The following is a 57,671-nucleotide window of genomic DNA, read 5'->3' as shown; positions in this document are numbered from 1 at the left end:
TTCAAGCTGGAGGTCATCCATCACAGCCCGGCGCAGGTCCAGTACACCTGCGTCGCGGACGGAGCGGCGGCGGCCACCGGCGCCAGCCTGGGCAAGCTCAACCTGTCGCTGGTGACGGCGCCCGCGCTGGCGGACACCGCGACCACGTTCCGCAACCGCGACACCGGCCAATCCCTCACACTGCGCCCGTCCGCGAGCTTCGTGCAGCGCTTCCGCGACGTGCCACGCGAGAAGCTGGGCGAAGCGGGCCGGGCCGTCCTCACCCTGCCGGACGCGGACGTCTTCGAAACCGTCGCGCCCTGACGCCGCCGCTCAGAGGACGACGAGCCCAATCGCCAGCATGGGCAGGGCACCCTGGATGAGGCTCGCCCGGAGGAAGTGCCGGTTGCTGCTCACCAGCACCACCGCCGCCAGCGCCATGCACGCGCAGCCGAACATCACGGCCGCCACGCCCGACGCCACCGCGCCGGTGTGCACCAGCACCACGCCCACCAGCACGCCCAGGGCCAGGAACAGGTTGTAGAAGCCCTGGTTGAACGCCATCCCCTTCATCACGTCCGCGTCCGCCTGCGACTTCAGCCCGAAGCGCTTCCACACCTTCGGCCGCGTGAAGACGATGCTCTCCATCACGAAGAACAGCACGTGGATGAGCGCGGCGATGACCGCGAAGACCTGCGCCAGTGGCGACATGATGACTCCCCCTCCGGGGTTGGGTTATTCTGAACCAGTCAGTTCCGAATCCATATTGAAACGGTCAGTTCAGAATTGTCAAGGAGGGTGACGTGGCGCGGACGCGGGCGTTCGACGAGACAGAGGCGGTGCGGGCGGCGCTGGGAGTGTTCTGGTCGCGCGGCTACGAGGCGACGTCGCTGTCGGACCTGGAGGCCGCGACAGGGCTGAACCGCTCCAGCCTGTACCAGACGTTCGACAGCAAGCGCGGGCTGTTCGCGCGGGCCATCGCGCTGTACCTCCAGGAGGTCATCGGGCCGCGGCTGGGCGTCTTCGCGAAGGACGCGCCGGGCCTGGAGCAGGTGACGCAATACTTCGAGTCGCTCGCGACGACGATGGCCACCGCGCCGCCGGCCCTGACGCGGCGGGGCTGCCTGCTGGTGAATACGGCGACGGAGCTGGGCCCGCATGACGCGGAGGCGAAGCAGGCGGTGGAGGACTACCGGGCGCTCCTGCGAGGCCACCTGACGCGGGCCCTGGAGGGCGCGGCGCGGGCAGGCGTGCTGCCGCGCAAGACGGTGGCTCGCCGGGTGGAGCTGCTCTTGGGGGCGGTGATTGGCGTGCTCGTCACGGCGCGCGTGGACCCGGGCGCCGCGGCGAAGCTGGCCCAGGCGACGGCGGGCGAGGTGGCGGGCTGGGCGGGGTAGGGGCGCCGGGCTTGTCCGGCGTGGGAAGGCTGCTACAAGGGCGCGTTCTCCCGAGGCGCCCGTGCCTCCGTCCCCCGAGGCTTCGATGGAATTCTCCGCGCTCGCGCTGTCGCCCCCGCTGCTCCAGGTGCTGGAGGAGCTGGAGTTCAAGACCGCCACCCCCATCCAGGCGCAGAGCATCCCGGTGCTGTTGCAGGGCAAGGACCTGGTGGGCCAGGCGCGCACGGGCAGCGGGAAGACGGCGGCGTTCGCGCTGCCCATCCTGCAGAAGGTGAAGCTCACGCAGGACCGCCACCTCCAGGCGCTGGTGCTCTGCCCGACGCGCGAGCTGTGCGCGCAGGTGGCGGGAGAGATCAGGCGGCTGGCGCGCCGGATGCCGGGCGTGCAGGTGCTGGCGCTCGCGGGCGGGCAGCCCATCCGGCCGCAGGTGGAGGCGCTGGAGAAGGGCGTGCACATCGGCGTGGGGACGCCGGGGCGCATCATGGACCTGCTGGACCGCGAGGTGCTGGACACGCGGCACCTGGCCACGGTGGTGCTGGATGAAGCGGACCGGATGCTGGACATGGGCTTCCGCGAGGACATGGAGCGGGTGCTGGGCGCCACGCCCGCGAAGCGGCAGACGGTGCTCTTCTCCGCGACGTTCCCGGACGACATCGAGAAGCTGAGCCGCGCGTTCCAGAAGGACCCTGTGCGCGTGTCATTGGCGCAGGAGGAGTCCGCGCCGGACATCCAGCAGGTGGCGTATGCGTGCACGCCGGAGGAGAAGCAGACGCTGCTGTTGCGCCTGCTGCGCCAGTACCAGCCGGCCTCCGCCATCGTGTTCTGCAACTTCAAGGCGGTGGTGGTGGAGCTGACGCGGGCGCTGGTTCAGGCGGGCGTGAGCGCGGACGGGTTGCAGGGGGACCTGGAGCAGTTCGACCGGGACCGGGTGATGGCGAAGTTCCGCAATCACAGCACGCGGGTGCTGGTGGCCACGGACGTGGCGGGCCGGGGCATCGACGTGGAGGCGCTGGACGCGGTGGTGAACTACGAACTGCCGCAGCAGCCGGAAGCGTACGTGCACCGTATCGGCCGCACGGGTCGCGCGGGACGGCGCGGGCTGGCGCTGTCGCTGGTGACGCGCTCGGACAGCCGGAAGGTGGACGACATTGAAGGGACCACGGGCGTGAAGCTGGAGAAGGGAGACGTGGACGCGCTGGTGCCGGAGAACGTGCCGGGCGTGTCGCTCATCTCTGGCTGGGAGACGCTGTCCATCTCCGCGGGGCGCAAGGACAAGATGCGGCCCGGGGACATCCTGGGCGCGCTCACGGGCGAGGCGGGCGGGCTGAAGGCGGAGGACGTGGGCAAGATTGAGATCCACGACCATCACGCCTTCGTCGCCGTCTCCAAGCGCGTGGTGAAGGTGGCGTTCCAGCGCCTGAGCGAAGGCCGCATCAAGGGCCGCAAGCACCGCATCGAACGCGTGCGGTGATGTTCTGATGATGGAACGGTGATGAACGGGGCATGAGGGGCCGTGAGAGATTGCCCGCATGCCCCGAAGCCTTGTGTGTCTGGCGTTGTTGACCCTGAGCGTGGCGTGCAGGACCGCCGCGCCCGTCGCTCCCGATACCGTCCAGTTGGCCCGGACGCCTGCCGCCGCGGAGTGGGAGAAGCAACTGGACGCCGTCCGGTTCGCTCCCGCGAGCCCGGCCCAGCAGCAGACCTTCGCCCGGATCCAAAAGGAGCTGGAGGCTGCCCTCCAGAAGGATCCGGCGGACGCGCACCTGCATTACCTCCTGGGACGTGTGTATTTCTATGGCGAGCGCGACGCGGAGGCGGGGCAGGAGTTCGATAAGGCCCTGTCGTTGGCGCCGGACGTCGCGGAGTACCACTACCTCAAGGGCTTTTCGCTCGGGTACACACAGGACCTGCAGGGCTCCATCGCGGAGCTGACCCGCGCGACCGAGCTGGCACCCCGGACGGTGAAGTACTGGTCCGCGCTGGGCGAGGCGCTGGTGACAGCCCAGGAGAAGGACAAGGCGCGGAAGGCCTTTGAACATGCGATTGCGTTGGACCCGGCGGATGCGGAGTCCTCGGGCAACCTCGGCCTGATGCTCCTGGAAGAGGGGAGCGAAGCCGAAGCGCTTCAGTGGCTGGCCAAGACGACGCCCCAGCATCCGCGCCAGCCGATGCTCCAGTACAACATCGCTCAGGCGTACCAGAACCACGGGGACCATGAGCGAGCGCTGGCGCACTTCCAGGCCGCCGCCCATGCGATGCCCGAGGACTGGCGCACGCTCGCGAAGCTGGTGCAGGAGCACGAAGCGCTGAAGCAGCTCCAGGAGCGCGACGCCGCGCGCGCCAGGCTGGTGAAGCTGAACGACGAGGGCAAGGTGGACAGCCCCTTCTTCGTCCGCGAGCAGTTCCAGGAGGGCGCGGCGACGGTGATGGTGGCGGAGCACTTCAAGCTCGAGGGGGACTGGGCCGTCCGCTACGTCTTCTACGTGGAGACGCCTGGGACGAACGGCACTCCGGTGAAGTGGCGCCTGAGCCTGGGCTCGTATTCATTCACCAACGAGCTGCGGCCGCCCGGCGTCACGGAGCGGACCTTCCACTTCGATGGCTACGAAGAAGACAACTCACACCTGACCTTCGCCTTCTTCCGCGGCGAGCCCTCGTACGAGGACACGCGCGAGCTGGCGGTGGCCATTCTTCGTGGAGAGGTGAAGCCCGTGTCGGGCACGCGCGTCAATCGCGAGTAGGATGCGGGCCACCATGGCGCCTGCGCTTCAACTCCATCTGCGAGACCTGGGACGTGCACTGGTGGAGGCGTGGCGCCGGGAGTTCGACGGCGTTCCAGGTGTCACGATCTCTCAGGGAGACATCTTCTCGGAGCGCGCGGGCACGGTGTCCGCTTCGGATCCCATTGACGTGCGCGCGGACGCGGTGGTCAGTCCGGCGAACAGCTTCGGGTTCATGGATGGCGGCATCGATGCCGTCTACACGTACCAGCTGGGGCCCCAGGTCCAGGAGCGGCTGCGGGAACTGCTGGCGAAGGAGCACGGCGGCGAGCTGCCCGTGGGGCTGGCGGTGCTGGTCCCCACCGGGCGCCCGGAAATCCCGTGGTGCATCAGCGCGCCCACGATGCGCGTTCCCGCGGACGTCAGCGACACGGTGAATGCCTATCTCGCGTTCCGAGCCGCGTTGCGAGCCGTCCTCGCCCACAACGCCACGGCGAAGACGCCCATCCGGACGATGCTGTGTCCGGGCCTCGCGACCGCCGTGGGACGGATGCCGCCGGAGCGCTGCGCGCGCCAGATGAAGGAGGCTTGGGTGCGTACGGTCATGGGCAGGCCCTCCATTCCCCACTCGCTGCGCCAGGCCGCCGAGGACGACTTCCGGCTCCGTGTAGACCCGGAACGGTGAGGAACTACTATTTTTAGTAAAAATTAGTAGTAGATTGGTGGTTCAAGCCCATGCGACTCCCCTCGACGCCTCCAGACCTCCATGCATTCGTCCAGAGGGTGGCTCGGGAAGGAGCGGAGCGGCTTGTCGCCCTGCTGGAGCGCAAGCCGATAGGGCCGGAGATAGACGGTCGCTATCTCCACTGGGATGAGCTTCGCCGTCATCCCGTGTCCCAGGGCATGACACATGAAGAGTGGTGGTACCGGGTGAGGGCCGCACGCGCCGCGCTAGGCTCCGACCTGCCGCTTCTCGACAAGACAGGGCAGCCGTTCTCCGTTGCCCGTCCTGACAGTCTCCTATCGGGCCTGCACCGGATCGACTGGCAGCTCGGGAAGAGGCTGGAGCTGGCGGACCCTCAACTGGCCAATTCGGACGTCCGGGACCGATACATCATCGAGTCGTTGATGGAAGAGGCCATCACCTCCAGTCAGCTTGAAGGGGCCTCCACGACGCGAAAGGTCGCCAAGGAGATGCTGGAGCAGGGCCGTCCGCCTCGGACCAAGGACGAGCGGATGATCTTCAACAACTTCCAGGCGATGGAATTGATGCGCCGGAAGGCGCATGCGCCGCTGACGACCTCTCTGCTCCTGGAACTGCACGAAACCATCACGCGTGACACGCTTGACGCTGGCGAAGAGGGGTGCTTGCGGCGCGGCGATGAGCCCATCACCGTCCAGGACCGTGCGAGTGGAGAGATCCTCCATGTTCCCCCTGACGCCAGTGAACTGCCCGGCCGGTTGCGGCAGCTCTGTGCGTTCGCGAATGACCCTGGAGGGGATGCCTTCATCCATCCGGTCGTACGCGCCATCGTGATTCACTTCATGCTCGCCTACGACCATCCTTTCGTGGATGGAAACGGACGCACTGCTCGGGCCCTGTTCTATTGGAGCATGATTCGCCAGGGGTATTGGATCGCGGAGTTCCTCTCCATTTCCCGGATCATCCAGCGCGCCCAGATGCAATACAGCCGGGCGTTCCTGTTCACGGAGACGGACGGAGGAGACGTTACCTACTTCCTCCTGCACCAACTGGACGTCATCCAACGCGCGACCGATGACCTCTACGCGTATCTGAATCGGAAGGCGCGGGACGCCAGGCAGGTGGATCTTCTCCTCCAGGAGGATCCGAGCCTCAATCATCGGCAGCGAGAGTTGCTAGCACATGCTCTTCACCATCCGGCCGCGCGCTACGACATCCAGTCGCACCGGCGTCGGCACGGCGTGGTCTATCAAACCGCCCGTCAGGATCTCCTCGACCTCGAAGCCGCGGGGTTCTTGAGCAGGTCGCAGGTCGGACGGGCTTTCACCTTCTCTCCCGTTGCCCAGCTCGAGAGACGCCTCAAGAAACACAAGGCCTGAGGCCGGTCACCCCTGCACGCTCTTGCGCTCCGCCGCCACCGGCGCCTCCGGCTGCTTCGCCAGCGCCTCCATGATCTGCTCCGCCTTCCAGCCCGGATCCAGCACCGGGCAGAAGTAGCCCGGGCCCGCGCGCTCGCGCACCGCCCAGGCGAAGAAGTCCTGGGCCAGGGTGTGGACCTCTTCCGGGAGGAAGAGCGCCGCGACGTCGTACTCCGTGAAGCGCAGCAGGCCTGGGACGCGCCACTCGCGCTCCCAGTCGAAGCGGTAGCTGTAGGGCGCGTTGTGCGCGTCACCCTGGATGTCCACGAAGGGCGTCACCGCCCACACGGGCTCCTTGTGCGGCTCCTTCGCCGCCAGCGCCTGATCCAGCTGGTGCCTCATCGCCAGGTGCGCCGGGGAGCCGTACTGCACGTACCAGACGGGTCCTCCGCCCTGCGACAGGATGAAGCTCTTGCGGAAGGCGATGCCGTACAGGCTCCGGCGCTGCACCAGCCTCGCGAGCTGATCGAGCGGAATCTCGCTGAAGCACACCGAGCGGTGCCGGTCCGCCACCACCGCCTCCCGCCGCGCGATGCCAAACCCCTCCGCGCCCGGGATGAGCGTGCGCGCTCCCAGGATGCTCATCATGTTCTGGTAGGCGTCGTGGTACGGAGGCCCGGGCTTCGTGAAGTGCACCACGAAGTCGGACATGTCCCGCCACTGCGCATTCGCCTGATACCCGAGCATCGCCTCGCAAGACCCCCGCGCGAGTCTCCCGGCCCGGTCGCCCCTTCGCAACACAACGTGCCGGGTTGTCCCCAGGCCTGCCCGCCCTCCAGACGTGCCGAGACGTCAGGGCAGGCGGACGGGCGCTGGCTCCCTCGGCCGCGACAGGCTCATCAGCGCCAGCCCCGCGAGCACCGCCACCAGGGCCACCGCCGCCTCGCGCGCGCTCGCGCCGAAGGCCACCAGCGTCAGGCCCAGCACCAGCGTGGGCACCGCGAGCAGCGCGTGCGCCGGCCGCAGGCCCCGCTCCCGCCGCAGGGCCAGCACCGCCAGCGCCGCCGCGGTGACACCGAATTGCATCAGCACCGCGATGGCGGAGAGGGCGAAGAGCTCCGACAGGTCGCCCAGGTTCACGAACCCCAGCACCAGCGCCCACGTCACCGTGAGCGCCCGCATGGGCACGCCCGTCGCGGACATGCGCTCCAGCCCGAACAGCGAGCGCTCCCCGGAGGCCAGCGCGGACAGGTAGCGCGGCGTCGTCACCATCATCCCCACGCAGATGCCCAGCGCGGACACGCTGGTGCCCGCGCCCACCAGCCGCTCCAGCCCCGCGCCGCCCCACACGCCCGCCGCCTGCGCCAGGGGCGCGCCCGCGTGCGCCAGGTCCGGCAGCGCCGCCACGCACGCCCACACGAGCCCCACGTACAGCAGCATCGCCAGCAGCAAGGAGCCCACCGTCGCCATGGGCACCGTGCGCTCCGACGCGCGCACCTGCCCGGCGATGACCGGGACGATTTCAAAGCCCTGGTAGGCGAACATCACCGTCAGCCCCGCCTTGAGCCAGGACGTCCCCGTGGCGGGCAGCGGTGGCGGCACCTGCCCGGCCGGCAGGAAGAAGAACGCGCCCAGCAGCGCCGCCAGGGGCAGTAGCTTGAGCACCGTGAGCCCCGTCCATGTCCGCGCGGACACGCGGATGCCGGAGGCCACCAGCGCCGCCAGCCCCGTCACCAGCGCGGAGGCCAGCAGCCGCTCGCCCATGGGCCCTCCCAGGCCCACCGACGGTGCCACCGCCCGCGCCAGGCCCGCCATCACCGCGGACGTGCTCAAGAAGGCGCTGACGTAGGCCACCCAGCCGACGAGGAACGACACGCGCTCGCCGAACGCCGCGCGCGCGAACACCACGGGCCCGCCATCCGAGTCGAACCGCCGGCCGAGCACCGCGAACGCGAACGCCACGGGCACCAGCGCGAGCCCCGTCAGCGCGAAGGCCCACACCGCGCCCAGGCCGGGCGCCTGCGCGGCGACCTCCGCGGGCGCGAAGAAGATGCCGACGCCGACAATGCCGTTGACGCCCAGGGCCAGTAGTTGAAGTGGCCCGATGGTGCGCTCGGGCGCGACGCCGGAGGGGAGGGTGGACACGGCCCGGACTTCACTACACCCGCGCCCCGCGCACCACCACCGTGCGCGCCCTCAGGGGTGGGAGAGCAGCACGCTCAGCGCGGCGATGCGCCCGGACGCGGGCTCCTTCTCCAGGGCCCTGGGGATGGCGACGTACACGTCGTTCTCGCGCTCATTGCCGCAGGCGCGCGTCCCCCGGTAGTGCTTGCGGTCGCGCTCGATGATGAGGTTGTAGCCGCACGGCCCCACCGACCCCGTCAGCTCATCCGGGCTGAGCGTCAGGGACGACGGCTGGCCCGCGAAGGTGCCCAGCGCCTCCACCACGTCCGGGCGCTCGCGCACGGTGAGGTCCACCGGCTTCTGGTCCACGGTGCCCTGGATGCGCTGGTCCGACAGCTTCAGGTCCACGGGGCGCTGGAAGGCCTGGCCCTTCAACGCGGTGTCCGACAGCTGGAGCCGCAGGTCCGGGCCCTGGAGACCCTGCGCATCGACGGTCGCACGCACGGTCGTCCGGGGCGTCCGCAGCTCCACGGTCTCGTCGCGCTTCGCGACAGCGGAACCGCCCGCGAGCAGGGCGGCAACAGTGAGGACGCGTGCGATTCTCATGCCCCAAAGCTGGGGCGTCGGGCCGCGCGACACCAGGGCCGCGCCTCCGCTGCTCGGCGGGCCGCACGCGGCCTTCGTGATATCCGTACGCACGTGTCCCGCACGCGCCTGCTGGCCCTCCTCGTCGCACTCGCCGCCGTCCTGGTCGCCGTCTGGCAACGCGCCCACGCCGTGGAACGGCTGGGCCAGGACTTCGACGAGGCGACCTACCTGCCCATCGCCTTCACCTATGCCGGGATGCTGGAGGAGGGGCGCTGGGGCGACATCGGCAAGCTGCGGGAGAACTTCGAACACCCGCCGCTGGTGAAGCTGCTCTTCGCGCAGACCGTGCGGGTGACGGGCGCTCCCGAACCCGACTGGTCAAACGTGCCCATGGGCCAGCCCATCCCGGACGCCGCGCGCCCCGTGTTCCGCGCGACGCGGAGCCTGTCGGCGGTGGCCGGGGTGCTCCAGGTGGGGCTCGTGGCGCTCGTGGATCCGTTGGGCGCGCTCCTGCTCGCGTGGGACCCGTACCACACGAAGTACACGTCCCAGGCGTACCTGGAGGCGGTGCCGGGGCTGTTCGCGGTGCTCGCGCTGCTCGCCTTCGAGCGCGCCCGGCGCCACGGCTTCGCGCCGGGATGGACCGCGGTGTCCGGCGCGCTCCTGGGGCTGGCGGCGGCGGGGAAGTATCCGTACGGCCTGGTGGGCGGGCTCACGTTCCTGCCGTTCCTGGTGGCGGGCGCGCGCACGCGGTGGCGCCCGTGGGCCGCCATCGTCGTGTCCACGGCGGCGGCGTTCCTCCTCGTGAACCCCGCGCTGTGGTCGTCGCCGTTCGCGCTGCTGTGGGAGTCCATCACGTTCCACTGGGACTATTCGCACAACGAGCACGTGCGCCGCGCCGCGCTGCCCTGGTACCAGCCGCTCGCGTTCCTCACGGACACGTGGCTGTCGGCCTCCGACCCGGGCATCTACCTCACGCACTTCAACGCCCGCGCGCTGCTGCCGCTGGCGGTGGTGGGCCTGCCCGCGACGTGGCGCGAGCGGCCCGTGTGGGCGGTGGGCGCCGTCGTGGGGCTGGTGTTCCTCTTGCTGTGGAACACCAAGTGGCCGCAGTACCTGCTGCTCGTCCTGCCCGCGCTGTGCGTCTGCGCGGGCGGGGGCGTGCGGACCGTGGCCCGCGGGGCCGTGCGGCTCTACCGCAAGGTCCAGGGCTCGCGCTCGCGCGTCATCGCAGGTGGGTGAAGACGCACGGGTCGGCGGGCAGGTCCAGGTCGCAGATGGGCATGAGGCACGTCACCTTCGCGCGCCGGGGCAGCGGCACCCAGCCCGAGCGACACAGCAGGGACACCGGCGTGCCGGGCCCGCGCAGCATGCCCGCGCACGCCACGCCCCGGCGCTCCATGTCCTGCATGGCCACCTGGAGCAGCCGCTGCCGGTCTTGCGCGGACACGGAGTCGTGGAAGGCCATCAGGTCCACGACCTCCGCGGTGAGCTCCCCCACGCCCGTCATCAAGAGGCTGTGGGAGCTGACGAGCCCGCGCACCTCGCCGTCCTGCTCCAGCACGAAGGTGTGGGGCACGTCGCGGTACTGGAGCTGGGCCGCCAGCTGCTCGGTCGTGTACGTGTAGCCCAGCGTCACCGGGCGCAGCATGTCGTGGACCAGCGTCGCGCAGCGCCCCAGGTCCGCGAGCTGATACGGGCGGATGCCCTCGCGGTCCGCCTCGCGGAAGCGGTGCCGCAGGAAGGGCTGCGCCAGCGTGAACAGCCTCCGCTCGTTGTCCGTGAAGGACCAGCGGGCCAGCGCCCGCGCGTCAAAGGCATACATCCACAGCCCGAGCCCCCCGAAGAGGCGCGTGTTCCACGACCTGCGCCAGAAGCCCGGCGGGCGGGGCTCCGCGGTCGTGAAGCCCAGGGTGAGCCGCGCCGCCCGGTCCTGGTGCCGCCGGAGCAGCTCCTTTGCCAGCTTCGCGCCAATGCCCTGTCCGCGATGGGAGTTCGTGACGGTGGCCCGCAGTCCGTAGCTGCCGTCCACCTCCAGGCGGCCCAGGCGGAGCCTCGCGGGCTCCGCGAAGAGGGTGCCCACCAGCGTCTTCCCCTCGTAGGCGGCCAGCAGGTAGTCGCGCGGCGCCTGGCCGCCCCGGAACAGGCGCCAATCGTAGAAGCGCTTGTCCCAGACGGGCAGCGGCGCCGTCTTGCCGTAGGTGGACTGCCAGACGCGGTTGAGGAACCAGGAGGCCTCGGAGGCGTCGCCGTCAAAGGTTCGCACCTCAATCATGGCCTGCCTCCGGGGACGGGATGCCGGAGCGCGAAGCCTCGCCATGAGCTTGCTTTCATGGCTTTGAAGGTAGGGAGGGGGGCCGTGCTGGAAAGCGGCTGCCGTGGACGGTTACGTCCTGGCTGTCATTGCCGCGTCAATGCCAGGCCCGCCGCGTGGGGTGTCCCACAGGCACCGCGCCAGGAGGGCGGGGGAGTGTGCGAAGCCCGCCGTCTCGCGCTCGCTCAAGGAGGCGTCGTGAGTGCGAAGTCCGCGTACACCGCGCGGTGGTCGGAGCCGCCGTAGCCATCGCCGTCGCGGGCCACGCGGAAGGAGCCCGGCACGTAGGTGCCGCCCCCTCCGGGCGCCAGGTAGAGGTGGTCGATGGCCTGCCCCCGGCCAGAATAGACATACGACCACGTATCGCTCTCCGGCCGGTCCCTGGCGACGCGCAGCAGGACCTCGTCCAGGGCGTTGATGGCCTCCGACCCGGGGACGTCGTTGAGGTCGCCGCCCATCACCACCAGCGCGGAGGGGAACTCCTTCACGGATTCGAGGAGGATGCTCCGCGAGGCATAGGCTTCCGCGACGCGGCGGCCGGGATCGTCGTTCACCTTGGAGCGGAAGTGCGCCGCGAAGACGATGACGTGCGCGCCGTCCACGTCCAGGTGCACCTCCAGCAGGTCGCGTGAGAAGCGGGTGGCCGAGCCGTCCGGCCTGTAGATGTACTGGCTTTGGTGGCTGCGCACTTCCGTGATGGGGAAGCGGGAGAGGACCGCCACGTCCACCGACGCGGCGGAGTAGGTCTCCCCGAGCCGCGAGTACATGAACTGTGGAACCCGGCTCAGGAGCCCGTCCAGCGACGCCTGGGTCTCAACCTCTTCCAGCATCACGATGTCCGCGTTGAGCGCGGTGATGGCCCGGCCGAGCTGGTCCACCTGCGCCGCGAACTCCGCCTCCGTGGGCAGCTCCTCGTAGTTGGAGCCGCCGCAGGAGCCCGTCGCGCAGACCGTGTCGAAGAGGCGGTGCACGTTGTACGCCGCGATGCGCACGTGAGGGCCATCCGGGACCGGCGGCGTTCCGCTGTCGGGCTGCGGGCAGTTGCCTTGGACGCAGGATCCGGCGTCCGGAACCGCCAGCGATTGAGCAGGCTGTCCATCACAGCCGGCGAGCGCGAGCACCGCGCCCCACAGGGCGAGGCTCGAGCGGAGACGGAAGCGGAAGGGGGGCCGCGGCGAGGGTGACATCGGGCGGCAACCTACCACCGCGCTCTCCCAGGGGCCGGGTGGATCGGCTCGAAGTGTCCGACGACGCAGCGCGGCTCGCCCCGTCGGGCCGTGCGCGGACTCCCGGTGCCGGTGAGGTGGACCCGGGGTGGGGCCGCTCCAGCCGCTGGCGGTGCCGACCGGCCACGTGAGGGCAGGCGCCGTTCGGCGTGGCTCCGCGACCGCTCGTCCCCGAGGCCCCCGGCCATGCCGCCGGGCGTGTGCATCCTGGCGTCATGTCGGGCGCGAACGCGCCCGCGAGGTGCCGACGCCATGAACCCGTCCGTTCCCCTGTCCCCCCTTCCTCCTTCTCCCGCCCCCTCCGTCGCGGCACCAGCCCGGCCGCTGCTGCCCTGGGTGCGCGCCCCGCGCCGGACGCTGGCGGCGTCGCTTGCCCTGGGCGTGTTCGCGGAGGTCCTGCTCGACAGGCAGCGCTGGGGCCTGGGCTTCCCGCTGCTGGTGGCGGCCCTGGTGGGCGCGCTCGCGTGGCTGGGGGGACGTGAAGGCTGGCAGCGGGCGCGGCCCAATGCGTGGCTGCTGGCGCCGCTGGGGCTGGTCAGCGGCTTCGTGGCGGTGCGGGACAGCTCCTGGCTGCTGGCGCTCAACGTGCTGACGGCGGCCGTGCTCCTGATGCTGCTGTCGCACTTCTGGGCCGCGGGCCGCGTGGAGCGGCTGGGGCTCACTGACTATGCCTCCGTCGTCCTCGGCGCCGCCGTCCAGCCCCTGCGCTACGCGCCGGCGCTCGTGCGGGACAGCGTGGACGTGCAGGGCATCAAGGCCCACTCGCGCTTTTTGGGGGCGCTGTCGCGGGGCTTGCTGCTGACGCTGCCGGTGCTGTTCGTGTTCGGGCTGCTGCTCGACTCCGCGGACGGGGTCTTCTCCTCCACCATGCAGCGGCTGCTGTCCTTCGACCTGGGGCTGGACGTGGTGGTGGCGCGCATCGCCGGCGTCGCGTTCAGCGCGTGCGTCGCGGCGGGCGTGCTGGGGCATGCGCTGCGCCGCCGCGCCGTGAAGGAGCTGGGGGACGCGGAGGTGACGGCCGCCACGCCGCGCCTGGGCTTCATTGAAGCGCTCATGCTCATCTTCGCCGTGGACGCGCTGTTCTTCGTCTTCGCGGCCTTCCAGGTGGCGTACCTGTTCGTCGGCGACGCGTCCTCCCCCGCGTCCGGCTACTCCTTCGCGGAGTACGCGCGGCGCGGCTTCTTCGAACTGGTGGTCGTCTCCGCGCTCACGCTGGCGCTGGTGATGGCCCTGAACCGCTGGACGCGGCGCGAGACGCGCGTGGCGCAGACCGTCTTCCGCGCGGGCACGTCGCTGATGGTGGCGCTGACGCTGGTCATCCTCGCGTCGGCGATGCGGCGGCTGTCGCTGTACGAGGACGCGTTCGGCTACACGCTGCTGCGCGTGCACACGCATGTCTTCATGGTGGCGCTGGGCGCGGCGCTGGCCTGGCGCGCGGTGACGCTGTGGTGGAAGCCGGAGCGCTTCGCGGTGGGCGCCTTCGCCACGGCGCTGGGCTCGGTGCTGGTGCTCAACTTCCTCAACCCGGAGGCCTTCATCGTCCGCCACAACCTGGAGCGGTCCGCACGCACCGGCGGTTCGCTGGACACCGAGATGTTCTTCGACCTGTCAGCGGACGCCGTGCCCGGGCTGGTCCAGGCGGCCTCCACTCTCCAGAATGGGGACCAGTGGCGTCTGGAGACCGTGCTGAGGGAGCACAGGGAGCGGCTGTCCCAGGGGGACACGGTCCCGGAGTGGAACCTCTCCCGCTTCCTCGCGCGCCGGGCGCTCCTGCGGACGGGGGCGTGGAGTGCGCCCGTGAATCCGTGAGGCACCCTGGCTAGATTGCGGCGCCATGAGTGAAGTCGCCGGACGCCGTGTCTCCAGCCTGCCCCCCATTCCCGCGGTCCTCATCGCCGTGGTGAGCGTGCAGGGAGGCGCCGCGCTCGCGAAGGGGCTCTTCCCCGTCCTGGGGGCGGTGGGGGCCGCGGGCCTGCGGCTGGTGCTCGCGTCGGTGATGCTGCTGGCCTGGTTCCGGCCCTCGCTGACTCGCTACACGCGGGCGCAGTGGGCGGCCATCGTGCCGTACGGCGTGGCCCTGGGCGTGATGAACCTCACGTACTACCTGGCCATCGCGCGCATCCCGCTGGGGCTCGCGGTGACGCTGGAGTTCGTGGGGCCCTTCGTGCTCGCGGTGGTGGGCTCGCGCAAGGCGCTGGACTTCCTCTGGGTGCTCTTCGCGGCGACGGGCATCGTGCTGATCACCCCGTGGACGGCGAAGGCCGACGGGTTGGATCCGCTGGGCGTGGTGCTGGCATTGACGGCGGGGGCGTGCTGGGCGCTCTACATCCTGATGGGCGGGAGGCTGTCGCGCCGCGTGCCGGAAGGGCAGGGCGTGGCGGCGGGCATGGTGGTGGCCATGCTGACGGTGCTGCCCTTCATGCTGCGCGAGGGCCACCTGGAGCGGATGACGCCCGGCCTCTTCGCCGCGGGTCTGGGCGTGGCGCTGCTGTCCAGCGCGCTGCCGTACACGCTGGAGATGCTGGCGCTGGGCAAGCTCTCCAGCCGCACCTTCGGCATCCTGATGAGCCTGGAGCCCGGCGTGGCCACGGTGGTGGGCTGGCTGTTCCTGCGCGAGCACCTCACGCCCCTGCAATGGCTGGCGGTCGCGCTGGTGAGCGTCGCGTCTGCGGGAGCGACGCTGACGGCCAGGAGCCCCCCTCCGCCCGTGGAGGCGTGACGCCGGCTCAGAAGTCGTGGACGACCAGGTCGAACCGGCAGTGTCGCGCCAGCAGGTCCAGCAGGTCATCCAGCGGCGCGTTCAACCGGCGCCGGTAGAGGTCCAATCCGATGAGGGATTGATCCACCTTCCACGCGTCCATCGCATCAAGCATGGGTCGCAGCCGGCCGGTGAGCCACAGCCGGGTCCAGGCGCCCTGGGTCCGGGCCAGGATGGGGCGCCGGTCCTTCACGACCAGCTCGACCCACAGGTGTCCCGACGTCTCGAGCGTGGAGCGGAAGCCCTTGGGCAGGAAGGTGTATGTCTTCTCCCGCCAGCCTTCGGGATGCCGCTCCATCGTGGGCGTCACGCAGACGAACTCCACCTCTGGCCACGCGATGAAGACAGACTTCGCGAGCAGCGGACGCAAGGTGACGCCCTGCTCGTCGAAGTCCACGCGGAGCGGGACGCTGCGGTGGGTGAGGGCTCCCGGCATCAGGGAAGCGAATCCAGCGCCGCGAGCAGCCGTCCCACGTCCTCCGCCGTGTTGTAGTGCAGCAACGACGCGCGCACCGCGCCGTCGGGCATGAGCCCCAGCGCCTCCGCCGCCATCGTCGCGTAGTAGTGCCCCGCGGCCACGCCCACGCCCTGCTCCGCCAGGTGCTCGGCCACGGCGCGCGGTGCCAGGCCGGTCACGTTGAAACAGAAGGTGGCCACGCGCCCGGTGGACGTCTTCGGTCCGTAGAGCCGCACGCGTGGGTGCCGCGACAGCTGCTCCAGCGCGGCCTCCAGCAGCGGCTGCTCCAGCTGCGTGATGCGCTGGAAGGCCCGCGTCAATCCCTCACGTCCCGGCTGGCCACCGCCCAGCACGTCGCGCAGGTAGCGCAGCGAGCCCAGCCAGCCGGCCCAGCCTTCGTGGTTCGCGGTGCCCGGCTCGAACTTCTGCGGACCGTCATCCGGCATGAACCACAGCTTGTCCGCCGGCAGCCCCGCGAGCAGTTCGCGCCGCACGAACAGACAGCCCAGGTGCGGACCGAAGACCTTGTACGGAGAGAACACCGCGAAGTCCGCGCCCCACGCCCGCACGTCCGGCAGGTGGTGCGGTCCGGAGTGCACCGCGTCCACGAACAGCCACGCGCCCACGCCGTGCGCCACCTCCGCCGCGGCGGCCACGTCCGGCGTCGCGCCCACGGAGTTCGCCGCCGCCGTCACCGCCACCAGCCGCGTGCGCGGGGTGACGAGCTTGCGCAGCTCCGCCGCCTCCAGCCGGCCCTCGGGCCAGCTCGCGCGCCAGGTCGACACCTTCACGCCCTGCGCCTCCAGCGCGCGCCACGGGGCCGCGTTGGATTCGTGCTCCAGCTCGGAGATGACCACCTCGTCGCCCGCCTGGAAGAGGCGCGAGAGCGCCCGGCCCAACTGGAAGGTGAGCGCGGTGGCGCTGGGCCCGAGCATCACCTCGTCGGGCCGGCAGTTGAGGAACTCCGCCGTCTCCTCGCGCGCCCGGGCCTTGAGCGCGGTGGCCACGCGGGAGGCGGCGTAGGGCTGGCCCACGTTGCAGCTGCCACCCGAAAGGAACTGATGGATGGCGTCGATGCAGTGCGTGGGCACCTGCGCGCCCGCGGCGTTGTCCAGGTAGCTGAAGCCGGACCGCAGGGCGGGGAAGTGCTCGGCGAAGGGGGAGGGCATGGGGCGCGAAGCATAGCCCCGGGCCCTCCCGCCGGGACTACGGCGTGCCGAAGTCCTGCGTCCAGTAGGCCTTGTAGGTGCTGGTCGGCGCGTTGAAGTAGCCGATGCCCGTCTGCGTCAGCGCGCCGTTCATGATGTTGTTGCAGTGGCCCGTGCTCGCCATCCAGCCCGTCACCACCGCCGCCGGGGTGCCGTAGCCCGCGGCGATGTTCTCCGCCGCCGTCCGGTAGCTGTAGCCCGCGGACGTCATGCGCTGCCACGGCGTGGAGCCGTTGGAGCCCGTGTGGCTGAAGAAGTTGTTCGTGCCCATGTCCTTGGAGTGCTTGCGCGCCGCACAGCGCAGCCGCGTGTCCAGCGTGAGCGGACCCACCGCCGGCTTCGCCACGCCGCCACAGGTGGCGCCCGCCGCGCGGCGCTGGTTGATGAGCGTGAGCACGTCGTTCTCGAACGTCACCCAGGCCGGGTCCCACGTCGTCACGTCGTCACAGTAGGCCGCGCTCGCGCTCAGCCCGTTGCCGGCGACCTCCGTCTGGACCGGCGGCACCACGACGCCTTCCCCCTGCGACGTGGGCGCCTCCTCGCCTCCACAGCCGCCCAGCAGGGCAGCGGCGCTCAGCAAACTCAGACACAGCGAACGGGGCGTGGGCTTCATGGACAGACCTTTCACCGGCGGGGGCCGGTCAGGGGGAGGGGTTCAGCGAGATGCATCTTTGTCCATGAATCCGGCTTTCGCCATGGACGCCCCGTGCATTGTGATTGACGGGTGAGAGGGCCGGGTTGTGTTGACGGTGTTGGTGACGGAAAGTTCCTTCCCGTGAAGACGCCTTCCGCTGCGCCTGCCGTTCGTTCCGTGGTGCTGGACACCAACGTGGTGCTGGACGTGTTCGTCTTTGATGACGCGTTCACGCGGCCGCTGAAGGAGGCGCTGCGTTCGGGCGCGCTGACGGCGTGGGCGGACCGGCACACGCTGAAGGAGCTGGCGCTGGTGCTCGCCTATCCGTCGTTCAAGCTGGCGGCGGACGCGCAGCGGGCGGTGCGCGATGCGTACGGCGCGCTCGTGCGTGTCATGGACGGGGAGGGGGCGCCGGTGGAGTTGCCGCCGTGCAGGGACCGGGATGATCAGAAGTTCCTCGCGCTGGCCGCGCGCGCGGGGGCCGCGTGGCTGGTGAGCAAGGACAAGCGCGTGCTGTCCATGGGCGGTGGGCGGCGGTTGCCGTTCGACGTGCTCACGCCTCGGCGTGCCTCGCAGGTGCTGGAGGCGGAGGGCTTCACGCGGAGCGTTTGAGACAGGCATGAAGCAGGCAGGCAGGGGTGCGCACGCGCAGTCAAAATCGCGCTCCGCGCTTGGTGGCCCGCGCATCTCGGGTCATCCTTCGGCCCGGTGCGTTCCTCACTCCTGATCCTCCTGCTCTGCGCCGGCTGTGCCGCGCGTGTCGTCACCCCCGTCCCGGCGCCCGCTCCGGCCCCGGCGCCGGCCCAGGCCGCGTCAGCGACGCCGCCCGTGGAGACCCTGGCCGCGACGCCGCCCGCGCAGGCCACGGCTCCGGCCCCGGGTGAGCCCCAGCAGGGCACGCCTCCGGTCAGCGCGTCCGGTGCCCCCGCCGCGATGCCGTCCCCGGCGGAGGTGGCCGCGGTCGTCACCGACGCCGCCGTGCGCGAGAACCCCTGCCCCGTGGAACCGGAGGAGGAGGACGACGAGGCCACCGCCGCCACCGACGACGAAGGCGTGAGCGAGGAAGGCGAGATGCAGGCGCCGCTCGCGCCCGCCGCGCCCGCCGGTCCGCTGTACACCGCCGACCTGTCCGACGAGGCGCTCACCGAGGCGTGGAAGAAGGACCCGTCCACGCTGGGCTCCATGTCCATCGGCTTCGTGGAGAGCGGCCGGCAGCTCAACAGCGTGCGCGTGCCGGATGACAAGGATTGGCTGGTGGTGTCGCCGGAGATCGCCTACGGCACGCAGGAGACGGTGGACTACGTGGTCGCCGCCATCCGCGCGGTGCGCACTCAGTACCCGAACGTGCCCCCGCTGCGCGTCAACCGCCTGTCCACCAAGGACGGCGGCTACCTGCGCCCGCACAAGAGCCACCAGAACGGCCGCGACGTGGACTTCGGCTTCTACTACCCGACCGCGGAGCCGGTGCGTGAGCGCGAGCGGGAGCGCTACATCGACGTGGCCATGAACTGGGCGCTGGTGCGCTCGCTGGTGGTGAACACCGACGTGCAGATGATCCTCGTGGACAAGCGCGTGCAGAAGGTCCTGTACGACTACGCGCTGTCCATTGGCGAGGACAAGGCGTGGCTGGATTCGCTGTTCAACGCGGGCTTCAACTCACTCATCAAGCACGCGCGCCGGCACCGCGACCACTTCCACGTGCGGTTCTTCAACGGCCGCGCGCAGGAGCTGGGCCGCCGGGTGGCGCCGCTCCTGGCGCTGCAGCCGGACCAGAACCTCATGATGTACAAGGTCCGCAACGGGGACACGCTGGGCGGCATCGCGATGCGGCACAACTCCAGCGTGGTGGCCATCAAGAAGGCCAACCGGATGCGCAACACGTTCCTGAGCATCGGCCGGCGGCTGGTGATTCCGCTGAAGGGGCCGTGCACGCACTGCCCCATCCCCCCGCCGGTGCAGCTGCCGCCGCGCCGGATGCCTCCCCAGACGCAGGCCCCCGCTTTGGTGAACACGGCGCCCGCGGCTTCGGGCAAGCTGCCCAACCCGTGTACTCCCGCCGCACCGGCACCGACGCCGGTGGCCGTCCCCACGGGTGTCCCGTCCGGTCTGTCGACCGCACGCTGAAAGGTCTTCGCGTTCCATGGCAACTCCGCACATCTCCGCGTCTCCGGGTGACTTCGCCGAAGTGGTCCTCATGCCGGGCGACCCGCTCCGGGCGCGCTACATCTCCGAGCGCTTCCTGGAGAACGCGCGCCCCGTCACGGCGGTGCGCAACATGCTGGGCTTCACCGGCACCTTCCGGGGCAAGCGGCTGTCGGTGATGGGGCACGGTATGGGCGTGCCGTCCATCTCCATCTACGCGACGGAGCTGGTGAAGACCTACGGCGCGAAGGTGCTCATCCGCGTGGGCAGCTGCGGCGCGCTGCGCACGGACGTGAAGCTGCGCGACGTCATCGTGGCGATGGGCGCGGGCACGGACTCCAACGTGAACCGCATGCGCGCCATGGGGCACGACTTCCCGGCGGTGGCGGACTTCACGCTGGCCCGGCGCGCGGTGGAGGCGGCGGAGAAGCGCAACAAGCCGGTGCGCGTGGGCAACGTCTTCACGTCCGACCTGTTCTACCACCCGCAGGAAGCGCTCAACGCGACGCTGGCGAAGATGGGCATCCTGGCCGTGGAGATGGAGATCGCCGGCCTGTACGGCGTGGCGGCGGAGTTCGGCGCGCGGGCGCTGGCGCTGCTCACGGTGTCGGACCACATCCTCACCGGCGAGCACCTCTCGCCGGAGGACCGCCAGACGACGTTCGACGAGATGATCGAGCTGGCGTTCGACGTGGCCGCCTCCGAGGCGTGAGGAACCCCATGGCCTTGCCTCCCCGCAGGGGCCCGGGTTCCCCGCTGGCGCGCAAGGCCGCGCAGCGCACGCCCGGCCACCACTACAACGCGAGCTTCCTGGCCTCCGCGGACCGCGCGGAGATCCTGGCGTGGCTGGGCACGCTGCACCCGCTGTGGGAGGAGCGCTATTCGAAGCACTTCCCGCCGCCGGAGGGGCAGCAGCAGCGGCGGTTGTTGCGGCCGGTGTACTGGCTGGGCAACTGGCAGTTCGCGTGTCTGGACTACTACCGGCCTCCGAAGGGCGTGAAGGACCGCTGCGTGAAGGCGGAGCCGTTCCCCGCGGTGCTGGAGCGGCAGATTGCGAAGGTGGAGGCGCTGGCGCGGCGGATGTTCCGGGGCCCGGACATGCCGCAGGGCTGGCACCTCAACACGTGCCTGGTGAACTTCTACGGCAGCCGGTTGGAGGACGGCCGCTGGGTGGACACCGCGCGCGTGGGCGAGCACAAGGACTTCGAGCCGGGCCCGGTGGCGTCGCTGTCCCTGGGAGAGCGCGCGCTCATCCAGTTCGTCACGTCCACGCGGCCCGGTGAGCGCGACGCGGTGGTGCTGGAGCAGTGGCTGGATGACGGGTCGCTGCAGCTCTTTGGTGGGGCGCAGTGGAAGGACCAGACGTTCCACCGGGTGCAGCGGGTGGACACGCGCGCGGGCCACGTGATGCCGCCGGAGCTGCCGGACTTCCGCACGCGGCGCATCAACCTGACGTTCCGCTACGTGCCGGACGCGCACGTGACTCCGTTCGCGGCGCTGAGCGCGGAGGCCCGCGAGGACGTGCGCCCGTACATGGCGACGCTCGCGAAGGGCAGCCGCTTCTTCCGCGACGAGTTGGCGCGCGAGCAGCCGCCGGTGAAGGCGGAGTAGGGCGCACGCGTCCGGAGCGACGCGGTTCGAACGGGTCCGACTGTCGGACCGGTTGCCGCTGCTCGGATGAAGCGGACAGTCCCAGGCCTGGCGGCTGCGAGGCCGGTCCGCTGGGGGCCGCCGCGGAGGTCTGAACTGGTCCGACTGTCGGACCCGTTGCCGCTGCTCGGATGAAGCGGACAGCCCCAGACTTGGCGACCGACGAGGCCGGTCCGCTGGGGCCGCCGCGGAGGTCTGAACTGGTCCGACTGTCGGACCCGTTGCCGCTGCTCGGATGAAGAGGGAAGCCCCAGACTTGGCGGCCGACGAGGCCGGTCCACTGGGGGCCGCCGCGGAGGTCTGAACTGGTCCGACAGTCGGACCAGTTCGTGCGGTGGGCTCCGGATGGGCCGCCCCCGTGGGGCTCTCAGTTTCTCAGCCCCGGGGATGGACCTCGGGTCCGCAGGCTCAGGAGGAGCCCGTCTCGGGGTTCGAGGACGAGGGCGCGGGCGGACGGCCCACATAGCTCACCTGGGGTGCGCCACCCCGGGAGGGACGCCCTGCGCCGCGCTCCGGGCCCTGCCGGGGAATCCGGGGCCCGTTGTTGGGCAGGTTGCCTCGCGCCTCGCGGGGATTCGCTCCAGGGCCCCGGCCGTTCTGGCGCGGCTCGTCGCCCTGCGGCGGTCGGCCGTTCATGCGCGGCTCGTCGCTCTGCTGGGGAGGGACGTCCTGGATGGAGCCGTTGTTGCGCGGAGGCCGGCCGTTCATCCGGGGGCCGCCATTGCGCTGCTGACCGTTCGCGCGGGACTCCCCGGACAGTTGCGCCGTGCCGTTCATCCCGGCCCCGTCCTGCGCGTGCCGCGCCGGGGCTTCGGCCGTCCAGTCGCCACCGTCCTGCCGGGGCTGGCCGTTCGTGCGCGACTGCGCCCCCGAGCCGTCCTGGCGGGGTCCGCCGCTCTGCTGCGGCCGGCCATTCGCGCGCCACTCGCCACGCGGCGGTCGGCCGTTCTGCCTGGGCTCCCCGTTCTGCCGAGGGCCCTGAGCGTTCGCCGCCGGTTCACCGTGAGGCTGACCGTTCATGCGCGACTCGCCACCATACGGCTGCCCGTTCTGGCGAGACTGACCGTTCTGCCGAGGGCCCTGAGCGTTCGCCGCCGGCTCACCGTGAGGCTGACCGTTCATGCGCGACTCGCCGCCATACGGCTGACCGTTCTGGCGTGACTGACCGTTCTGCCGCTGCGGGGCCTGACCGTTCTCGCCGTGCGCCTGAGCGTTCATTCGGCCGTTCTGGCGCTGTGGGGCCTGACCGTTCAGACCGGTCTCACCGCCTGGGGGCTGGCCGTTCATGCGCGGCTGGCCGTTCTGGCGCTGCGGGGCCTGCCCGTTCTCGCCGTGAGCCTGGCCGTTCTGCCTCTGCTGGCCGTTCTGCCGCTGCTGCGTCTGGCCGTTTTCACCGCGAGGGGCCTGGCCGTTCATACGCGGCTGACCGCTCTCACCGTGCGGCTGGCCATTCATGCGCGGCTGACCGTTCTCACCGTGCGGCTGGCCATTCATGCGCGGCTGATTGTTCTCGCCGTGCTGCTGGCCATTCATGCGCGGCTGACCGTTCTCACCGTGCGGCTGGCCGTTCATGCGCGGCTCGCCGTTGGGTGAACGCGGCGGACGCCCATCGCGGCGCGGTTCATTGCGCGGGTTGCCGTTGCGCGGGCCGCCCTGCTGCGGCCGGCCGTTCGCTCGCGCATCCGCCTGCGCCGCCGGAGGATTCGCCCCTTGCGCCGGAGCGCCGTTGCGCGGTGCCCCCTGTTGCGGCGCTCCGTTGCGCGGGGCTCCCTGCTGTGGACGACCGGGGTTGCCGTTGGGGCGGTTGTTGGTGCCCGCCCCCTGCGGCGGCCGTGCCCCCGCGTTCTGCTGCGGTCCCGCGTTGCCGGGCCGGGGCGCGCTGCCAGTGCGCGGCGGCGGCTTCCCGCCGAACCCACCCCGCCTGCGCCCATCCCGCGGGCTGGACGTGACGACCGGCCGCCCGCGCTCTCCGCCACCCTGGCGCAGCACCAGCGCCTCCAGCGCGCGCAGCTCCGCCTCCTCCTCGCTGAGCCCTTCCTCCACCGCTGCCACGGGCGCCGGTGCCGGACGGAACTCGTTGCGCCGGGGCTGCTCCTCCAGCGGATAGCGCTCCTGCCGGAAGCCCTGGCGGCCGGGGCTCCCCTGCTTGCGAGGCGCCTCGCGGAACGTGCCCGACGGCATGAAGTCCGGCGTCAGGTCGCGCCGCACGTACGCGTTCCAGATTTCACCCGTGTCGCCCGCACGGCTCGCCAGCCGGGCCGAAAAGCCCGCCAGGAACTCCCGCACGTTGTCCAGGTCGCGGCGGAAGTAGAACTCCGCCTGGCTGTTGCGCGCCGCCGCCACCGTCTGCGGAAAGTCGATGATGGTCGGCCCGGACCCGCTCATCAGGATGTTGTAGGGCGACAGGTCCCCGTGAATGAGGTCCGCGCACAAGGTGCGAATCACCTGGGAGCGCAGGTCCAGGTAGAGGGCCTCGGCCTCCTCGGGCGTCTGGGGCGGGGCCTCCACGAGCCGGGGCGCGGGCTGGCCTTCCGCGTCCAGCACCAGCTCCATCAGGAGGATGCCCTCGTAGAACATCACCGGCGTGGGCACGCGCACCCCTTGCGCGTGCAGCTTGTAGAGCGAGTCCGCTTCCGCGTTCTTCCACGCCTCTTCCGCGGCGGCCTGCCCGAAGCGGCTGCCCTTCTCCATGGCGCGGCGCGTGCGCGAGTTGCGCACCTCGCGGCCTTCCTTGTAGCCGGAGTTGTTGCGGAAGTTGCGCTCGTGGCGCTCCTTGTACAGCTTCGCTGCGACGACCTGGCCGGCGTGCTGGACCAGCCACACCTCCGCCTCCTTCCCCGTCTTCAGCTGGCCGATGACGGCGTCGATGATGCCGTCGGCGAGGAGGGTCTCGAGGGAGTCATTCATTCTTAGGCAAAAGGCCGGAACGGCACGGGGCGAGGAGCTTCAGTCGCTGCGCACATCGGCGGCCCCTGCTCGCCATGATGCACGTTGGAGATGAGAACACCGGGCAGCCCCTGGTTTCCATCGCCGTCACGCTGAACGTCGTCCAGAGGGACCACGGACCGCTTGCTAGCAGCTTGGGAAGCAGGGGGCCAGGGGTGCCCCCGTCCCTGTATCCTGTTCGCCGTCCATCCCTGCCCGGGGACCGGATTGACGTTCACCAGCGTCCAACCGGTTTTCCACCAGGAGCGTTGCGTCCATGAAGGTCCTGCTCGCGTGGGGTGTCCTGTTGGCTTCGCTGTGCGCCCACGCCGAGGACCGGGTCGCGGAGGCCCGGAAGCGACAGACGGCCGGCCTGGTCCAGCTCTACAAGGACGCGGGGCTGTCCTGGCCCCCGGAGGAGCTCTACCTCCGGGCCTTCAAGGCCGAGCGCGAGCTGGAGGTCTGGGCGGGGCGCAAGGGGCAGCCGCTGGTGAAGGTGCGGACCTTCCCCATCTGCGCGGCCTCCGGCGAGCTCGGGCCCAAGCGGGCCTTTGGCGACCTCCAGGTCCCGGAGGGCTTCTACACGGTGGACCTCTTCAACCCGAAGAGCGCGTACCACCTGTCCATGCGGGTGAGCTACCCGAACGCGCTGGACCGCAAGCTGGGCGCCGCCAACCCCGGGGGAGACATCTACATCCACGGCGACTGCGTGAGCATCGGCTGCCTGGCCATCGAGGACGGCCCCATCGAGGCGCTCTACGTGATGGTGTCCGAGGCCCGCGCGCGCATGGGCCGCGACGTGCCGGTGCACGTCTTCCCGCGCAGGCTGGACGCGGCGGGGCTCGCGGCGCTGGAGGCCCTCTCCGGCGTCCCCGATGCACGCAAGGCCTTCTGGCGCGGCCTGGAGCCGGGCTACCGCCTCTTCGAGCAGACCCGGCGTCCTCCTCGGGTGAAGGTGGATGCCGCCGCGTCCGCCTACGTGGTGACGCCGGCTCCCCAGGCCCGGGCGCGCTGAGGAGCTGGTAGAACGCGGACGTCGCGGGTTGGTGCCGCTGGGGCCGGCCAGCGGGGGAGAGCACGCACATGAAATCGACTGTCTCGCCGCAGGAGTCCGGAGTCCCTGGGGGCGCACGCTCGCCCGTGTCCCTCACGACCACGGAGCTGGCCGCGGCCCTTCGTGAGCGGCACGTCAGCGCGGTGGAGGTGCTGGACGCCTTCCTCGCCCGTGCCCGGCAGCTCAACCCCGCGCTCAACGCGGTGGTGACGTGGGACGAGGCCCAGGCCCGGAAGCGGGCCGAAGAGGCGGACGCGGCGCTCTCCCGGGGCGAGCTGTGGGGCCCCCTGCACGGCGTGCCCTTCACGGTGAAGGACGCGTTCAGCACCCAGGGGCTGCGCACGACGTCCGCCCATCCGGCCTTCGCGGAGTACGTGCCCGCTCGGGACGCGACCGCGGTGGCCCGGCTCAAGGCCGCGGGGGCCATCCTCTTCGGCAAGACGAACCTGCCGCCGTTCGCCGGGGACTTCCAGACGCACGGGCCGCTCTGGGGCCGGACGAACAACCCGCATGACCTGGGGCGCACGTCGGGCGGCTCCAGCGGCGGCGCGGCGGCGGCGGTCGCGGCGGGGCTCACCCCGTTCGAGGTGGGCAGCGACATCGGCGGCTCCATCCGGCAGCCGGCGCACTACTGCGGCGTCGTGGGCATCAAGCCCACGGAGCACCGCGTCTCCACCTTCGGCCACATCCCGGACGCGCCGGACGGGCCGCGCCACGTGCGCCACATGGCGTGCGCGGGGCCGCTGGCGCGCTCGGTGGCGGACGTGCGGCTCATCCTGTCGCTCATCGAGGGCGCGGATCCGCTCGCCCCGGAGGTGCCGCCCGTCGCGCCGGTGGGGGCCGCGAAGCCCCGGGCCCTGAAGGGCCTGCGGCTGGCGTGGGCGGACACGCTGGGGCCCTTCCAGGCGGACCGCGAGACGCGGGAGGTGCTCCAGCGCTTCACCGCCGCCGCGCGCGCGGAGGGCGCCGTGGTGGAGCAGGCGGTGCCCGCGGGGCAGGACTTCGCGGACCTGGTGGAGGTGTGGGGGCTGATGGAGGGCGGCGAGGTGGGCGCGCCCCTGCCCCCGCCCGTGCGCGACGGCTACCAGCAGCAGTTCCTCCCCCTGGAGCGAGACCTCCTGGCGAAGGCCATCGTCCAGGGCACCCGCATGGACATGACGGGTTACGGCGCGGCGCTGACCCGGCGGGACGGGCACATCGCGCGGCTGGAGGACTTCCTGTCCGGCTGGGACGCGTGGCTCGTGCCGGTGGCGATGACGGCCGCGCCGGTGCACACGCCGTTCGGCGCGCCGGTGGAGGTGGACGGGGGGCCTCGCGAGTACCTGGAGGCCTTCGGCGGGTTCACCTGCCTGTTCAACGCGACGGGGAGTCCTGTCGTCGTGTTCCCGATGGGGCGCACGTCGAAGGGGTTGCCGGTGGGCGTGCAGCTCGTGGGGCGGCGGTGGGCGGACGGGGCGCTGCTCGACGTGGCGGAGGCGCTCCTGCCCCTGGGCGGCGGCGTGCGGTGGCCCCCGGCGTTCACGCCCTGAGTCAGTAGACGCGCAGCAGGCGCGAGCGGCATTCGAAGTGCGGGTTGCGCACGTCGATGACGTAGACCTCGCCGGTCGTCTCATCGAAGTTGCCCGCGAGCAGGCCGGCGGCGGCCAGGGCGGCGAGGTAGACGTTGTCGCTGCCCTTCTTCATGTCGTTGAGCTTGCGCACGTAGACGACGCGGCCCTCCACGGCCCACACGCTGCGGATGCCATCGGTGTGCACGCCCATGGCGTCCGAGGGAGGGGCGGGGAACTTCCCCAGCGCGGGCGGGATGGCCTGGAGCACGTAGTCGTCGTAGGCGCGGTTGCCGCTGCGACTGATGAGCTTCACCTCGCGCAGCGTGCCGTCCGCGCCCTGGAGCAGCTCCAGCGTGACGACGAGCTTCAGGGTACTGACGCCGTGGGCGAAGTCCTGGAGCTCCTCGCCCGCCTGGGTGAGGCCGCGCAGCCGGTTGTAGCCGGGCTCGTTGCTGGCTCGCCGTGCGATGAGCTCGCCCGGCTTGGGGGCCTTGCGGGGCCCCGGAACGTCCCCGGGGGATCCGGTGGCACCGAACTGCCGGGCCTTGTCCGCGTAGGAGTACAGCAACTGCTTGGGGAAGCTGGGCATGTCGAAGAGGGGCGGGGCGTCCATCTGCTTCTCCAACTGCGCGCGCAGCTGGCTGAAGTAGGGATGGATGCGGCCGGTGTCCACGCGGTCGCGCGCGCGGCGTTCGTCGACGATGCCCTGCACGCGCTCCGACACGCGTGCGTGTTCTTCAGCGGCGAGTGATTCGGCGGACAGGCTCGGGTCGCCGGGGCGCAGCGTGCGGCCTCCGCCGCGCGAGTTCTCCGGCGTCGTGATGATCACCCCGGAGTTCGAGCCGGGTGAGGGAAGCAGGTTCGGCGGGAGGGTGCTCGGAGGCTGGGCGAGAGGTGCATCCGCCGTGGGCCGGTCCCCATCCGGAACAGGCCCATGGGTTGAGATGCCGGTGCGCGGGAGGTCTTCCTCGGGAGGGCGCGGGGCCTCGGTGGGAGGCGGCGTGTCCTCCGAGGGCTCGCGCGTCGCGGTCGCTGGCGGTGTCCCGGCCGGTGCGTCCTTCGCCGGCGCGCGCGGCTCCGACGAGGGCGGTGTTTTCGCCGGGGGCTCCCGCGTCGCCACGGCCGGAGGCGTTGGGGCCGGTGCGTCCTTCGCCGGCGGGCGCGGCTTCGAGGGCGGCGGCGGAGTGCTGTCGCTCTTCGGCGGCGATGCGGGCGGCGGTGTCCCGGACGTGACAGGTGGCGAGGTGACGATCTCCACCTCGACCGTCTTCGCGCGCATCCGGGCCGTGCGTCCGGTGGATGACGGCGCGGGCTCCACGGTCCACAACAGCCCGAACAGCAGGACGTGCAGCACCAAGGAGATCAGCCCGGCCCATCCGAGTCGTCGCAGGCGCCGCATGCTCGGACGCTTCCAGAAAGCCCCCTCTGGCTCAACCCACATCAGGGCCCAAGTTCGCGAACCGACGTACCCCCCGCCGGGCAGGCAACCCTTCAACGGCTGGAACGTCCCCAGGGTGACTCGACGCAGGCCGTGAGTCCTGCTGTGCTGCCGCCCTTCCGCGTGCCTCCCATGCCCCTCGCCTGTCTGGACGAACCCACGTTCATGGATCTCCTGCTCGGGACGCTGCCGCCCGACAGGGCCGCGCTCGTCGACGAGCACCTGGACACGTGTCCCTCTTGCCGGCGCATGGTGTCCGAGGCGCTGAAGGTGCAACCGCCGGCCACCTCCCCCGAGCCTGCTCCGGAGGAGGAGGTCCTCGACAGCCAGCTGGCGACGCTGGCCGTGGACCCGTGGCGCGGGAAGAAGCCGCGCCTGCGCCTGCCCACGCCGCCGCTCGCGCGCGGCACGGCGGTGGGCCGCTACCTCATCCTGGAGATGCTGGGCGTGGGCGGGATGAGCGTCGTGTACGCCGCCTATGATCCGGAGCTGGACCGCCGCGTCGCGCTCAAGCTCCTCCAGGTGGAGGCGCTGGGGCTGGGCGCGGAGGCCGGCCGCACGCAGGTGCTGCGCGAGGCGCAGGCCATGGCCCGCGTCTCCCACCCGCACGTCGTCTCCGTCTTCGACGTGGGCACCTTCGGCCGGCAGGTCTTCCTGGCCATGGAGCTGGTGGACGCGCACACGCTGCGCAAGTGGGAGCACGACGGTCCGCACCCGTGGCGCCAGGTGGTGGAGGTCTTCATCGCCGTGGCCCGGGGGCTCGCCGCGGCGCACGCGGTGGGCGTCGTGCACGGCGACGTGAAGCCGGAGAACATCCTCGTCGGCCAGGACGGCCGCGTGCGCGTCACCGACTTCGGCCTGTCGCGCTTCATGGCCAGCCCCCTGGCCCCGCCGGTGACGCCCGGAGGACTCCCGCGTCCGCGCGCCATGGAGGGCGGCACGCCCGCGTACATGGCCCCGGAGCAGTTCCCGCCCGAGGAGCGCACCGACGCGCGCAGCGACCAGTTCGGCTTCTGCGTCGCGCTCTACGAGGGCCTCTACGGCGAGCGTCCCTTCGCGGGCTCGACGGTGGAGGAGCTGTCCCAGGCGGTGCACGCGGGCCGCGTGAAGAGCGTGCCCCGGCACTCCGGCGTGCCGCAGTGGCTGCGCAAGGTGGTGTTGAAGGGCCTGTCGGTGAAGCCCGAGGACCGCCACGCGTCCATGGAGGCGCTCATCGCCGCGCTGGAGTCCGACCCCGCGGCGCGCAGGACGCGGCGGCTGCGCGTGGCCGGCGCGTCGCTGCTGCTCCTGTCCGCGGTGGGCCTCACGCACGTCCTCCACGGCCGGGACCCCACGGGCTGCGAGGGCGCCGCGCGCGCCATGGACGGCGTGTGGGACGCGCCCCGGCAGCAGGCGGTGGAGGCGGCCTTCGTGGGCACCCAGCGCCGCTTCGCGCACGACGCTTTCCGCCACGTGCGCCGGGGCCTGGACGCGTACACCGCCGCGTGGGTGACGACGCGCACGGCGGCGTGCGAGGCCACCCGCGTGCGGCACGAGCAGAGCGAGGCGGTGATGGCGCTGCGCATGCGCTGCCTGGACGCGCGGCTCGCGGACGTGGCCGCGCTCACGCAGCTGTTCACCCAGGCGGATCCGGACCTCGTGGAGCGCGCGCCCCGCGCGGTGGAGGGGCTGGCGCCGCTGGCGGGCTGCTCGGACGTGGAGGCGCTGACGTCGCGGGGCCACTCCTCGCCGGATGACGCCGCCGCGAGGGACCGCACCGTCTCGCTGCTCCAGGCGCTCGTGGACGCCAGGGCCCTGCGCGCCGCCGGCCGCTATTCGCAGGGCGTGGCGCGCGTGGAGCCCGTGGCCCAGGCCGCGCGCGCCGCGGGGGACTGGTCCGGCGCCGCGGACGCGCTGCTGCTGCTCGCGGAGCTGAAGGACGGGGCAGGGGACTACCGGGGCGCGGAGGCCACGGTGCTCCAGGCCGCGTGGAGCGCGGAGGCCGGCCGCAACGACGACGCCGCCGCCCGGGCGTGGACGCTGGCGGTGCGCGTGACGGGCGAACGGCTGGACCACTACGCGCAAGGGCAGCAGGCCGCGGAGCGCGCCAGCGCCGCGGTGGAGCGGCTGGGCGGCAGCAGGGAGCTGGCCGGCGCGCTCGCGATGAACCTGGGCCGGCTGCTGTCGCGCCAGGGCCGCTACCCGGAGGCCCACGAGCAGCTCACCCGCGCGCTGTCCTTCCTGGAGAAGCGCTTCGGCCCGGAGGCCCTGGAGGTCGCGGACGTGCGCGTGGAGCTGGGCACCGTGCGCCGCTCGCAGGGACGCGCGGAGGAGGCCCTGGGCCTGTACGAGCGCGCCCTGGGCACCGTGCGCGGCGCGCTGGGGCCCGAGCACCCGGACGTGGCGCGCATCCGGCTGGAGCAGGCCAGCGTGCGCTGGCAGCAGGGCGACTTCGTGCAGTCGGAGCGGCTGGCCCGGGGCGCGCTGGCGCTGCTGGAGCGCTCGCTGGGACCGGACCACCCGCAGGTGGCGGACGCGCTCAACAGCCTGGCGCTGGCGCTTCAGTACCAGGGCAAGCGCGAGGAGGCGCTGCCCCTCTACGAGCGCGCGCTGCGCATCGCGGAGACGACGGAGGGGCGCGACAGCTCCACCGTGGCCATCATCGTCAACAACATCGGCACGCTGCTGGTGCACCTGGGCCGGCTGGAGGAGGCCACCCAGCGCTTCGCCACGGCGCTCGAGCAGGTGGAGAAGAGCCTGGGCCCGGACCACCCCACGCTGGCGCTGGTGCTCCGGGGCATGGGGCAGACGCTCAGCTACCGCAACCAGCCGGACCAGGCGCTGCCGTACTTCCAGCGCGCCGCCGCGCTCCAGACGTCCCTGCCGGACGACGTGAACGGCGGCTGGACGGGAGCCCTGGTGGACCTGGGGCGCACGTACATGGTGCTGGGCCGTCCGCGCGAGGCGCTGGCCCCGCTGGAGAAGGCCGTCGCGGGCTGGGAGCGCGCCCGGCCCCGTCCGGCGGAGCGCCCCGCCGCGCGCTACATGCTGGGCCGCGCGCTGTGGGACGCGAAGCAGGACCCGGCCCGCGCCGTGCGGCTCGTCGCCGAGGCCCGCCTGGAGGCCGCCGCGCTGCCCGACGAGGAGTCCTCCGTGCCGGAGCTCCGCCAGGCCATGGACCGGTGGATCGCCAGGCTGCCCCCTTCCGCGCGCAGGGACCTCAAGGCCGCCATGGCCACGCCGAAGCCCGCGGACCCCTCCCGGGACGCGCTCACCCGGTGAGTCTTCTCCCCGGCGACGCGAAGGCCCGCCAGCCGCCTCCCTCCCCGACGGGAGGCACCACGGCCAGCGGGCGGGCGCGAGGGGCCCACGTTATACGGAGGGTGGAATGACGCTCCTCACGGACTCCCCTGTCGCCGCCCTCCCGCCCGAAGCGGGCGTGGACGCCCTGGCCTCGCTGCTGCGCGGACGCCGCGTCGTGGTGCTCACGGGCGCCGGATGCAGCACCGAGTCCGGCATCCCCGACTACCGGGGCCCGGAGACGCGCCACAAGGTGCGCAACCCCATCCAGCACCGCGAGTTCCTGCACAAGCCGGAGGTGCGCCAGCGCTACTGGGCGCGCAGCCTGCTGGGCTGGCCGCGCTTCACCTCCGCCCGTCCCAACGACGCCCACCTCGCGCTGGCCGCGCTGGAGAAGGCGGGCGTGGTGCCCGGCCTCATCACCCAGAACGTGGACGGCCTGCACCACGCGGCGGGCAGTGAGCGCGTGCTGGAGCTGCACGGCGCGCTGTCGCGGGTGCGCTGTCTGGCGTGCGGCGCGCAGGAGCCCCGCGCGTCGCTCCAGGCGCGGATGCTGGGCCTCAACCCGGACTTCGCGCACGCCGTCGTGGAGCTGCGTCCGGACGGAGACGCGGAGCTGCCGCCGGAGGCGATGGAGGGCTTCCACGTCCCCGCGTGCACGCGCTGCGGCGGGACGCTGAAGCCGGACGTGGTGTTCTTCGGCGACAACGTCGCCGCGCCGCTGGTGCAGGACGCGTTCGCGCTGGTGGAGGAGGGGGACGCGCTCCTGGTGGTGGGCTCGTCGCTGACGGTCTACTCCGGCTACCGCTTCGTCACCCGCGCCGCGGAGCGGCACATGCCCATTGGCATCCTCAACATCGGGGAGAGCCGGGGCGACGCCCTGGCGGATGTGCGCGTGGAGGCGAGGGCGGGCGACGTCCTGCCCCGGCTCGCCCAGGCATTGACGCGCGCCTGACGCTCCCCCTCCCACACCGGGCGTGCGGCCGGGCCCCGGAGCCCTGGGCGACGGTACCGAATGGGCACGCCCGGGGCGGGGCCAGGTGTGCCATCATCCCCGGCTTCGCGAGGCACGCGCGCCAGGCCGTGCCCGGGACGGAGACACAGGGCTGATGGACACCGGACGCCCGCTGGGCGGCAGGTACGCGCTGGAGCGCAGGATTGGCGGCGGTGGCATGGGCGCCATCTGGCGGGCCGTCGATCTGCAACTCCAGCGGCACGTGGCCCTCAAGCTCATCGCCTCGGACGTCGTCGCGCGCACGCCGGAGGCGCACCGCCACTTCGAACAGGAAGCGCAGGCCGTGGCCCGGCTGCGCCACCCGCACGTGGTGCAGGTGCACGACTCCGGCGTGGACGGCGGCGTGCCGTACATCGTCATGGAGTTGCTGGAGGGCGAGGACCTGGAGACGCGCCTCACCCAGCAGGGGCGCCTGTCCCCGGCCCGCGTGGCCGCGCTCGTCACGCCGGTGGCCCGGGCCCTGGCGGCGGCGCACGCGGCGGGGCTCGTCCACCGCGACCTGAAGCCCGCCAACCTCTTCCTCGCCCACGTGGACGGCGAGGAGGTGGTGAAGGTGCTCGACTTCGGGCTCGCGCGCTCGCTGCTGCCCACGGGGGCGCCCGCGCAGGCCGAAGGGCTCACCGGCACGCTGCGCTACATGAGCCCGGAGCAGCTGCGCGCGGATCCGGACCTGGACGCCCGCGCGGACCTCTGGTCGCTCGCGGTGGTGCTCTACCGCGCCCTCACCGGCCAGTTCCCCTACGGCGCCGAGTCCGTGGGCGCCCTCCTGCGCGGCGCCTTCCACCCGCCCGCGGTGGCCGTCTCGCAGCTGGTGCCGGAGCTGGGCGCGGGCGGTGACGCCTTCTTCCAGCGCGCCCTGCACCCGAAGCTGGAGCAGCGCTTCACCTCCGCGCGCGAGCTGGCCGCCGCCTTCGTCGCGCTGGTGGAGGCGGGCCGCGCCGCGCAGGCCGCCACGGTGCTGGTGGTGGACGACGAGCCGGACGTGGAGGTGCTCATGCGCCAGCGCTTCCGCCGGCACGTGCGCGACGGCGTCTACCGCTTCGTCTTCGCCCGCGACGGCGAGGAGGCGCTGGAGGCGCTGCGCCAGCACCCGGACACGCACGCGGTGCTGTGCGACCTGAACATGCCGCGCATGGACGGGCTCACCTTCCTGTCGCGCGTGGGGGAGGTGGATCCGCTGGTGAAGGTGGTCATCGTCTCCGCGTACGGCGACATGCCCAACCTGCGCACGGCGATGAACCGGGGCGCGTTCGACTTCCTCGTGAAGCCGGTGGACCTGGACGACCTGGAGTCCACGCTGGCCAAGACGGTGCGCCACGTGGCGGAGCTGCGCCGCGCGGTGCGCTCCACGGAGGAGAACGCGCTGCTGCGCATGTTCGTGCACGGCGGCATCGTGGACCGGGTGCTGCCGCTGGTGCGCGGCCCCGGCGCGCTCGCGGGCGAGCAGGTGGACGCCACGGTGGCCTTCCTGGACGTCGCGGACTTCACCGCCGTCACCCGCCAGCACCCGCCGGAGTCCGCGCTGCGCCGGCTCAACGCCAACTTCGAGGTCATCCTCCCGGAGCTGGAGTCGCGCGGCGGCGTGGTGGACAAGTTCCTGGGCGACGCGGTGATGGCCGTCTTCCAGGGCGAAGGCCACGTGGCGCGCGCGCTGGACGCGTGCCTCGCGGTGAAGCAGCGGCTGCAGGGCCTGGCGTGGAGCGGCGGCGACGCGTCCCCGTACGCCCACGGCGTCTGCATGGGCGTGGACACCGGGCCGGTCGTTTCCGGCAACGTGGGCGCCGCCGGGCGCGGGCGCCTGGACCACACGGTGCTGGGCGACGTGGTGAACACCGCGGCCCGGCTCGCCACCGTGGCCGCGCGCGACCAGGTGCTGGTGAGCGAGACGCTGGCCGCCCGGCTCGCGGGCGCCTTCGACTGCCGCGCCGCCGGAGAGCGGTACCTGTCAGGGCCCGGAGGACAGCCGCTGCGCGTGCACGAGGTGGTGGCCCGCCAGGGCAGCCAGTCCGCGTCCTCCGCGGACGCCACCTCCGAACAGGTGGCCCCCGCCGTCCTGGAGGCGCCCGGGCCCGCGCCCCGGCCCGGGGCCTTCACGGCCAAGGGGCCCACCTGAGCCCCGTCCTCCTCCCACCTCGGTCTTGAGCCCATGCGCCTCATCCTCAACCCAGGCCAGGTGGATGAACGGGTGGTGATGCTGCCGGAGGGCACCACCACCATCGGCCGCACCGAGGAGAACGGCATCCGCGTGCCGCACCCCAGCCTGTCGCGGCGCCACGCGCGGCTGGAGCGCGCGGGCGGGCGCGTGGTGCTGGTGGACCTGGACAGCAAGAACGGCAGCTTCGTGGGGCCGCACCGCGTCTCCCGCCAGGAGCTGGGCCACGGCCAGTCCTTCCGCTGCGGCGAGGTGTGGTTCCGGCTGGTGTCCCCGGACACGCCGCTGCCGGACGGCTGGGGCCCGCTGCGCACGCAGCCCCTGGAGACGCGCTTCTCCGGCGGGCCCATGGAGGCGCTGCTCGACACGCGCTCGCCGGACCGCACCCGCGACAAGCTCCAGGTGCTCCTCAAGGTGGGGCAGATTCTCTCATCCCCGGGCCCGGTGGACGGGCTGCTGGAGCGCGTGCTGCAGCTCGTGTTTCAAATCTGGGCGGTGGACCGGGCGCTGGTGCTGCTGGTGGACCGGGAGACCGGGGCGCTGGTGCCGCGCGTGGCCCGGGGCGCGCAAGGTGGGGCGCTGCCGGAGCGCTTCTTCAGCCAGCACATCGTGGACTACGTGCACTCGCGCGGCGTGGCGGCCCTCTTCACCGACGCGAAGGACGACGCGCGGCTCCAGGGCGCGGACTCCGTCTTCCGCCAGTCCATCCGCGCGTCGCTCTGCGTGCCCCTGCGCACGCGCGACACGGTGCTGGGCGTGCTGTACCTGGACAGCCTCACGCAGGGCGGCCTCTTCACCGACGAGGACCTGGAGTTCCTCACCGCCTTCGCCAACCAGGCCGCCATCGCCCTGGACCACGCGCACCTGGCGCGGCGGCTGGAGGAGGAGGCGGTGCTCAGGAACGCCTACCAGCGCTTCTTCCCGCCGGACGTCGTGCGCCAGCTCAAGGCCCTGCGGGGCGTGCCGCTGGAGGTGCGCGAGGCCAACGTCACCATCCTCTTCTCCGACATCACCGGCTTCACCGCCATGTCCTCGCGCCTCAAGCCCCGGCAGGTGGTGGACATGCTCAACGCGTACTTCCCGGTGATGGCGGACATCGTCTTCCGCCACGAGGGCACGCTGGAGAAGTACATCGGCGACGCGCTGATGGCCGTGTGGGGCGCCCCCTTCGCGCGGCTGGACGACGCGGACCGGGCCGTGCGCGCGGCCGTGGAGATGCAGCACGCCCTGGCCGCCCTCAACGCCCGCTGGCGGCAGGAGGGCGCGCCGGAGATTCAGGTCCACATCGGGCTCAACTCCGGCCCGGTGGCCGCGGGCAACATCGGCTCGGAGCGCTACCTCCAGTACGCCACCGTGGGAGACGCCACCAACGTGGCGGCCCGCGTGTGCGGCGTCGCGCGGCCGGGCGAAGTGCTGGTCACGGACGCCACGCGCGCCCTGCTGGACGCGGACGCCTTCGCGCTGGAGCCCCTGGCCCCGGTGATTGTGAAGGGCCGAGAGGAGCCCCTGGCCCTCTTCCGCGTGCGCGGCTGACGGCTACTCCGCGTCCTGTCCCAGCCGCTCCGGCTGGATGAGGACAATCTGCCCGCCCTCGAAGCTGAGCATCCCCTCGCGCACGTAGTAGCGCAGCCACTTGTTCACGCTCTCGCGCGTGACGCCGCACAGGTTGGCCAGCTCCGACTGCGTGAGCTTCGGGGTGATGGCCAGCCCTTCGGGGGACGGCTTGCCCTGCGTCTTCGCCAGCTCCAGCAGCACCCGCACCAGGCGGCTCCGCGCGTCCAGGAAGGCGGAGTCGTACACGAGCTGCGTCGTGCGCCGCACCAGCCGGCTCATGTTCGCCAGCAGCGCCAGGCTCACCTGCGGCCGCGTCTCCAGGTAGCGCCGGAAGTCCTCGCGCTGGAGCGTGAGCAGGTGCGCCTCCTCGCGCGCCATCGCGTCGGTGGAGCGCACCTCGCCATCCAGCAGCGACAGCTCCCCGAAGGCGTCCCCCCGGTCCAGCAGCGCCAGGGTGATTTCCCGCCCCTCGCTGGAGGACAGCCGGATGGCCACCTGTCCCCGCCGGATGATGAACAGCGCGGTGCCCACGTCCCCCCGGTGGAAGATGACCTCCCCCCGTGCGAAGCGCCGGGGCTGGAGGAGCGACGACATGTTCTCCAGGTCCTCCCGGCCGAGGCTCTCGAACATGGGGATTTCGGCCAGCAGCTGCGCGTAGGACATGAGGGGAGCGCCATTCTGCCCGGAATCCCTGGATACAGGTAGGGAAGCCTCCCATCCAGGTCCGGCGGACAAGTCCGGCAGGTGTGAACGCCTTCACACACAGCCTGTGGGCCGCTTCACAGATCGAAACAGGGGGTCCCGGTACTGTTCCTTCATCGCAGCACGGGAAGCAGGGGGGCCCGCGCAGCGCGACACGGTGAGTCGGGGAGTCGGGGGACTTTCTAGCTCACCGCGGCATGCGCGGGAAATGAGGGGGACGCAGGGGCTGGCACATAGAAGGGGGAAGCGCCGGGTTTCTGAGGGGGAACCCAGCGCGAATACGAGTGCCGGCTCCTGGTGGAGCCTCAAAAGCAATGGACCCGGGCCTGGAGGCCCGCCGCTCCGGGGGGAGTGGCGGCCTTCAAGTCCGGGTTGTTTTATTTGGCCAGGGCCACCGCGGGCGTGAGCGTCAGCGTGGCCTCGCGGTGCTGCTCCACGGCCTGGCGCGTGTGGAGCATGGGGTGGAACTCCACCTTGCGGTTGAGCTCCATCAGGTCATCGCGGTGCTTGTGGAACAGGTGCTCCGTCTGCCCCGGCGCGTGGATGGACACGGAGCGGGACAGGTCCGCCAGGTCGACAATCATCCGCAGCGCGGTGCCGTGGACGACCTTGAAGGGCCGGGCCCAGAGGAACGACGCCCCGTCCACGGAGTAGTTGTCCCCGCGGGCCGGCACCGTGCGGCTGTTGAAGACGCGCCGGATGGGGCCGGGGATGGCGGGCCCGCCCAGCGGCTGGTGCGCGTAGGTGAGCTGGTGCACCTGGCCCCAGGCCCACGCCTCCGGCTTCGGGCCGTACGTCTTCACCAGCCACGCGGTGGCCGTCGCCAGCGCCGCGCGGAGGATGTCGTCGCGCGTCTCCTTCTCCGGCGTCTTCGGGTCGTCCCACCAGTCGCTGTCCGGCTGGGACATCTGGCCGATGACGAAGGGCATGTGCAGGCTGCCGTGCCGCTCGTACTGGCCCATCAGGTACTCGGACACCAGCGCGGGCTCCAGCTTGTGCTGGAGCAGCTTGCGCAGCACCTCGATGTACCAGGCCTGGAACACGGTGGCGCCCACGGCCTCCGGCTCGAAGCGCAGGTCCCACGCCTTCAGCGCGTCCACCGCCTGGCGCTGGGTGTCGTCGGCGGGGAGCGCCGCCGCCAGGAAGTAGGGGCGCAGCGCCTCCGCGGGCAGCGAGTACGTCTCCGCCTGGATGTCCCGCATCGTCTGCACGCTGTGCTGCGTGCCCGCCTCCAGCAGGTCGGTGATGCGCTTGGCGCGGTAGCCGGGGAACCAGTTGTGCGCGATGAGGTGCGGGTAGTCGTCGGAGGTGATCTTGTTGTTCGCCGTGGCCGCGTAGCCCGCGGGCGGGTTGAAGGACGCGGGCAGCTCCTCGAAGGGGATGAAGCCCGTCCACTCGGATTCGCCCGTCCAGCCCGGCATGGGGAGGAGGCCCTGGTGCCCCTGGCGGATGGGAATCTTCCCCGTGGCCTGGTAGCCGATGTTGCCCGCCGTGTCCGCGTACACGAAGTTCTGGCCCGGTCCCTCCCATGCCTTCATCGCGCCGCGGAAGGACTCCCAGTCCCGCGCCAGGTTGAGCTTCAGCACGGCGTTGATGAGCGGCTGGCATTCCCGGTGCGCCCACTTGAGGGACATCGGCTCGCCGTCCTTCATCTCGTCCGCCATCACCTTGTTCATCAGCGGGCCGTGCCGGGTGCTCTTCACCTCCATGACCACGGGGGCGCCGCCCTTGACCTCGATCTCCTCGCGGCGCACGTGCAGGTCGTGCCAGGTGCCCTGGTAGAGGTACTGCTTGGGCGCCTTCGGGTCGTCCAGCTTCTCGATGTAGAAGTCCTGGGTGTCCGGCCCCAGGTTGGACATGCCCCAGGCCACCTTCCCGTTGTGGCCCACGATGAGCATGGGCACGCCGGGCAGGGAGAAGCCCACGTGCTGGAAGCGGCCGCCGTGCAGGCCGTTCTCGTACCAGGTGGACGGCATGCCCAGCGGGATGTGCACGTCGTTGGCGAGCAGCGGCTGGCCGCTCTTCGTGCGCTGGCCGTGCACCACCCAGTTGTTGCTGCCGGAGACGATGTTCGGGTCGCCCATCACCGCGTCCACGCTGTCCAGGCCGGACATCGTCTTCACGGACTTCAGGCCCGGCAGGCGCGCCTCCTTCGGGACGATGAGCGGCGTCTCCGGCGCGTTCTGCGGCAGGAGCGTGTTGGCCACCTCCTCGCCCACGGCGGCCACCAGCCGGGCGCGGAACAGCTCGATGCGGTGGTTGCCGCCCAGCATCATCGCCAGCAGGTTGCCGCGCGCGAGCGAGTCCACGGGCGTCCACGGCGCGGGCTCCGCGCCCATGACGGTGAACTCGTAGGGCAGCGGTTCCGCGGCGATGCGCGCGTTGATGCCCGCGCTGTAGGCCTCCAGGATGGCGCGCGCCTCCGGGTCCACCTGCTCCCAGGCGTGCTCGGCCAGGTGGCGCAGGCCCATGGTGCGCAGGAACTCGTCCGCGGACACCAGCATGGGGCCCAGCAGGCTCGCCAGCCGGCCGTCCACCAGCCGGCGGCCCATCTCCATCTGCCACATCCGGTCCTGCCCGTGCACGTAGCCCTGGGCGAAGAACAGGTCGTGCTCGTCGCTGGCGAAGATGTGCGGCACGCCCCACGTGTCGCGCAGCACCTCCACCTTGCCGTGCAGGCCGGGCAGCGTGAGGACCCCTTCCGCGCGCGGCCAGCGGCGGCGGGCAATCCACGGCCCCACGCCCGGGGCGGCCACGGCCATGGCGGACGGCAACATGCGCAGCATGCGCAGGACCTGGGAGAAGGCACTCATGACGCGGAGGCTCCAGCGGTGGGGGCGGTCGGCGGGGGGGCGGCGGCGGTGTCCGGGGTTGCGCCCCCGTCAGGCAGGGCGTCCGGCAGCTCGCGGTCCAGGTTGCGCAGGCGCGGGTTGGTCCACGCGAACGCGACGTTCGTGAGCGTCATCAGCCCCAGGACGATGAAGATGACGGCGATGCCGCGCCCCGGGCCCACGCCCAGGATGCGGCCCATGCTGCTGGCGAGCGCGCCGCCCGGGGCCATGGCCGGCTCGAAGAGGTCGTCCGCGAGCGGCCCCGCGATGAGGCTGGCGAACGGCGACATGCACAGGGTGACCATCCGCTTCACGGCCGCGGCGCGGCCCTGGAGGTCCGCCGGAATCTTGCGCTGCCAGATGGACTGGCTGCTCGCCACCATGGGCGGCATGGTGAACAGGTAGAGCGCGGCGGCGGTGGCCACCAGCGGCACGCTGGGCGACGGCGCGGCCATGAAGAGCACCAGGCCCGAGAGGATCTGGAACCCCAGGATGCCGTGCAGCTGGTTCTTGGGACCGCCCCACACGCCCATGCCGACGGCGCCCAGCAGCGCGCCCACGCCCGCCACCGACGCGATGATGCCCAGCGTGGAGATGTCCGTGAAGGCCAGCACCAGCGGGGTGATGAGCAGCACCACCAGGTCCATGCACAGCACGGCCACGACGGTGAAGCCCAGGAGCGCCACGAGCCCCTTGCGGCTGCTGATGAAGCTCCAGCCCTGCTTCATCTCCGCGAGGATGGACCCCTTGCCCTGCTGGCCCTCCGCGGAGACCGGGGGACGCGGGAAGCGGACCATCAGCAGGGTGACGATGGCGATGGTGAAGCTGCAGACGTCCACCGACAGCACGCCCACCAGGCCCACGCTGTCGATGAGCCCTCCGGCGATGATGGGGGAGAGGATCTGACTGGCGCCGCTGGCCACCTCCGCCATGGCGTTGGCGCGGCCCAGGTGCTGCTTGGGCACCAGCAGCGTCACCGTGGCGAAGAAGGCCGGCCAGCGGAAGGCGCCGAAGCACGCGCCGAAGGACACGGGCAGGTAGAAGTGCCAGGCCTGGAGCTTGAAGAGGCCCCTGCTGTCCGCCAGCACCATCGCGAAGATGATGAGCGTGCTCAGGCCGTTGCCCATGTCCGCCAGCAGCATGGCGCGGCGGCGGTCCCACCGGTCGATGAGCGTCCCGGCCAGCGGGGCCAGGACGACCATGGGCGCGAACGCGAAGAAGGACAGGAGCGCGAACTGCGTGGTGGAGCGCGTGTCCAGGAAGACCTTCGCGCCCACGCCGAAGGCCGTGAGGCCCGAGCCCAGGATCGAGATGAGCTGACCGAACCAGGTGATCCAGAAGACCCGCATGGGCTGGGTGACGGTCAGGCGTTGCGCGAGGCTCATTCCACGTCTCTTTCTCCTGGGGGGCAGGAGGGTCAAGGGCCCGCGCACGGTACTACGGGAGTGCGCGCGGGCCCGGCGTTCCTAGGCGATTTCAGCCCTGCTCCAGCTCCGCGAGCATGGCTTCCAGGGCTTCCGGGTCGAGCTGGCTGGCGCTCGCCTCCACGATGGCCACCGTCATCACCTCCACGGTGGGGGACTCGAAGAGGGCGCGCATGGACAGCTCGACCTGGAAGGCCTCGCGGATTCGCGACAGGAGCTGCACGCCCAGCAGCGAGTGGCCGCCCAGTTCGAAGAAGTTGTCGGTGATGCCCACCGACTCCACGCCCAGCAGGTCCTGCCAGAGCGCGGCGACCTTCTCCTCGGTCTCGTCGCGCGGGGCGACGAAGGCGTTGGCGAGCGGGGGACGCGGGTGCCTGCCGCTGGCGCTTCCTCCCGCGCGCGCGGTGGAGGTGCCGTCACGCGCCACCTGGAGCCGCGCCTCCAGCGAGCCTCGGGACGCGAGGAACCGTCCGCCGGCGGGCTGATTGAGCAGCGCGCGCAGGAGGCGGAAGCCCTCGGTGGGGGAGATGACGGCGTCGGGGCGGAAGCCCTCGCCCACGCCCCACACGTCCCAGTCCACGGTGTACCAGCGGGTGCCCCCCAGCCGGGCCTGCCGGGCCGCGAGCGCGTCCATGCCGGCGTGCGCCGCCGCCACCGCGCTGACCGCCATGCCGCCCAGCACCACGGTGAGGGAGGACTGCACCACGACGAAGTCCGGACGCCGTGACGCCAGGGCCTCCGCCAGCTGCGTGAGGCCTCCGAAGCGGCCGGCCAGCAGCGGGGCCGTGGCCTCCGGCGTGGACTCGTCCACGGAGATGCGGGTGGCCATGCCGCCGTCGCCCGCCGCGTAGAAGACGCCGTCGACGCGGCCGTACTTCGCCTCCGCCACCTGGAGCGCCTTGTCGAGCTGACCGGGCACGCCCGCGTCCGCGCGCAGCGCCAGCACCTGCGCGCCCGCCTGCTCCAGCGCGCGCATGCGCTCGATGGCCTTGGACGTCGCGTCCTGGGCGTCGTGGCCCGCGCGCCACGCGTCCCACTCGCCGGGGGCGGGGAGCGTGCGGCGCGACAGCAGCACGAGCTTCGGCTTCACCGCCTGCGTGAGCTGCTCCGCGAGCGCGAGCCCCACGCGGCCCAGGCCGCCGACGATGACGTAGACCCCGCCGTCCTTGAGCCCCGCCGCCTGCGCGGTGCTGGCGTCCGTCGAGGGTGCCGCGTCGGGAAGGTCGATGGACTCGAACGCCTCCACGTGGCGGTACGGGCCGCGCAGCGCGACCACCGCTTCCTTGCCGGTGGCCAGCTCCGTCACCAGCCGCTCCAGCCACGGGCCGGACGCGGACTCGTCCGGCGCGGGCCAGGTGACGTCGACGGCGCGCACGGTGAGGCCGGGGTACTCCTGGGGCAGCACGCGGCTTGTGCCCACGGCGGCCGCCTGCCAGGGCAGCAGCGGCTCCTCGCCCGTGACGTCCTGGGCGCCGGTGGTCACCACGTCCAGCGTCACGGGCGTCTTCGCCGCGCCCGGGCCCACCGCCTTCGCCAGCGCGAGCAGCCCGTGGAACGACGTCGTGAGCCCCGCCTCCAGGTCGCGCGGCTCCTTCACCAGCGGCCACAGGTACGCGACGTGCGCGGGCGTCCAGTCCTCCCCGCGCAGCCGCTCCAGGTGCTCGCTCACCGCGCCGGGCGAGGCCACGTCCACGGCGAAGCGCTTCGTCACCGGATCCGACGCGCCCTGGCCCGCGACGAGCGACACCACGTCCGCGCCCGCCTGCCGCAGCCGCTCCGCCACGCGCGAGGCCACCGGCGTCTCCGCCTCCAGCACCAGCCAGCGCTGCCCGGAAAGCGACGGGACCCGTGGCGAGGCGCGCGTGCGCGGCCACACCGGGACGGTCAGCTCCACGCCCTGATTCGGAGCAGTCCGTGCGGCGGTGGCGGCGCGAGGCAGCGCGGGCGGCGGGCCCTTGAGCAGGTCGTAGCGCTCGCGCTGGAAGGGGTAGGCGGGCAGGGGGATGCGGCGGCGCGCCTCACCCTTGTAGACGCGGCCGGCGGTCGTCTTCGCGCCCGCGAGCCACAGCTTCGCGAACGCGTCCGTGGCGTGCGTGAGCGCGTCCTGCTGGGCGTCGCGCGGCGCGGGCAGCGTCGTGAGGATGGCCGGGAACGTGCCCTCCTTCGCGTTGCGGCGCACCAGCGTGGCCAGCGCGTTGCCGGGACCGACCTCCAGGAAGACGTGCTCGGGGTCGTTCAACAGCAGCGTCGCCGAGTCCTGGAAGCGCACGGCGTCGCGCAGGTGGCGGGCCCAGTACGCCGGGCTCACCGCGTCCTCGGGCGTCACGTGGGCGCCGGTGACGTTGGACAGGTAGAGGTCCTTCGGCTCCTTGCGCGCGACCTTCGCCACCGCCTGGCGGAACTCCTCGACGATGGGGTCCATCATCGTGGAGTGGAACGCGTGCGACGTGTGCAGCCGCGACACCTCCACCTTCTGGGCCTCCAGCTTCGCCTGGAGCCCGTCCACCGCGTCGGTGGGGCCCGCCACGACGGTGAAGCCCGGCGCGTTGACGGCGGCCACGGAGAGGCGCGCGTCCATCAGCGGCGCCAGCGCCTCCGGCGTCAGCCGCACGGACAGCATGGCGCCCGCGGGCAGGGACTGCATCAACCGGCCGCGCGTGGCCACCAGCGCCAGCGCGTCGTCCACCGAGAACACGCCCGACAGGCACGCGGCCACGTACTCACCGATGCTGTGGCCCACCATCGCCTGCGGCGTCACGCCCCACGACGCCCACAGCTTCGCCAGCGCGTACTCGATGACGAACAGCGCGGGCTGCGTGAGGGACGTCTGCTTGAGCTGCTCGGTGGCCTTCTCGCGCCCGTCCGCGGGCGGATAGAGCACCGTGCGCAGGTCCAGCCCCAGGTGGGCCTTCAGCTTCTCCGAGCACGCGTCCACCTCCGCGCGGAAGGTGGGCTCCTGCTCGTAGAGGCCCCGGCCCATGTCCACGTACTGCGAACCCTGGCCGGAGAAGAGGAACACCACCGGCCGGCGCGTGTTGAGGCCGGAGCCGCCCAGCAGTCGACGCGCGTCCCGCAGCGCCGCCTTCGCGTCCGCGACGTCCTTCACCACCACCGCGCGGCGGTGCTCGTGGATGTGGCGGCCCACCTGGAGCGTGTAGGCCACGTCCGCCAGGGACACGTTCGGGTGCGCGTCCAGGTGCGCGGCCAGTTGCTCCGTCGCCGCGTCCAGCGCCGCGGGCGTGCGGGCGGACAGGGGCAGCACGTGCCACGCGCGGCGCGACGGCGCGGGGGCGGCGGCCTTGGGCGCCTCCTCCAGGATGACGTGCGTGTTGGTGCCGCCGATGCCGAAGGCGCTCACGCCCGCGCGGCGCGGCCCGTTCGCGGAGGTCCACGGCCGGGGCTGCGAGGGCACGAAGAAGGGGCCCGCGTCGAAGTCGATGACGGGGTTGGGCTGCTGGAAGTGGGGGCTCGCGGGAATCTCGCCGTGCTCCATGGCGAGCACCGTCTTCACCACGCCCGCGATGCCGGCCGCCGCGTCCAGGTGGCCGATGGCCGCCTTGAGCGAGCCCAGCGCCACGCGCTTCTGGCCCGTCTCCTTGCCGCCGAAGGCCTGGTTGAGCGCGGCCACCTCTATCGGGTCGCCCAGCGGGGTGCCCGTCGCGTGGGCCTCCACGTACTGGATGTCGTCCGGCGTGACGCCGGAGATGGCGAGCGCCTCCGCGATGACCGCGGCCTGGCCCTCCACGCTGGGCGCGGTGAAGCCCACCTTGCCCGCGCCGTCGTTGTTCACCGCCGTGCCCAGGAGCACGCCGTGGATGGTGTCGCCGTCCTTCAGCGCGTCCGACAGCCGCTTGAGCACCACCACCGCCGCGCCCGCGCCGCGCACGGTGCCGTTGGCCTTCGCGTCGAACGCGCGGCAGTAGCCGTCCGGCGAGAAGATCATCCCCTCCTGGTAGAGGTAGCCCGCCGTCTGCGGGAAGGACACGGAGGAGCCGCCCGCGAGCGCCATGTCGCTCTCGCCAGACAGCAGGCTCTGGCACGCCAGGTGGAGCGCCACCAGCGAGCTGGAGCACGCCGTCTGCACCGTCGCCGCGGGGCCGCGCAGGCCCAGCCGGTGGGACACGCGTGTCGCCACGTAGTCCTTGTCGTTGGCCAGCATCACGCCGAACGAACCGGCCGCGTCCATCAGGTCCGGCTGCCGCATCAGCGCGCGCAGCAGGTACGAGCTCAAGCTCACGCTCGCGTAGACGGCCACCGCGCCCTTGAAGCGGAGCGGGTCATAGCCGGCGTTGTCCAGCGACTCCCACGCGCACTCCATGAAGATGCGCTGCTGGGGGTCCATCAGCTCCGCCTCGCGCGGGCTGTAGCCGAAGAGGCCCGCGTCGAACTCCGTCGCGCCCTCCAGCACGTAGCTGGAGCGCACCCACTGCGGATGGGCGCGCAGGGCCTGCGGAACGCCCGCGTCGTCCAGCTCCGCGTCCGTGGGCACGCGGCGCGCGTCGCCGCCGCGCCGGAGCATCTCCCAGAAGCCCTCCAGCGTCTTCGCACCCGGGAAGCGGCCCGCCAGGCCGACGATCGCGATGCGCTCCTCGCCACCACCCACTGCGTCACTCATCCGCGTCTCCATCCGTTTCCACCCGACCGCGCGAGGCTCCCGCGCGGCGGTTGACCGTGCGTCGCGCCTCGGCACGGGAGCGGCCCGCCTGCGCCGCGTCCTCCGAGGGCGTGTCCTCCCGGCGCGACAGCCGCGCCGCCAGTGCCCGCACGGTGGGGTACTGGAAGAGGTCCGTCAGCGCCAGCGTCACGCCCAGCTCCGCCGTCAGTCGGCGGTGGAGCTGGAGGGCGAGCAGCGAATTGCCACCCAGCTCGAAGAAGGGGTCGTCCAGGCCCACCCGCTCCACGTGGAGCAGGTCCTTCCACGCCTGGGCGATCTGCTGCTCGATGGCCGTCCCTGGCGCCGCGAAGGGGCGCGCGGGGTCCGTCCCACCGGCTTCCGGCGCGGGCAGCGCCTTGCGGTCCGCCTTGCCGTTGGGGCTGAGCGGCATGCGCTCCAGCACCACGACGTTGGACGGGACCATGTACTCGGGCAGCCGCTCCAGCAGGAAGGTGCGCAGCGCCGCGGCCTCCGGCTTCGCGTCCTTGCCGGTGACGTAGGCCACCAGCCGCTTCTGGCCCGGCCGGTCCTCGCGCGCGAGCACCACCGCCTGGCGCACCGTGGGGTGCTTCTCCAGCGACGACTCAATCTCGCCCAGCTCGATGCGCAGGCCGCGGATCTTCACCTGGAAGTCCGCGCGGCCCAGGTACTCGATTTCGCCGTCCGGCAGCCACCGCGCCACGTCGCCCGTGCGGTACATGCGCGCGCCCGGCACCGTCGCGTAGGGGTCGGGGATGAAGCGCTCCGCCGTGAGCGAGGGCCGCGCGAGGTAGCCGCGCCCCACCTGCACGCCGCCGATGTACAGCTCGCCCGCCGCGCCCTGCGGCACCGGCTGGAGCTCCGCGTCCAGGATGCGGATCTGCGTGTTGTCCACCGGCCGGCCAATGGGCACGGAGCGGCGGCCGTCGTTCGCCTTGCACGCGTGGAACGTCACGTCCACCGCGGCCTCGGTGGGGCCGTAGAGGTTGTGCAGCCCCGCACCGGGCAGCGTGCGCAGGCACAGCTCCTTCAGCTCCAGGGGCAGCGCTTCGCCGCTGCACACCACGCGCTTCAGCGACGTGCACTCCGCCACGCCCGGCTCGTCCAGGAAGGCCTGGAGCATGGAGGGCACGAAGTGCAGCGTGGTGACGGACGCGGAGGCAATCAGCGCCTTGAGGTAGCCCGGGTCCTGGTGCCCGCCGGGCTTCGCGACCACCAGCTTCGCGCCCGTCATCAGCGGCCAGAAGAACTCCCAGACGGACACGTCGAAGCTGAACGGCGTCTTCTGGAGCACCACGTCGTCCGGCGTGAGCCGGTAGGCGGACTGCATCCACAGCAGGCGGTTCACCACCGGGCCGTGGGCGTTCATCGCGCCCTTGGGGCGGCCGGTGCTGCCGGAGGTGAAGATGATGTACGCCAGCGAGTCCGGCGTCGCGGTGGGCGTGGGTGCGGTGGTGGGCTCGCGGGCAATCTCCTCCCAGCCCGTGTCCAGCTTCACCACCTTCGCGTCCGACGCCGGCAGCCGCGACAGCAGCCGCTCCTGCACCAGCAGCACCGGCGGACGCGCGTCCTCCAGCATCCAGCCCAGGCGCTCCTGCGGGTAGCCCGGGTCCAGCGGCACGTACGCGCCGCCCGCCTTCAGCGTGCCCAGCAGGCCCACCACCATCTCCAGCGACCGCTCCACGCACAGGCCCACGCGGACTTCCGGCCCCACGCCATGTTTGCGCAGCGCGTGCGCGAGCTGGTTCGCGCGGGCGTCCAGCTCCCGGTAGGTGAGGCGGCTGCCCTCGAACTCCAGGGCGACGGCGTCCGGCGTGCGCTCCACCTGCGCGGCGATGAGCGACGTGAGCGTCGCTTCCTTCGGGTGCGTGACGGCGGTGTCGTTCCAGTCCTTCATCACGCGCTGCTGCTCGGCGGAAGGAAGCAGCGGCAGGCGGGAGATGGGCAGGTCCGGCTGCGCGACGATGCCTTCCAGTAGCGTCAGGTAGTGGCCCAGCAGGCGCTCCGCCGTGGAGCGCTCGAAGAGGTCGGTGCTGTACTCGGCGGTGACGCGCAGGCCCTGCGGCAGGTCCACCAGCAGGAGGGACAGGTCGTACTTCGTCGTGCCGGTGTCCACCGGCTTCGCCTCCATCAGCAGGCCCGGGGCCTCCAGGGCCGGCATGGGCGCGTTCTGCAGGACGAACATCACCTGGAAGATGGGCGAGTGGCTGAGGTGCCGCTCCGGCTTGAGCGCGTCCACCAGCCGCTCGAAGGGGATGTCCTGGTGCGCGTACGCGTCCAGCGTGGACTCGTGCACGCGGCGCAGCAGCTCCTTGAACGTGGGCTTGCCGGACAGGTCCGAGCGCAGCGCCAGCATGTTCACGAACAGGCCGATGAGCCCTTCCACCTCCGCGCGCGGACGGCCCGCGATGGGCGTGCCCACCACGATGTCGTCCTGCCCGGTGTAGCGCGACAGCAGCACGTTGAACGCGGACAGCAGCGTCACGAACAGCGTGCGTCCCTCGCGCTGCCCCAGCGCCTTGAGGGCCTGGGTGAGGGCGGGGGACAGGTGCATCACCTGCCGTTCACCCTTGGAGCTCATCAGCGCCGGACGCGGCTTGTCCTGGGGCAGCTCCAGCAGCGCGTGCGGGTTGAGGCGGTTCTTCCAGTAGGTGAGCTGGCGCTCCAGCTCCGCGCCCTGGAGCCAGTCCTTCTGCCACACCGCCCAGTCCGCGTACTGCAAGGGCAGCGGCTTGAGCGGCGAGGGCTGCCCCTCCAGGCACGCGCGGTACAGCATGGCCAGCTCGTGCACGAGCACGCCCATGGACCAGCCGTCGGAGACGATGTGGTGCTGATCCACCAGCAGCACCTGCTCGCCGTTGCCCAGGAGCATCAGCACCGCGCGCAACAGCGGCCCCTGCTCCAGGCTGAAGGGCTGCTGCGCGAGCGCCACCACGCGCCGCTGCGCCTCCGCGTCGCGCTCGGACACCGGCAGGCCCTGGAGGTCCATCACCTCCAGCGGCACCTCGCCCGTGGAGGCGATGACCTGCACGGCGCCGCCCTCGCGCTCCTGGAAGGTGGTGCGCAGCGTGTCGTGCCGCTCCACCAGCAGGGACAGGGCGCGGCCGAGCGCGTCCGTGTCCACGGTGCCCGTCAGGCGCACCGCGGTGGGCATGTGGAACGCCGCGCTGCCGGGGCTCCACTTGTCCAGGAACCACATCCGCTCCTGCGCGAAGGACAGGGGCGCCTGCTTCGCGGCGGGGCGCGACTTGTCCTTCAGGAGCTGCGCCAGCCGTGCTCGCTTCTCTTCGGGCGTCATGTTCAGGCCGCGTCCTCGCTGCTGCTGCCACCACCGTCACCGCCGCCCGCGTCTTCCAGCACCGCGAGCAGCTCCGCCACCTGCTCGTCGGAGAGCTGGTCCATGTTCTCCAGCAGCTTCTCCGCCTCCGCCGCGGTCACCTTCTGCTTCGCGGCGGGAGTCACCACCTGCGCGGCCACCGGGGCCGGCGCGGGCGTGGCGCCCTCCACGGAATAGCCCAGCCGTTCAATCACGGCGTGCGTGGAGGCGTCGAACGCGCGGGGCCACTTGATGCGCTTCCAGGACTCGCCCATCTTCTTCTCGATGCCCTGGTGCTGGAGGATGTTGGGGTCGCCCAGGCCACCCATCATGCGGTCCTTCTTGCCGTCGTACGGCTGGACCATGCGCTCGTCGAACTCGAGCCCCAGGAACTGGGCCACGCCGGTCATCACCTTCGTCGGGTCCGCGACCAGGTCCTCGTAGCGGACCCAGTGGCAGCGCTCACGGCCGATGCCGTCGAAGAAGTTGAGCAGGTTCCGGTTGGACAGCGCCCACACCGTCTCCGCCACCACGTAGGGGTCCACGTCCGCGTCGCCGAAGAGGCCGGCGGCGAAGAGGCGGTCGAAGCGCATCCGGAGGATGGACTCCATCACCGGGAGCGGGTGGCGGTAGAGGTAGATGTACTTGTTGCCCTCGAACATCCGCTCCGCGCGCTCCAGCGTCTCCACGTCCATGGCGTACGTGGGCGTCTTGTCCACGAGCAGCCGGGGCGCGGACTTCTCCTGGAGGCGGCGGTAGACGTCCTGCGCGGACACGTCGTCCGCGACCAGCCGGTCCACCAGCGCGGCACCGGCGGGCGAGTCCAGCTTCTCCAGCTCCATGAGCGCCCACTGCAGGCCGCCCGTGGTCCACTCCATCTCGGAGCCGAAGCCGATGTTCTCGCGCCACTCGCGCATGCCCTCGAAGAAGAGCAGGTTCACTTCCGGCGGGCAGAACAGCCGGGGGTGTCCCGCGAGCATCACGCGGAACAGCGTGGAGCCCGCGCGCGGGCTGGAGTGCACGAACACCATGGGCGGGTTCTTCTTCGCCGTGTTGGTGCGCTGCACGCCGGACACCTGGGCGCGGTAGGGCTTCAGCGGGTACGCGGACAGCGGCTTGTTCTCCGCGAAGCGCTGCGGATCCTGCAGGCGGTCCATCTCCACGAGCAGGTACTTCGACAGCTCCGGGATGGACGGGTGCGCCTGCACCTCGTGCGGGTAGAGCTGGAACTTGAAGTCCTGCCGCAGGTCGTACTCCAGCTCCGCGCCCAGCGCGTGCAGGTCGTAGCCCTTGAGGCTGCCGTCGGCGGGCAGCTTGTCCAACGGGATGCGCAGGCCTTCCGAGATGTGGTGGCGCAGGTACTCGGTGAGCAGAGCGGGGCGCTCGGTGGGGAACGCGGTGCGCAGGCGCTCCGCGATGGGCTTCTCCGTGGAGGCCGCGCGCTTGCCCAGCTCCTGCTCCACGCGCCCGGCGACGCCGGCCACGGTGGGCGTCTCGAAGAGGCCGCGCAGCGACAGGTCCACCTTCAGCACCGCGTGGATGTGGTTGCGCAGCTGCGTGGCCAGCAGCGAGTGGCCCCCCAACTCGAAGAAGTTGTCGTTGATGCCGATGCCGTCGATGCCCAGCACCTGCTCCCAGATGCCCGCGACGGTCTTCTCCAGCTCCGTGCGAGGCGCGGCGTAGGGCGTGAGGATGGAAGGCCGCGCGTGCTTGTTGCCCTTCGCCGCGTCCTTCTTGCCCTTCTCCGCCTTCGTGGCGCGCGGGCCCTGGCGCTGACGCGCGGCCAGGCTGCCCGTGGAGACGGCCAGCTGGCCCTCACCGTGAGACAGCGCGCGGCGCAGCGCCTCCAGGCCTTCCGCGGGCTGGATGGCGAACTGGGCCAGCGTGGGGGATAGCTCCGCCATGGCCTGCGCGTCCGCGAACTGCCACGCGTCCCAGTCCACGCTCAGCCACGGGTAGGCGAACCCTTCCGTGCGCGCCTCCGCGAAGGCGTCCATGAAGGCGCTGGCGGAGGCCTGCGCCACCTGGCCCAGGCCACCCAGCACGGACGACAGCGACGACACGAGGAGGCAGAACGCGGGGCCCTCCTTGGGGAGGACCTCTGCCAGCACGCGCACGCCGTGCACCTGCGGGCGGAAGTGCCAGGCGCACTCCTCCGGGCCCGTCTCCGCGATGGTGCCCAGGGTGGCGCCCTGCATGCCGCCCGCCGCGTGGATGACGCCGTCGATGCGGCCGAAGCGCGCCACCGCCGTGTCCACCACGCCGCGCATGGACTCCACGTCCGTGAGGGCCGCGGGCAGCACCAGCATCTCCACGCCGGTGCGCTCCAGGGCCAGCGCGCGCTGGATGCGGCGGGACACCGCGTCCTGCACGCCGTGCTTCTCCACCCACGCCGTCCACTGGCCGCGGCTGGGGAAGTCCGCCGTCTCCACCAGGGTCAGCTTCGCGCGGTGCGCCGTGGCCAGCTCGGACGCCAGCGCGTGGCCGATGCCGGTGAGGCCGTCGGTGATGAGGTACGCGCCGCCGTCGCGCAGCACCTGCGCGCCGGCCGCCTCCAGGCGCACGGGCTCGAAGGTCTGGACCCAGCGCTGACGGCCACGCAGGGCCACCACCGCGTCACGCGCCTCCGCACGCAGCTCCGCCGCCAGCCGGTCCGCCACCGCGCCCGCGTCGCCGGGCACCACGTCCACGAAGCGGCAGGCGAGGTTCGGGTACTCCTGCGGCAGCACGCGCGTGGGGCCCACCAGCAGGGCCTGCTCCGGCAGCTGGGAATCCGCCTGCTCCACGCGGGCGGAGCGGCTCGCCACCACGGACCAGGTGAGGGGCTCCAGGTGGCCCGTCTCGCTCAGGGCGCGGGCGAGGAACAGCTGGCTGTGGAAGCCCAGGTCCAGCGCCTTCTCCGTCAGCGCGGGCTCGCGCGACAGGCTCCACAGGTGCACGACGTTCGAGAACGCGCGGCCCTGCTTCTTCAGCGCCTCCAGCACCCCGCAGAAGTCCTCGCGGCGCGCCGGGTCCACCGTGAACGTGCCGTCCGGGCGCTGCTCGAAGCGCGCGCCGGGGACGACGCGGAAGACGTCCCCGCCCAGCTTCGGCGCCAGGGCCTCCGCCACGCCGGTGTCGTCCGCGAGCACGAGCCAGCCCGCGCCCGCCACGTCCTTCGCCTTGGGCAGCGGGGACAGCTTCCACGACGGCGCGTAGAACCAGTCCGCCACGTCCGCGCGCTTCGCCAGCGACGCGGGCGCGTCCGCGCGGGCACCTGCGCCCAGCGGCTTCGCGTCGATCCAGTAGCGCTCGCGCTGGAAGGGGTAGGTGGGCAGCGGCACGCGGCGGCGCTGCTCGTTCGCCGCGAAGCCCTTCCAGTCCACCGTCACGCCGCCCAGCCACAGCCGGCCCAGCGCGCCCAGCAGCACCTGGAGGTCCGGCGTCTGCTCGCGCGGGTGCCGCGTGGAGGACACGAGCACGCGGCCCTCCGCGCCCGGCTGCTGCTTCGAGAGCGTGGTGAGCACCGTGCCCGGGCCCACTTCCAGCAGGGCCGCCTGCGGCCACTTGCGCGACAGCTCCTGGAGGCCCGCGGAGAAGCGCACGGCCTGGCGCAGGTGCGTGGCCCAGTAGTCCGGGTCGGTCGCCTGCGCCGCTTCAATCCAGGTGCCCGTCACGTTGGACAGGAAGGGCAGGGTGGGGGCGCTGAGCTTCACCTGCCGCACGCGCGCGGTGAAGGGCGCGAGGATGGGGTCCATCATCGCGGAGTGGAACGCGTGCGACGTGTGCAGCCGCGACACCTCCACGCCCAGTCCCTCCAGCTTCGCCTGGAGCGCGTCCACCGCGTCGGTGGGGCCGGCCACGACGGTGAAACCCGGCGCGTTCACCGCCGCCACGCTGACGCTTGAGGGGAGCAGCGGCTTGAGCGCGGACTCTTCCAGCTTCGCGGACAGCATGGAGCCCGCGGGCAGGGACTGCATCAGCTTGCCGCGCGCGGCCACCAGCGCCAGCGCGTCGTCCAGGGTGAACACGCCCGCGAGGCACGCGGCCACGTACTCACCGATGCTGTGCCCCAGCATCGCGGAGGGCTTCACGCCCCACGCCATCCACAGCTTCGCCAGCGCGTACTCCACGGCGAAGAGCGCGGGCTGCGTCAGCTCCGTGCGCGTCAGCGCCTGCGTCGCCGCTTCCGCCTTGGACGCCTCCGGGAAGAGGACCGTGCGCAGGTCCACGCCCAGGTGCGGCGTCAGCTTGTCCGCGCACGCGTCCAGGTGCCGCTTGAACGTGGGCTCGGACGCGTACAGGTCGCGCGCCATGCCCACGTACTGCGAGCCCTGGCCGGGGAACAGGAAGGCCACCGGCCGCTCGTGCACGTCCGGCGTCTGCGTCCACAGGCGGGGGCTGCCCTCCACGTCCAGCGCGGCCATCGCGTCGTCGCGGTCGCGGCACACCAGCACGCGCCGCTTCGCCATGGCCTGACGGCCCGTCTGGAGCGTGAAGGCCACGTCCGCCAGCGCCTGCGCGGGGTGCGCCTTCAAGTGCGCGGCCAGGTTCTTCGTCGCCGCGTCCAGCGCCGCGTCGCTCTTCGCGGACAGCACCAGCAGCTGCGCGGGCCGGGACGCGCCGGACGGCGGCAGGGCCGGGGCCTCCTCCAGCACGACGTGCGCGTTGGTGCCGCCCACGCCGAAGGAGCTCACGCCCGCGCGGCGCGGGTGCTTGGGGTTCGCCTGCCAGTCGGTGAGCTTCGTGTTGACGAAGAACGGGCCGCCCGCGAACGGAATCTCCGGGTTCACCTCCGACACGTGGAGGCTGGGCGGAATCTGGCGGTTCTCCAGCGTCATCACCGCCTTGATGAGGCTGGAGACGCCGGCCGCGTTGGCCAGGTGGCCGATGTTGCTCTTGAGCGAGCCCACCGGAATCTTCGGCGGGGCCGCCTTGGCCGCGGCGGAGCGGAACTTGAAGGCCTTGTTGAGGGCGCGCACCTCGATGGGGTCCCCCATCTTCGTGCCGGTGCCGTGCGTCTCCAGGTAGCCGATGGTCTCCGGAGCCACGCCCGCGGCGCCCAGGGCCTCGGTGATGACGGTGGCCTGGCCCTCCACGCTGGGGGCGGTGAAGCCCACCTTCAGCGCGCCGTCGTTGTTGATGGCGCTGCCCTTGATGATGGCGTGGATGTGGTCGCCGTCCTGGATGGCGTCCGCCAGCCGCTTGAGCACCACCACGCCCACGCCGCTGCCGAACACCGTGCCCTCCGCCTTCGCGTCGAACGCGCGGCAGTGGCCGTCCGGAGACACGATGCCGCCGGGCACGAAGGGGTAGCCCTCCGGGTGCTTCACGTGCACGGACACGCCGCCCGCGAGCGCCAGGTCGCACTCCTCATTCAAGAGGCTCTGGCAGGCCGCGTGCGTGGCCACGAGCGACGTGGAGCACGCGCTGGTGATGGAGTAGCTGGGCCCGCGCAGGTTGAGCTTGTACGCGACGCGGGTGGCCAGGAAGTCGCCGCCGTTGTTCACGTCAATCTGCACCTGGTCCATGCCGCTCAACTGGTCGAAGTTGGGGACCAGGTGGAACACCAGGTACGTGTTGGTGGCCGCGCCCGCGAACACGCCAATGGAGCCGTCGAAGCCCTCCGGCGTGTGGCCCGCCTTCTCCAGCGCCTCCCACGCGCACTCCAGGAAGACGCGGTGCTGCGGGTCCATCAGCTCCGCCTCGCGGGGCGTGAAGCCGAAGAAGCCCGCGTCGAACAGCTCCATGCCGGCGAGCGCGGCGCTGGCCTTCACGTGGCGCGGGTCCTTGCGCAGGACGGGGTCCACGCCCAGCTTCTCCAGCTCCGCGTCGGGCACGGGCTGGATGGACTCCACGCCGTCGCGCAGGTTCTTCCAGAAGGAGGCCAGGTCGGGGGCGCCGGGGAAACGTCCGGCCATGCCGACGATGGCGATGGCCTGCGCGTCGATGTTCGTGTCAGCGGACATGGGAAGTGCTCGGGCTGCGAAAGGTGGGGAGGGGACGGCTACTCCTCGTCGGAGGCGCTGTCGCCCTGACGGTTCGCGCGGCGCGCGCGGCGGCGCTCCCCGCGGCTGAGCGCCTCGGTCTCCTCGGGCGCGGGTTCCGTGTCCTCGGTGCCGCTGGCGGCCTTGAGCAGCTTGGCCAGCGCCCCCACGGTGGGGCCTTCGTAGAGGGTGACGGCCGGCAGCGCGACGCCGAACTGCTCGCGCACGCGGGCAATCAGCTTCACGCCGACGAGCGAGTTGCCACCCAGCTCGAAGAAGTTGTCGTGCACGCCGACCTGGTCGATGCCCAGCGTCGTCTGCCACAGCTGGGCGATCTTCTCCTCCAGCGCGTCGCGCGGCGGCACGTAGGCGTTCTGGAGCGTGGGCCGGGGCGTGGTGCCCAGGGACGACCCCGCCTCCTGCTTCGCCTCCGCCTTGTCCTGCGAGGCGGCCGGCTGCGCCCACTTGCGCGCGCGGGCGCGCAGGTTGCTCGTGGACACGGCCACGTGCGACACGGCGCCCAGCTGGAAGAGCTGCTCGAAGGCGTCCTCGCCCTCCGCGGACGTGATGGCCAGCGCGCCGAACGGGCTCTGCGCGCCGCCCGCGCGGGACTCGTACTGCCACGCGTCCCAGCCCACGCTCATCCACGGCACCGGCGACGTCTGCGCCTGCTTCGTGGCGAACGCGTCCATGAAGGACGTGGCCGCCGAGTACGACGCGAGCCCCAGGCCGCCCAGCACCGCCGCCAGCGACGACGACAGCACGCAGAAGTCCAGCGAGCGTCCGCGCACGGCCTCCTCCAGCGCGTACAGCCCGCGCACGCGGCCGTGGAAGGTGTCGCGCACGTCCTCGGGCCGGGTGTCCGGGATGGCGCGGAAGAGCGCCTGACCCACGTCACCCGCCGCGAACACCACGCCGTTCAGCGTGCCGAAGTGCGTGAGCGCCTCGTCCACCGCGGCCTTCACCTGGACCTTGTTGCCCGCGTCCACGGACGTCACGTGCACCTGGGCGCCCAGCGCCTCCAGTTCGCGCACCTGACGGATGCGGCGGGAGACGGCGTCGTCCTCGCCATGGGCGGACAGGTGCCCGTCCCACTGCGAGCGCTCCGGCAGCGCCGTGCGGCCCGCGAGCACCAGCTTCGCCTTCGCGCGCTTCGCCAGCGACTTCGCGTGGGAGAAGCCCAGCGTGCCGAAGCCGCCGATGAGCAGGTACACGCCCCCGTCGCGCAGCGGCAGCTGTGCGGCGCGCGGCGCGTCCGCCGGCACGTGCTCGAAGTGCTGCACCCAGCGGGCGCCGCCCCGGTACGCGATGACGGTCTCCAGCTTGGACGGCGTGGCGGCCTCGGACAGCAGGGCCTCCACCAGCGCCGTCTCCTGCCAGCTGCCGGACGGCGGCAGGCGCACGTCCACGGCCTTCGCGGACAGGTGGCCGTACTCCTGGGGAATCACGCGCACCGGGCCCAGCACCGTGGCCAGCTCCGGGTTCGGCGCCTCGTCACCCAGCGCCTGCATGCGGTTCGTCACGGCGACCAGCGACACCGGACGCGTGCCGGGCTGACGGCCCAGGGCCTGCGCCAGGGACAAGAGCCCCAGGAAGCCCTTGCCCAGCGCCGCCTCGAAGTCCGCCTCGCCGTGCGCGTCACCCAGGCCCAGCGTGCCCAGGTGCAGCACGTGGTCCGGGGCGCGGCCCTGCGCGGTGAGCGCCTCCAGCACCGTGGCCTCGCCGCCCAGCGAAAGCGACCAGTGGTGCTCGTCCTGCTTCGCGGTGACGGCGGCCGGGGTGATGCGCACCACGTCCTGGCCGGCCTCGCCCAGCTTGAGCGCGAGCCGCGCGCCCAGGCCTTCGGTGGAGTCATCCGGGAGCAGCAGCCACCACGTGGCCTTCTTCTCGCTCCAGGCGCCCTGCGGCGACGGCAGCGCGCGCTGCCACGACGGCAGGTAGAACCAGCGGGCCACGGGCTGCTTCTGATCCGCGGAGGCCCACTCGGAGCGCTCGCCGTCGGCGGCGGTCTCCTTGCGCGGGTCCACCCAGTGCTTCTGACGCTCGAAGGGGGACGTGGGCAGCGCGATGCGGCGGCGCTTCTCTCCGCCCCGGAACGCGTCCCAGTCCGCCTCCACGCCCTCCAGCCACAGCCGGCCCAGCGTGGCCAGCACGTGGTCCAGGTCCGCGACCTGCTCCTTCGGGTGGCGCAGCGAGTTGATCAGCGCGTGCTTCGCGCCCTTGTCCGGGTGCTGCCGCGCCAGCGTGACGAGCGTGTTGCCCGGGCCCACCTCCAGCAGGATGGCGTCGGACTCCTTGAGCAGCTCCGCCACGCCGTCCGCGAAGCGCACCGCGCCGCGCAGGTGCTTCGCCCAGTAGTCGGGGCTCGTGGCCTGCTCGGCCGTGACCCAGGTGCCGGTGACGTTGGACAGGTAGGGCTTCGTCGGCGCCTTCCGGGCCACCTTGCGCACCGCCTCGCGGAAGGCGTCCAGGATGGGGTCCATCATCGCGGAGTGGAACGCGTGCGACGTGTGCAGCCGCGAGGACGCCAGGCCCTGGAGCTTCAGCGTCTCCACGAACGCGTCGATGAGCGGC

The 57,671-nt window shown here is 72.0% G+C and carries 37 protein-coding genes (2 of these 37 cut by a window edge); 19 read left to right on the top strand and 18 right to left on the bottom strand.

From position 1 onward, the window contains the following. On the top strand, positions 1-303 hold the 3' portion of the coding sequence (locus AABA78_RS03900; protein ID WP_338261683.1) for an FmdE family protein. The gene continues 207 nt to the left of window position 1, outside the view; 303 of the gene's 510 nt are visible here — the last part of the coding sequence; its start codon lies beyond the left edge, outside the window; the stop codon is at positions 301-303. 9 nt (positions 304-312) lie between these two features. Here the strand turns inward: AABA78_RS03900 and AABA78_RS03895 are convergent, their stop codons facing one another. After that, positions 313-690, bottom strand: coding sequence for a DUF1304 domain-containing protein (locus tag AABA78_RS03895; protein ID WP_338261682.1), 378 nt, complete (start codon positions 688-690; stop codon positions 313-315). A 92-nt stretch (positions 691-782) separates the two neighbouring features. On the opposite strand from AABA78_RS03895, the gene AABA78_RS03890 reads away from it, so the two are divergent. The 5 genes from AABA78_RS03890 (at position 783) to AABA78_RS03870 (ending at position 6,178) form a co-directional block, all read left to right on the top strand. Continuing rightward, positions 783-1,376: a TetR/AcrR family transcriptional regulator gene (locus tag AABA78_RS03890; protein ID WP_338261681.1), complete on the top strand. Its 594-nt coding sequence runs from the start codon at positions 783-785 to the stop codon at positions 1,374-1,376. Between the two features lie 85 nt (positions 1,377-1,461). Beyond that, entirely contained in the window at positions 1,462-2,847 is a 1,386-nt protein-coding gene (dbpA, locus tag AABA78_RS03885; RefSeq protein WP_338261680.1) for an ATP-dependent RNA helicase DbpA, read from the top strand. A gap of 58 nt (positions 2,848-2,905) precedes the next feature. Beyond that, positions 2,906-4,117, top strand: coding sequence for a tetratricopeptide repeat protein (locus tag AABA78_RS03880; protein ID WP_338261679.1), 1,212 nt, complete (start codon positions 2,906-2,908; stop codon positions 4,115-4,117). Between the two features lie 13 nt (positions 4,118-4,130). Next, positions 4,131-4,781, top strand: a complete 651-nt coding sequence (locus AABA78_RS03875) for a macro domain-containing protein (protein WP_338261678.1) — start codon at positions 4,131-4,133, stop codon at positions 4,779-4,781. Between the two features lie 50 nt (positions 4,782-4,831). Beyond that, on the top strand, positions 4,832-6,178 hold the full coding sequence (locus tag AABA78_RS03870) for a Fic family protein (protein WP_338261677.1): 1,347 nt from the start codon (positions 4,832-4,834) through the stop codon (positions 6,176-6,178). Between the two features lie 6 nt (positions 6,179-6,184). Here the strand turns inward: AABA78_RS03870 and AABA78_RS03865 are convergent, their stop codons facing one another. From AABA78_RS03865 to AABA78_RS03855, 3 genes are all read right to left on the bottom strand, one after another. Beyond that, the gene (locus tag AABA78_RS03865; RefSeq protein ID WP_338261676.1) at positions 6,185-6,868 is read right to left on the bottom strand and encodes an abortive infection system antitoxin AbiGi family protein; all 684 of its coding nucleotides are present in this window, start codon (positions 6,866-6,868) and stop codon (positions 6,185-6,187) included. Positions 6,869-7,009: 141 nt separating this feature from the next. After that, entirely contained in the window at positions 7,010-8,263 is a 1,254-nt protein-coding gene (locus AABA78_RS03860; RefSeq protein WP_338262371.1) for an APC family permease, read from the bottom strand. Between the two features lie 90 nt (positions 8,264-8,353). After that, on the bottom strand, positions 8,354-8,887 hold the full coding sequence (locus tag AABA78_RS03855) for a hypothetical protein (protein ID WP_338261675.1): 534 nt from the start codon (positions 8,885-8,887) through the stop codon (positions 8,354-8,356). A 93-nt stretch (positions 8,888-8,980) separates the two neighbouring features. On the opposite strand from AABA78_RS03855, the gene AABA78_RS03850 reads away from it, so the two are divergent. Then, on the top strand, positions 8,981-10,111 hold the full coding sequence (locus tag AABA78_RS03850; RefSeq protein WP_338261674.1) for a hypothetical protein: 1,131 nt from the start codon (positions 8,981-8,983) through the stop codon (positions 10,109-10,111). On the opposite strand, the gene AABA78_RS03845 is transcribed toward AABA78_RS03850, so the two are convergent. Beyond that, a complete protein-coding gene (locus AABA78_RS03845) occupies positions 10,095-11,144 on the bottom strand; it encodes a GNAT family N-acetyltransferase (protein WP_338261673.1) in 1,050 nt (349 codons plus the stop codon). The genes AABA78_RS03850 and AABA78_RS03845 overlap by 17 nt on opposite strands. Before the next feature lie 224 nt (positions 11,145-11,368). Then, positions 11,369-12,175 (bottom strand): endonuclease/exonuclease/phosphatase family protein, encoded by an 807-nt coding sequence (locus tag AABA78_RS03840; protein WP_338261672.1) that lies wholly within the window; start codon positions 12,173-12,175, stop codon positions 11,369-11,371. 486 nt (positions 12,176-12,661) lie between these two features. Between AABA78_RS03840 and AABA78_RS03835 the strand changes: the two genes are divergently transcribed. Continuing rightward, positions 12,662-14,218, top strand: coding sequence for a DUF4153 domain-containing protein (locus tag AABA78_RS03835; protein ID WP_338261671.1), 1,557 nt, complete (start codon positions 12,662-12,664; stop codon positions 14,216-14,218). A gap of 25 nt (positions 14,219-14,243) precedes the next feature. Continuing rightward, on the top strand, positions 14,244-15,128 hold the full coding sequence (locus AABA78_RS03830) for an EamA family transporter (protein ID WP_338261670.1): 885 nt from the start codon (positions 14,244-14,246) through the stop codon (positions 15,126-15,128). Between the two features lie 7 nt (positions 15,129-15,135). Here AABA78_RS03830 and AABA78_RS03825 read toward each other — a convergent pair whose 3' ends face one another. Genes AABA78_RS03825 through AABA78_RS03815 form a run of 3 tightly spaced genes read right to left on the bottom strand, consistent with a single transcriptional unit; the run spans position 15,136 to position 17,445 of the window. Then, positions 15,136-15,603 carry a hypothetical protein gene (locus tag AABA78_RS03825; RefSeq protein WP_338261669.1) on the bottom strand — a complete coding sequence of 156 codons (468 nt, stop codon included), beginning with the start codon at positions 15,601-15,603 and terminating at the stop codon, positions 15,136-15,138. Further along, a complete protein-coding gene (locus AABA78_RS03820; RefSeq protein WP_338261668.1) occupies positions 15,603-16,793 on the bottom strand; it encodes a cysteine desulfurase-like protein in 1,191 nt (396 codons plus the stop codon). The genes AABA78_RS03825 and AABA78_RS03820 overlap by 1 nt, the downstream gene beginning before the upstream one ends. 37 nt (positions 16,794-16,830) lie before the next feature. Continuing rightward, positions 16,831-17,445, bottom strand: coding sequence for a CAP domain-containing protein (locus AABA78_RS03815; RefSeq protein ID WP_338261667.1), 615 nt, complete (start codon positions 17,443-17,445; stop codon positions 16,831-16,833). A 162-nt stretch (positions 17,446-17,607) separates the two neighbouring features. Between AABA78_RS03815 and AABA78_RS03810 the strand changes: the two genes are divergently transcribed. The 4 genes from AABA78_RS03810 (at position 17,608) to AABA78_RS03795 (ending at position 21,219) form a co-directional block, all read left to right on the top strand. Beyond that, positions 17,608-18,078 (top strand): putative toxin-antitoxin system toxin component, PIN family, encoded by a 471-nt coding sequence (locus AABA78_RS03810; RefSeq protein ID WP_338261666.1) that lies wholly within the window; start codon positions 17,608-17,610, stop codon positions 18,076-18,078. Positions 18,079-18,174: 96 nt separating this feature from the next. Then, the gene (locus AABA78_RS03805; RefSeq protein WP_338261665.1) at positions 18,175-19,590 is read left to right on the top strand and encodes a LysM peptidoglycan-binding domain-containing protein; all 1,416 of its coding nucleotides are present in this window, start codon (positions 18,175-18,177) and stop codon (positions 19,588-19,590) included. Positions 19,591-19,606: 16 nt separating this feature from the next. After that, on the top strand, positions 19,607-20,320 hold the full coding sequence (deoD, locus tag AABA78_RS03800; RefSeq protein WP_338261664.1) for a purine-nucleoside phosphorylase: 714 nt from the start codon (positions 19,607-19,609) through the stop codon (positions 20,318-20,320). An 8-nt stretch (positions 20,321-20,328) separates the two neighbouring features. Then, the gene (locus AABA78_RS03795) at positions 20,329-21,219 is read left to right on the top strand and encodes an alpha-ketoglutarate-dependent dioxygenase AlkB (RefSeq protein ID WP_338261663.1); all 891 of its coding nucleotides are present in this window, start codon (positions 20,329-20,331) and stop codon (positions 21,217-21,219) included. A gap of 447 nt (positions 21,220-21,666) precedes the next feature. Here AABA78_RS03795 and AABA78_RS03790 read toward each other — a convergent pair whose 3' ends face one another. Further along, positions 21,667-24,165, bottom strand: coding sequence for an RIO1 family regulatory kinase/ATPase domain-containing protein (locus AABA78_RS03790; RefSeq protein WP_338261662.1), 2,499 nt, complete (start codon positions 24,163-24,165; stop codon positions 21,667-21,669). A 295-nt stretch (positions 24,166-24,460) separates the two neighbouring features. Here AABA78_RS03790 and AABA78_RS03785 point away from each other — a divergent pair, with 295 nt between their 5' ends. Both AABA78_RS03785 and AABA78_RS03780 read left to right on the top strand, forming a co-directional pair. After that, positions 24,461-25,198 (top strand): L,D-transpeptidase family protein, encoded by a 738-nt coding sequence (locus AABA78_RS03785; RefSeq protein WP_338261661.1) that lies wholly within the window; start codon positions 24,461-24,463, stop codon positions 25,196-25,198. Between the two features lie 68 nt (positions 25,199-25,266). Continuing rightward, positions 25,267-26,766 carry an amidase gene (locus AABA78_RS03780; protein ID WP_338261660.1) on the top strand — a complete coding sequence of 500 codons (1,500 nt, stop codon included), beginning with the start codon at positions 25,267-25,269 and terminating at the stop codon, positions 26,764-26,766. 1 nt (position 26,767) lies between these two features. On the opposite strand, the gene AABA78_RS03775 is transcribed toward AABA78_RS03780, so the two are convergent. Beyond that, on the bottom strand, positions 26,768-28,186 hold the full coding sequence (locus tag AABA78_RS03775; RefSeq protein ID WP_338261659.1) for a TonB C-terminal domain-containing protein: 1,419 nt from the start codon (positions 28,184-28,186) through the stop codon (positions 26,768-26,770). A 132-nt stretch (positions 28,187-28,318) separates the two neighbouring features. Here AABA78_RS03775 and AABA78_RS03770 point away from each other — a divergent pair, with 132 nt between their 5' ends. The 4 genes from AABA78_RS03770 (at position 28,319) to AABA78_RS03755 (ending at position 36,204) form a co-directional block, all read left to right on the top strand. Further along, complete coding sequence (locus AABA78_RS03770) at positions 28,319-31,486, top strand: tetratricopeptide repeat protein (protein ID WP_338261658.1); 3,168 nt, start codon at positions 28,319-28,321, stop codon at positions 31,484-31,486. A gap of 106 nt (positions 31,487-31,592) precedes the next feature. Beyond that, positions 31,593-32,459, top strand: coding sequence for an NAD-dependent protein deacetylase (locus AABA78_RS03765; RefSeq protein WP_338261657.1), 867 nt, complete (start codon positions 31,593-31,595; stop codon positions 32,457-32,459). Positions 32,460-32,613: 154 nt separating this feature from the next. Further along, complete coding sequence (locus AABA78_RS03760; RefSeq protein WP_338261656.1) at positions 32,614-34,632, top strand: protein kinase domain-containing protein; 2,019 nt, start codon at positions 32,614-32,616, stop codon at positions 34,630-34,632. A 33-nt stretch (positions 34,633-34,665) separates the two neighbouring features. Then, the gene (locus tag AABA78_RS03755; protein WP_338261655.1) at positions 34,666-36,204 is read left to right on the top strand and encodes an adenylate/guanylate cyclase domain-containing protein; all 1,539 of its coding nucleotides are present in this window, start codon (positions 34,666-34,668) and stop codon (positions 36,202-36,204) included. Between the two features lie 3 nt (positions 36,205-36,207). Here the strand turns inward: AABA78_RS03755 and AABA78_RS03750 are convergent, their stop codons facing one another. The 7 genes from AABA78_RS03750 to AABA78_RS03720 all read right to left on the bottom strand — a co-directional run. Further along, positions 36,208-36,888 carry a Crp/Fnr family transcriptional regulator gene (locus AABA78_RS03750; RefSeq protein ID WP_120525184.1) on the bottom strand — a complete coding sequence of 227 codons (681 nt, stop codon included), beginning with the start codon at positions 36,886-36,888 and terminating at the stop codon, positions 36,208-36,210. 416 nt (positions 36,889-37,304) lie between these two features. Beyond that, positions 37,305-39,740 (bottom strand): penicillin acylase family protein, encoded by a 2,436-nt coding sequence (locus AABA78_RS03745; RefSeq protein ID WP_338261654.1) that lies wholly within the window; start codon positions 39,738-39,740, stop codon positions 37,305-37,307. After that, positions 39,737-41,143, bottom strand: a complete 1,407-nt coding sequence (locus tag AABA78_RS03740; protein ID WP_338261653.1) for an MFS transporter — start codon at positions 41,141-41,143, stop codon at positions 39,737-39,739. The genes AABA78_RS03745 and AABA78_RS03740 overlap by 4 nt, the downstream gene beginning before the upstream one ends. A gap of 91 nt (positions 41,144-41,234) precedes the next feature. Next, positions 41,235-45,797, bottom strand: coding sequence for a type I polyketide synthase (locus AABA78_RS03735; protein WP_338261652.1), 4,563 nt, complete (start codon positions 45,795-45,797; stop codon positions 41,235-41,237). Beyond that, positions 45,790-49,113, bottom strand: a complete 3,324-nt coding sequence (locus AABA78_RS03730; protein ID WP_338261651.1) for a non-ribosomal peptide synthetase — start codon at positions 49,111-49,113, stop codon at positions 45,790-45,792. Before AABA78_RS03730 ends, AABA78_RS03735 begins: the two co-directional genes overlap by 8 nt. A 2-nt stretch (positions 49,114-49,115) precedes the next feature. Further along, positions 49,116-55,079 (bottom strand): beta-ketoacyl synthase N-terminal-like domain-containing protein, encoded by a 5,964-nt coding sequence (locus AABA78_RS03725; protein ID WP_338261650.1) that lies wholly within the window; start codon positions 55,077-55,079, stop codon positions 49,116-49,118. Positions 55,080-55,117: 38 nt separating this feature from the next. Next, on the bottom strand, positions 55,118-57,671 hold the 3' portion of the coding sequence (locus tag AABA78_RS03720) for a type I polyketide synthase (RefSeq protein WP_338261649.1). Its footprint extends 2,105 nt past the window's final position; the window shows 2,554 of its 4,659 coding nt (coding positions 2,106-4,659); its start codon lies off the right edge, out of view; it ends in the stop codon at positions 55,118-55,120.

This window comes from Corallococcus caeni, from assembly GCF_036245865.1.
Classification (GTDB): domain Bacteria; phylum Myxococcota; class Myxococcia; order Myxococcales; family Myxococcaceae; genus Corallococcus; species Corallococcus caeni.
This window is presented reverse-complemented; position numbering and strand designations above follow the sequence as displayed.

Coding starts and splice junctions, on each gene's coding strand:
- AABA78_RS03895 (WP_338261682.1), bottom strand. CDS start 690: ATGTCGCCACTGGCGCAGGTCTTCGCGGTCATCGCCGCGCTCATCCAC.
- dbpA (WP_338261680.1), top strand. CDS start 1,462: ATGGAATTCTCCGCGCTCGCGCTGTCGCCCCCGCTGCTCCAGGTGCTG.
- AABA78_RS03880 (WP_338261679.1), top strand. CDS start 2,906: ATGCCCCGAAGCCTTGTGTGTCTGGCGTTGTTGACCCTGAGCGTGGCG.
- AABA78_RS03875 (WP_338261678.1), top strand. CDS start 4,131: ATGGCGCCTGCGCTTCAACTCCATCTGCGAGACCTGGGACGTGCACTG.
- AABA78_RS03870 (WP_338261677.1), top strand. CDS start 4,832: ATGCGACTCCCCTCGACGCCTCCAGACCTCCATGCATTCGTCCAGAGG.
- AABA78_RS03865 (WP_338261676.1), bottom strand. CDS start 6,868: ATGTCCGACTTCGTGGTGCACTTCACGAAGCCCGGGCCTCCGTACCAC.
- AABA78_RS03855 (WP_338261675.1), bottom strand. CDS start 8,887: ATGAGAATCGCACGCGTCCTCACTGTTGCCGCCCTGCTCGCGGGCGGT.
- AABA78_RS03845 (WP_338261673.1), bottom strand. CDS start 11,144: ATGATTGAGGTGCGAACCTTTGACGGCGACGCCTCCGAGGCCTCCTGG.
- AABA78_RS03835 (WP_338261671.1), top strand. CDS start 12,662: ATGAACCCGTCCGTTCCCCTGTCCCCCCTTCCTCCTTCTCCCGCCCCC.
- AABA78_RS03830 (WP_338261670.1), top strand. CDS start 14,244: ATGAGTGAAGTCGCCGGACGCCGTGTCTCCAGCCTGCCCCCCATTCCC.
- AABA78_RS03825 (WP_338261669.1), bottom strand. CDS start 15,603: ATGCCGGGAGCCCTCACCCACCGCAGCGTCCCGCTCCGCGTGGACTTC.
- AABA78_RS03820 (WP_338261668.1), bottom strand. CDS start 16,793: ATGCCCTCCCCCTTCGCCGAGCACTTCCCCGCCCTGCGGTCCGGCTTC.
- AABA78_RS03815 (WP_338261667.1), bottom strand. CDS start 17,445: ATGAAGCCCACGCCCCGTTCGCTGTGTCTGAGTTTGCTGAGCGCCGCT.
- deoD (WP_338261664.1), top strand. CDS start 19,607: ATGGCAACTCCGCACATCTCCGCGTCTCCGGGTGACTTCGCCGAAGTG.
- AABA78_RS03795 (WP_338261663.1), top strand. CDS start 20,329: ATGGCCTTGCCTCCCCGCAGGGGCCCGGGTTCCCCGCTGGCGCGCAAG.
- AABA78_RS03790 (WP_338261662.1), bottom strand. CDS start 24,165: ATGAATGACTCCCTCGAGACCCTCCTCGCCGACGGCATCATCGACGCC.
- AABA78_RS03785 (WP_338261661.1), top strand. CDS start 24,461: ATGAAGGTCCTGCTCGCGTGGGGTGTCCTGTTGGCTTCGCTGTGCGCC.
- AABA78_RS03780 (WP_338261660.1), top strand. CDS start 25,267: ATGAAATCGACTGTCTCGCCGCAGGAGTCCGGAGTCCCTGGGGGCGCA.
- AABA78_RS03775 (WP_338261659.1), bottom strand. CDS start 28,186: ATGCGGCGCCTGCGACGACTCGGATGGGCCGGGCTGATCTCCTTGGTG.
- AABA78_RS03765 (WP_338261657.1), top strand. CDS start 31,593: ATGACGCTCCTCACGGACTCCCCTGTCGCCGCCCTCCCGCCCGAAGCG.
- AABA78_RS03760 (WP_338261656.1), top strand. CDS start 32,614: ATGGACACCGGACGCCCGCTGGGCGGCAGGTACGCGCTGGAGCGCAGG.
- AABA78_RS03755 (WP_338261655.1), top strand. CDS start 34,666: ATGCGCCTCATCCTCAACCCAGGCCAGGTGGATGAACGGGTGGTGATG.
- AABA78_RS03750 (WP_120525184.1), bottom strand. CDS start 36,888: ATGTCCTACGCGCAGCTGCTGGCCGAAATCCCCATGTTCGAGAGCCTC.
- AABA78_RS03745 (WP_338261654.1), bottom strand. CDS start 39,740: ATGAGTGCCTTCTCCCAGGTCCTGCGCATGCTGCGCATGTTGCCGTCC.
- AABA78_RS03740 (WP_338261653.1), bottom strand. CDS start 41,143: ATGAGCCTCGCGCAACGCCTGACCGTCACCCAGCCCATGCGGGTCTTC.
- AABA78_RS03735 (WP_338261652.1), bottom strand. CDS start 45,797: ATGAGTGACGCAGTGGGTGGTGGCGAGGAGCGCATCGCGATCGTCGGC.
- AABA78_RS03730 (WP_338261651.1), bottom strand. CDS start 49,113: ATGACGCCCGAAGAGAAGCGAGCACGGCTGGCGCAGCTCCTGAAGGAC.
- AABA78_RS03725 (WP_338261650.1), bottom strand. CDS start 55,079: ATGTCCGCTGACACGAACATCGACGCGCAGGCCATCGCCATCGTCGGC.